The organism is Peteryoungia algae, assembly GCF_030369675.1.
GTDB classification, from domain to species: Bacteria; Pseudomonadota; Alphaproteobacteria; order Rhizobiales; family Rhizobiaceae; genus Allorhizobium; species Allorhizobium algae.
Map to the genome: position 1 here is coordinate 3,923,579 of NZ_CP128477.1, position 55,944 is coordinate 3,979,522.

At 60.2% G+C, this 55,944-nt stretch carries 63 protein-coding genes (2 of these 63 only partly in view); 55 read left to right on the forward strand and 8 right to left on the reverse strand.

All coding sequences use genetic code 11. The features are described 5' to 3' along the window. The 7 genes from cheB to visR all read left to right on the forward strand — a co-directional run. A protein-coding gene (gene cheB / locus QTL56_RS18545) for a protein-glutamate O-methylesterase CheB (RefSeq protein WP_229573102.1) crosses the window boundary here: on the forward strand, nt 1-224 show its end. 823 nt of this gene lie to the left of the window's left edge; the window shows 224 of its 1,047 coding nt (coding positions 824-1,047); the start codon falls outside the window, past its left edge; the stop codon is at nt 222-224. Continuing rightward, a complete protein-coding gene (locus QTL56_RS18550) occupies nt 224-613 on the forward strand; it encodes a response regulator (RefSeq protein WP_006726293.1) in 390 nt (129 codons plus the stop codon). The genes cheB and QTL56_RS18550 overlap by 1 nt, the downstream gene beginning before the upstream one ends. Continuing rightward, on the forward strand, nt 610-1,164 hold the full coding sequence (gene cheD / locus QTL56_RS18555; protein WP_229573101.1) for a chemoreceptor glutamine deamidase CheD: 555 nt from the start codon (nt 610-612) through the stop codon (nt 1,162-1,164). Before QTL56_RS18550 ends, cheD begins: the two co-directional genes overlap by 4 nt. 13 nt (nt 1,165-1,177) lie before the next feature. After that, nucleotides 1,178-1,567 carry a chemotaxis protein CheT gene (gene cheT / locus QTL56_RS18560; protein WP_229573100.1) on the forward strand — a complete coding sequence of 130 codons (390 nt, stop codon included), beginning with the start codon at nt 1,178-1,180 and terminating at the stop codon, nt 1,565-1,567. A 159-nt stretch (nt 1,568-1,726) separates the two neighbouring features. Then, nucleotides 1,727-3,421, forward strand: a complete 1,695-nt coding sequence (gene fliF, locus QTL56_RS18565) for a flagellar basal-body MS-ring/collar protein FliF (protein WP_229573099.1) — start codon at nt 1,727-1,729, stop codon at nt 3,419-3,421. 267 nt (nt 3,422-3,688) lie between these two features. Continuing rightward, nucleotides 3,689-4,438: a transcriptional regulator VisN gene (visN, locus tag QTL56_RS18570; RefSeq protein WP_229573098.1), complete on the forward strand. Its 750-nt coding sequence runs from the start codon at nt 3,689-3,691 to the stop codon at nt 4,436-4,438. A 10-nt stretch (nt 4,439-4,448) separates the two neighbouring features. Beyond that, nucleotides 4,449-5,198 (forward strand): transcriptional regulator VisR, encoded by a 750-nt coding sequence (gene visR, locus QTL56_RS18575; RefSeq protein ID WP_229573097.1) that lies wholly within the window; start codon nt 4,449-4,451, stop codon nt 5,196-5,198. Nucleotides 5,199-5,205: 7 nt separating this feature from the next. Here visR and QTL56_RS18580 read toward each other — a convergent pair whose 3' ends face one another. The 6 genes from QTL56_RS18580 to motA form a co-directional block, all read right to left on the reverse strand. Further along, on the reverse strand, nt 5,206-5,646 hold the full coding sequence (locus QTL56_RS18580) for a BspJ family T4SS effector nucleomodulin (RefSeq protein WP_229573096.1): 441 nt from the start codon (nt 5,644-5,646) through the stop codon (nt 5,206-5,208). Between the two features lie 5 nt (nt 5,647-5,651). Continuing rightward, complete coding sequence (gene flhB / locus QTL56_RS18585) at nt 5,652-6,734, reverse strand: flagellar biosynthesis protein FlhB (protein WP_229573095.1); 1,083 nt, start codon at nt 6,732-6,734, stop codon at nt 5,652-5,654. A 179-nt stretch (nt 6,735-6,913) separates the two neighbouring features. Continuing rightward, nucleotides 6,914-7,951 (reverse strand): flagellar motor switch protein FliG, encoded by a 1,038-nt coding sequence (gene fliG, locus QTL56_RS18590; RefSeq protein WP_229573094.1) that lies wholly within the window; start codon nt 7,949-7,951, stop codon nt 6,914-6,916. A gap of 28 nt (nt 7,952-7,979) precedes the next feature. Next, on the reverse strand, nt 7,980-8,603 hold the full coding sequence (fliN, locus tag QTL56_RS18595; RefSeq protein WP_245134737.1) for a flagellar motor switch protein FliN: 624 nt from the start codon (nt 8,601-8,603) through the stop codon (nt 7,980-7,982). Nucleotides 8,604-8,663: 60 nt separating this feature from the next. After that, nucleotides 8,664-9,617, reverse strand: coding sequence for a FliM/FliN family flagellar motor switch protein (locus tag QTL56_RS18600; RefSeq protein ID WP_229573876.1), 954 nt, complete (start codon nt 9,615-9,617; stop codon nt 8,664-8,666). Continuing rightward, nucleotides 9,614-10,492, reverse strand: coding sequence for a flagellar motor stator protein MotA (gene motA, locus QTL56_RS18605; protein WP_229573092.1), 879 nt, complete (start codon nt 10,490-10,492; stop codon nt 9,614-9,616). The genes QTL56_RS18600 and motA overlap by 4 nt, the downstream gene beginning before the upstream one ends. 225 nt (nt 10,493-10,717) lie before the next feature. Between motA and flgF the strand changes: the two genes are divergently transcribed. The 38 genes from flgF (at nt 10,718) to folD (ending at nt 43,417) form a co-directional block, all read left to right on the forward strand. Then, nucleotides 10,718-11,452, forward strand: a complete 735-nt coding sequence (flgF, locus tag QTL56_RS18610) for a flagellar basal-body rod protein FlgF (protein WP_229573091.1) — start codon at nt 10,718-10,720, stop codon at nt 11,450-11,452. 18 nt (nt 11,453-11,470) lie between these two features. Further along, complete coding sequence (gene fliI / locus QTL56_RS18615) at nt 11,471-12,862, forward strand: flagellar protein export ATPase FliI (RefSeq protein ID WP_229573090.1); 1,392 nt, start codon at nt 11,471-11,473, stop codon at nt 12,860-12,862. A gap of 2 nt (nt 12,863-12,864) precedes the next feature. After that, nucleotides 12,865-13,437, forward strand: coding sequence for a flagellar protein (locus QTL56_RS18620; RefSeq protein ID WP_245134740.1), 573 nt, complete (start codon nt 12,865-12,867; stop codon nt 13,435-13,437). 75 nt (nt 13,438-13,512) lie between these two features. Continuing rightward, nucleotides 13,513-13,908 carry a flagellar basal body rod protein FlgB gene (flgB, locus tag QTL56_RS18625; protein WP_229573088.1) on the forward strand — a complete coding sequence of 132 codons (396 nt, stop codon included), beginning with the start codon at nt 13,513-13,515 and terminating at the stop codon, nt 13,906-13,908. Continuing rightward, entirely contained in the window at nt 13,908-14,330 is a 423-nt protein-coding gene (flgC, locus tag QTL56_RS18630; RefSeq protein WP_229573087.1) for a flagellar basal body rod protein FlgC, read from the forward strand. Before flgB ends, flgC begins: the two co-directional genes overlap by 1 nt. After that, nucleotides 14,327-14,665, forward strand: coding sequence for a flagellar hook-basal body complex protein FliE (gene fliE, locus QTL56_RS18635; RefSeq protein ID WP_229573086.1), 339 nt, complete (start codon nt 14,327-14,329; stop codon nt 14,663-14,665). Before flgC ends, fliE begins: the two co-directional genes overlap by 4 nt. A 15-nt stretch (nt 14,666-14,680) precedes the next feature. Then, nucleotides 14,681-15,469, forward strand: coding sequence for a flagellar basal-body rod protein FlgG (flgG, locus tag QTL56_RS18640; RefSeq protein WP_112240329.1), 789 nt, complete (start codon nt 14,681-14,683; stop codon nt 15,467-15,469). A 17-nt stretch (nt 15,470-15,486) separates the two neighbouring features. Then, entirely contained in the window at nt 15,487-15,963 is a 477-nt protein-coding gene (gene flgA, locus QTL56_RS18645; RefSeq protein ID WP_245134742.1) for a flagellar basal body P-ring formation chaperone FlgA, read from the forward strand. Further along, nucleotides 15,960-17,081, forward strand: coding sequence for a flagellar basal body P-ring protein FlgI (locus QTL56_RS18650; protein ID WP_370660307.1), 1,122 nt, complete (start codon nt 15,960-15,962; stop codon nt 17,079-17,081). The genes flgA and QTL56_RS18650 overlap by 4 nt, the downstream gene beginning before the upstream one ends. Then, nucleotides 17,081-17,614: a MotE family protein gene (locus QTL56_RS18655; RefSeq protein ID WP_370660372.1), complete on the forward strand. Its 534-nt coding sequence runs from the start codon at nt 17,081-17,083 to the stop codon at nt 17,612-17,614. Before QTL56_RS18650 ends, QTL56_RS18655 begins: the two co-directional genes overlap by 1 nt. Further along, entirely contained in the window at nt 17,611-18,330 is a 720-nt protein-coding gene (gene flgH / locus QTL56_RS18660; protein WP_245134743.1) for a flagellar basal body L-ring protein FlgH, read from the forward strand. The genes QTL56_RS18655 and flgH overlap by 4 nt, the downstream gene beginning before the upstream one ends. Before the next feature lie 20 nt (nt 18,331-18,350). Further along, nucleotides 18,351-18,866, forward strand: coding sequence for a flagellar basal body-associated FliL family protein (locus QTL56_RS18665; RefSeq protein WP_245134745.1), 516 nt, complete (start codon nt 18,351-18,353; stop codon nt 18,864-18,866). Further along, entirely contained in the window at nt 18,863-19,600 is a 738-nt protein-coding gene (fliP, locus tag QTL56_RS18670; RefSeq protein ID WP_229573081.1) for a flagellar type III secretion system pore protein FliP, read from the forward strand. Before QTL56_RS18665 ends, fliP begins: the two co-directional genes overlap by 4 nt. A 237-nt stretch (nt 19,601-19,837) precedes the next feature. After that, nucleotides 19,838-20,758 carry a flagellin N-terminal helical domain-containing protein gene (locus QTL56_RS18675; protein WP_229573080.1) on the forward strand — a complete coding sequence of 307 codons (921 nt, stop codon included), beginning with the start codon at nt 19,838-19,840 and terminating at the stop codon, nt 20,756-20,758. A gap of 402 nt (nt 20,759-21,160) precedes the next feature. After that, on the forward strand, nt 21,161-22,156 hold the full coding sequence (locus tag QTL56_RS18680) for a flagellin N-terminal helical domain-containing protein (RefSeq protein ID WP_229573079.1): 996 nt from the start codon (nt 21,161-21,163) through the stop codon (nt 22,154-22,156). Nucleotides 22,157-22,378: 222 nt separating this feature from the next. Next, complete coding sequence (locus QTL56_RS18685; RefSeq protein WP_229573078.1) at nt 22,379-23,377, forward strand: flagellin N-terminal helical domain-containing protein; 999 nt, start codon at nt 22,379-22,381, stop codon at nt 23,375-23,377. 305 nt (nt 23,378-23,682) lie between these two features. Next, nucleotides 23,683-24,642, forward strand: coding sequence for a flagellin N-terminal helical domain-containing protein (locus QTL56_RS18690; protein WP_229573077.1), 960 nt, complete (start codon nt 23,683-23,685; stop codon nt 24,640-24,642). A 264-nt stretch (nt 24,643-24,906) separates the two neighbouring features. Then, nucleotides 24,907-25,554 carry a FliH/SctL family protein gene (locus QTL56_RS18695; protein ID WP_245134747.1) on the forward strand — a complete coding sequence of 216 codons (648 nt, stop codon included), beginning with the start codon at nt 24,907-24,909 and terminating at the stop codon, nt 25,552-25,554. Next, complete coding sequence (locus QTL56_RS18700; RefSeq protein WP_245134749.1) at nt 25,551-26,906, forward strand: MotB family protein; 1,356 nt, start codon at nt 25,551-25,553, stop codon at nt 26,904-26,906. Before QTL56_RS18695 ends, QTL56_RS18700 begins: the two co-directional genes overlap by 4 nt. Before the next feature lie 3 nt (nt 26,907-26,909). Beyond that, a complete protein-coding gene (motC, locus tag QTL56_RS18705) occupies nt 26,910-28,226 on the forward strand; it encodes a chemotaxis protein MotC (protein WP_245134751.1) in 1,317 nt (438 codons plus the stop codon). Further along, nucleotides 28,223-29,608, forward strand: a complete 1,386-nt coding sequence (gene fliK, locus QTL56_RS18710) for a flagellar hook-length control protein FliK (RefSeq protein ID WP_245134753.1) — start codon at nt 28,223-28,225, stop codon at nt 29,606-29,608. The genes motC and fliK overlap by 4 nt, the downstream gene beginning before the upstream one ends. Beyond that, nucleotides 29,532-30,113: a transglycosylase SLT domain-containing protein gene (locus QTL56_RS18715; protein WP_245134755.1), complete on the forward strand. Its 582-nt coding sequence runs from the start codon at nt 29,532-29,534 to the stop codon at nt 30,111-30,113. Before fliK ends, QTL56_RS18715 begins: the two co-directional genes overlap by 77 nt. 280 nt (nt 30,114-30,393) lie before the next feature. Further along, complete coding sequence (gene rem / locus QTL56_RS18720) at nt 30,394-31,065, forward strand: transcriptional activator Rem (protein WP_229573071.1); 672 nt, start codon at nt 30,394-30,396, stop codon at nt 31,063-31,065. A gap of 142 nt (nt 31,066-31,207) precedes the next feature. Next, nucleotides 31,208-32,413, forward strand: a complete 1,206-nt coding sequence (locus QTL56_RS18725; RefSeq protein WP_245134756.1) for a flagellar hook protein FlgE — start codon at nt 31,208-31,210, stop codon at nt 32,411-32,413. A gap of 21 nt (nt 32,414-32,434) precedes the next feature. Further along, entirely contained in the window at nt 32,435-33,889 is a 1,455-nt protein-coding gene (gene flgK, locus QTL56_RS18730; protein WP_229573069.1) for a flagellar hook-associated protein FlgK, read from the forward strand. Between the two features lie 6 nt (nt 33,890-33,895). After that, on the forward strand, nt 33,896-34,960 hold the full coding sequence (locus QTL56_RS18735; protein WP_229573068.1) for a flagellar hook-associated family protein: 1,065 nt from the start codon (nt 33,896-33,898) through the stop codon (nt 34,958-34,960). Nucleotides 34,961-34,996: 36 nt separating this feature from the next. Continuing rightward, the gene (gene flaF, locus QTL56_RS18740; RefSeq protein ID WP_229573067.1) at nt 34,997-35,344 is read left to right on the forward strand and encodes a flagellar biosynthesis regulator FlaF; all 348 of its coding nucleotides are present in this window, start codon (nt 34,997-34,999) and stop codon (nt 35,342-35,344) included. Beyond that, on the forward strand, nt 35,341-35,790 hold the full coding sequence (flbT, locus tag QTL56_RS18745; protein ID WP_006726382.1) for a flagellar biosynthesis repressor FlbT: 450 nt from the start codon (nt 35,341-35,343) through the stop codon (nt 35,788-35,790). Before flaF ends, flbT begins: the two co-directional genes overlap by 4 nt. After that, on the forward strand, nt 35,781-36,224 hold the full coding sequence (gene flgD / locus QTL56_RS18750; RefSeq protein WP_245134757.1) for a flagellar hook assembly protein FlgD: 444 nt from the start codon (nt 35,781-35,783) through the stop codon (nt 36,222-36,224). Before flbT ends, flgD begins: the two co-directional genes overlap by 10 nt. 58 nt (nt 36,225-36,282) lie before the next feature. Continuing rightward, nucleotides 36,283-36,549, forward strand: coding sequence for a flagellar biosynthetic protein FliQ (locus tag QTL56_RS18755; RefSeq protein ID WP_229573065.1), 267 nt, complete (start codon nt 36,283-36,285; stop codon nt 36,547-36,549). A gap of 108 nt (nt 36,550-36,657) precedes the next feature. Next, the gene (flhA, locus tag QTL56_RS18760; protein ID WP_229573064.1) at nt 36,658-38,745 is read left to right on the forward strand and encodes a flagellar biosynthesis protein FlhA; all 2,088 of its coding nucleotides are present in this window, start codon (nt 36,658-36,660) and stop codon (nt 38,743-38,745) included. Beyond that, nucleotides 38,742-39,491, forward strand: coding sequence for a flagellar biosynthetic protein FliR (gene fliR, locus QTL56_RS18765; RefSeq protein ID WP_245134758.1), 750 nt, complete (start codon nt 38,742-38,744; stop codon nt 39,489-39,491). Before flhA ends, fliR begins: the two co-directional genes overlap by 4 nt. Nucleotides 39,492-39,558: 67 nt before the next feature. Further along, entirely contained in the window at nt 39,559-39,912 is a 354-nt protein-coding gene (locus QTL56_RS18770) for a hypothetical protein (protein WP_370660373.1), read from the forward strand. Nucleotides 39,913-39,945: 33 nt separating this feature from the next. Continuing rightward, nucleotides 39,946-40,500 (forward strand): rod-binding protein, encoded by a 555-nt coding sequence (locus QTL56_RS18775; protein ID WP_229573061.1) that lies wholly within the window; start codon nt 39,946-39,948, stop codon nt 40,498-40,500. Nucleotides 40,501-40,529: 29 nt separating this feature from the next. Next, the gene (locus QTL56_RS18780) at nt 40,530-40,895 is read left to right on the forward strand and encodes a hypothetical protein (RefSeq protein WP_112240379.1); all 366 of its coding nucleotides are present in this window, start codon (nt 40,530-40,532) and stop codon (nt 40,893-40,895) included. Beyond that, nucleotides 40,895-41,434, forward strand: a complete 540-nt coding sequence (locus tag QTL56_RS18785; RefSeq protein ID WP_229573060.1) for a flagellar basal body-associated FliL family protein — start codon at nt 40,895-40,897, stop codon at nt 41,432-41,434. The genes QTL56_RS18780 and QTL56_RS18785 overlap by 1 nt, the downstream gene beginning before the upstream one ends. Nucleotides 41,435-41,572: 138 nt before the next feature. After that, a complete protein-coding gene (locus QTL56_RS18790) occupies nt 41,573-42,394 on the forward strand; it encodes a WecB/TagA/CpsF family glycosyltransferase (protein WP_229573059.1) in 822 nt (273 codons plus the stop codon). A 123-nt stretch (nt 42,395-42,517) separates the two neighbouring features. Continuing rightward, nucleotides 42,518-43,417 carry a bifunctional methylenetetrahydrofolate dehydrogenase/methenyltetrahydrofolate cyclohydrolase FolD gene (gene folD, locus QTL56_RS18795; protein WP_229573058.1) on the forward strand — a complete coding sequence of 300 codons (900 nt, stop codon included), beginning with the start codon at nt 42,518-42,520 and terminating at the stop codon, nt 43,415-43,417. Between the two features lie 23 nt (nt 43,418-43,440). Here folD and QTL56_RS18800 read toward each other — a convergent pair whose 3' ends face one another. Further along, a complete protein-coding gene (locus QTL56_RS18800; protein ID WP_229573057.1) occupies nt 43,441-44,466 on the reverse strand; it encodes a LacI family DNA-binding transcriptional regulator in 1,026 nt (341 codons plus the stop codon). Nucleotides 44,467-44,745: 279 nt separating this feature from the next. Here QTL56_RS18800 and QTL56_RS18805 point away from each other — a divergent pair, with 279 nt between their 5' ends. From QTL56_RS18805 to QTL56_RS18840, 8 genes are all read left to right on the forward strand, one after another. Next, nucleotides 44,746-46,098, forward strand: coding sequence for an ABC transporter substrate-binding protein (locus QTL56_RS18805; protein WP_229573056.1), 1,353 nt, complete (start codon nt 44,746-44,748; stop codon nt 46,096-46,098). Nucleotides 46,099-46,194: 96 nt separating this feature from the next. Next, nucleotides 46,195-47,436 (forward strand): carbohydrate ABC transporter permease, encoded by a 1,242-nt coding sequence (locus tag QTL56_RS18810; protein ID WP_245134759.1) that lies wholly within the window; start codon nt 46,195-46,197, stop codon nt 47,434-47,436. Nucleotides 47,437-47,450: 14 nt separating this feature from the next. Beyond that, nucleotides 47,451-48,614, forward strand: coding sequence for a carbohydrate ABC transporter permease (locus QTL56_RS18815; RefSeq protein WP_245134761.1), 1,164 nt, complete (start codon nt 47,451-47,453; stop codon nt 48,612-48,614). 37 nt (nt 48,615-48,651) lie between these two features. Next, a complete protein-coding gene (gene bglA, locus QTL56_RS18820; protein ID WP_229573053.1) occupies nt 48,652-50,307 on the forward strand; it encodes a beta-galactosidase BglA in 1,656 nt (551 codons plus the stop codon). 14 nt (nt 50,308-50,321) lie between these two features. After that, nucleotides 50,322-51,410 carry an ABC transporter ATP-binding protein gene (locus tag QTL56_RS18825; protein WP_229573052.1) on the forward strand — a complete coding sequence of 363 codons (1,089 nt, stop codon included), beginning with the start codon at nt 50,322-50,324 and terminating at the stop codon, nt 51,408-51,410. Between the two features lie 157 nt (nt 51,411-51,567). Continuing rightward, nucleotides 51,568-51,975 (forward strand): hypothetical protein, encoded by a 408-nt coding sequence (locus tag QTL56_RS18830; protein ID WP_229573051.1) that lies wholly within the window; start codon nt 51,568-51,570, stop codon nt 51,973-51,975. A gap of 29 nt (nt 51,976-52,004) precedes the next feature. Next, nucleotides 52,005-52,166: a hypothetical protein gene (locus QTL56_RS18835; RefSeq protein ID WP_245134762.1), complete on the forward strand. Its 162-nt coding sequence runs from the start codon at nt 52,005-52,007 to the stop codon at nt 52,164-52,166. Nucleotides 52,167-52,493: 327 nt separating this feature from the next. Continuing rightward, on the forward strand, nt 52,494-53,822 hold the full coding sequence (locus QTL56_RS18840; protein ID WP_245134763.1) for a DUF2778 domain-containing protein: 1,329 nt from the start codon (nt 52,494-52,496) through the stop codon (nt 53,820-53,822). Nucleotides 53,823-53,933: 111 nt separating this feature from the next. Here the strand turns inward: QTL56_RS18840 and QTL56_RS18845 are convergent, their stop codons facing one another. Continuing rightward, nucleotides 53,934-54,719, reverse strand: coding sequence for a DUF4394 domain-containing protein (locus QTL56_RS18845; protein WP_245134764.1), 786 nt, complete (start codon nt 54,717-54,719; stop codon nt 53,934-53,936). A gap of 266 nt (nt 54,720-54,985) precedes the next feature. Between QTL56_RS18845 and QTL56_RS18850 the strand changes: the two genes are divergently transcribed. Both QTL56_RS18850 and QTL56_RS18855 read left to right on the forward strand, forming a co-directional pair. Next, the gene (locus QTL56_RS18850) at nt 54,986-55,537 is read left to right on the forward strand and encodes a sigma-70 family RNA polymerase sigma factor (protein ID WP_229573048.1); all 552 of its coding nucleotides are present in this window, start codon (nt 54,986-54,988) and stop codon (nt 55,535-55,537) included. Further along, nucleotides 55,534-55,944, forward strand: the 5' portion of a protein-coding gene (locus QTL56_RS18855; protein WP_245134765.1) for an anti-sigma factor. 297 nt of this gene lie beyond the right edge of the window; the window shows 411 of its 708 coding nt (coding positions 1-411); its start codon is at nt 55,534-55,536; the stop codon falls past the right edge of the window. The genes QTL56_RS18850 and QTL56_RS18855 overlap by 4 nt, the downstream gene beginning before the upstream one ends.

The following is a 55,944-nucleotide window of genomic DNA, read 5'->3' on the forward strand; positions in this document are numbered from 1 at the left end:
TCGGTGTGATTCTTACGGGCATGGGGCGCGACGGCGCCTCGGGCCTTTTGAAGATGCGTCACACCGGTGCACGAACTATCGGCCAGAACGAAAAGACCTGTGTGGTCTATGGGATGCCCCGAGTCGCCCATGAGCTGGGCGCAGTCGAGCATCAACTACCCCTCACCTCTATTGGAGAGGAAATCCTCAAACTCACTGCCGCCCGAAAAGAAGGTATCGAATAATGTCCCTAGCCGAAAAAATCAAAGTTCTGATCGTCGACGATCAGGTCACCAGCCGCCTCCTGCTCAGCGATGCGTTGACCCAGCTCGGCTTCAAGCAGATCACTGCCGCCGGTGACGGCGAGCAGGGCATGAAGATCATGGAGCAACAGCCCCATCATCTGGTCATCTCGGACTTCAACATGCCGAAGATGGATGGATTGGGTCTCTTGCAGGCCGTGCGGACCAATCCGAACACGAAGAAGGCTGCCTTCATCATCCTGACGGCGCAGGGCGACCGGGCGCTGGTGCAGAAGGCAGCACAGCTGGGCGCCAACAACGTCCTGGCGAAACCTTTTACCATTGAAAAAATGAAGGCAGCCATCGAGGCTGTATTCGGAGCCCTAAAATGACTGAAGACAGTGCAGCAAAGCGCGTCCATATTATCCAAGGGGAGTGGAAAGTCAGCAAGGACCCGAACGTGGTTCTGTCGACCATCCTCGGTTCGTGTGTTGCTGCCTGTATTCGGGATCCGATCGCAGGAGTGGGTGGTATGAACCACTTTCTCCTGCCGGGATCGGCGGTGCCGGGGGCAGGTGGCGGCGATGCCACCCGCTATGGGGTTCACCTTATGGAGCTTCTGATCAATGGCCTGCTGAAGCAGGGCGCCCGCAGGGATCGTCTTGAGGCCAAGGTCTTCGGGGGGGCCAAGACGATTGCGACGTTCTCGAATGTCGGCGAACAGAACGCAGCCTTCGCCCAGCAATTCCTGCGCGACGAAGGCATCAAGGTGGTCGGATCCTCGACGGGTGGAGATCACGGCCGCAAACTGGAATTCTGGCCGGTCAGCGGTCGGGCAAGACAGTATCCGCTCACAGGCGCAGAAACGCAGAAGACGGTGGCGCTGGAGCAGCGTCCGGTTCCTGTTTCGAGGCCGGTGGAAAATTCAATCGAGTTCTTCTAGTACTGGACATCGGATGCAAAACGAAAACTTGGCGGGAAATCAGGATACCCGGGAAGAGCTTCCGGAAATCCTCATGCGCATCGTCAGCGAGCTGCACGACGTGGCTTATCTGATTGAGCGCGTGGAGCCGCACCTGCTTGAGCTCGGTGGCCCGACAATCCTGGAACATCCGGACAGCCTGAAGGTCCTGCAGGGTATCGATCTCGCCGTGCAGAAGGCGCGCGGGCTCGCGGAATTCGTCGACACCATCACGGGGACGATACCGTCGGACTGGATGATCGACATGACGACGGCGCTGAGCCTCGTCAAGCTTGCCGACATGCAGAAGGCGCTCGGCGCCGGCCTGCGCCACGGCCATTCCCAACCGCTCGTCCAGGCGGGTGGAGACTTCGACTTCTTCTAATCGTCCCTGAAGGACGGATAGGGCCGCAGATCCCGGTTTGCGAATGGCTGAAATGAATTCGGCCTCCCGCCCCGCGAAACGCTCGCACAAGTTTCGATTTCTATTGTCGCGCCAAGGGCAAAAACGCCCAGAACCTTCTTGTAGATGGTGCGAGACAGAATGAATCTGTTAAATCAATTACTTCAGATACCAAAAAACTTCGCGGCGATGGGGCAAGCGAAGATATTGGCGATGGCCGGTGTTGCCGTTGTTTCATTCGCAATCATTATTGCCGGCGCCCTTTACGTCAACAAACCCTCCTACGAGACCCTTTATGTCGGCCTTGAACCGATTGATCTGAACCAGATCAGCGTCGCGCTGGCTGAATCCGGTATCGATTTCGAGACCGGCAGCGATGGCCAGAGCATCATGGTGCGCGCCGGCATGACCAGCAAAGCTCGCCTTCTGCTCGCAGAGCGCGGTTTGCCCAACAGCGCCAATGCCGGCTACGAACTGTTCGACAATGTCGGCTCGCTCGGCCTTACCTCTTTCATGCAGGAAGTAACCCGCGTTCGCGCTCTGGAAGGTGAAATCGCACGCACCATCCAGCAGATCTCGGGTATCGCCGCAGCACGCGTCCACATCGTCATGCCGGATATCGGCAACTTCCGACGGGGCGAACAAAACCCCACAGCCTCGGTCATGGTTCGCGCCTCCTCGGATGCCGGACGCAAGGCCGCCGCATCCATTCGCCAGTTGGTGGCTTCCTCCGTGCCCGGCCTCGACGTCGAGGATGTGACGATTCTCGATTCCACCGGACAGCTCCTGGCCGCCGGCGACGAAACTGGTGGCGAAGCCTCCCGTTCGCTCGGTGTGGTCCAGTCGGTCCAGCGCGAGATCGAGACCAATATCGACAAGGCGCTCGCGCCCTTCCTCGGCATGGACAACTTCCGTTCCAGTGTCACTGCGCAGATCAACACCGACAGCCAGCAGATCCAGGAGACCATCTACGATCCCGAATCACGTGTCGAACGCTCTGTCCGCGTGACGAAGGAGCAGCAGAAGTCACAGCAGCGTCAGTCCGACACGGCCGCGACAGTCGAGCAGAACATTCCCCAGGCGGCACCGGAAGCTGGCGGTGGCGGTCCTCAGTCCTCCGACGAGCAGGACAAGAAGGAAGAGCAGACCAACTACGAGATCAACAGCCGGACGGTGGCGACGGTCAAGAACAGCTATACGGTTGAAAAGCTGTCGATCGCCGTCGTCGTCAACCGCGGGCGCATTGCCAAGATGGTCGGGGAACCCGTCGATCAGGCCAAGATCGACGCCTATCTCGCCGAAATGCAGAAGATCGTCAGCTCTGCGGCCGGCCTCGACGGCGAACGCGGCGATGTCGTGACACTGACGGCGATGGACTTCCTGGAGAATCAGCTGCTGGAAGAGTCGGCGACCGGTCCGGGCTTCATGGAAATCCTGAGCCGCAACACCGCTGGCATCATCAATTCGCTCGCCTTCGTCGCTGTCGCCTTCCTGATTGTCTGGATGGGTATCCGTCCGATGATCCGCACCGCTGGCGGTGGCACCGCGGACACGGCACTTGCCGGAGGCATCGGCGAACAGGCCGCCGGCCTCGAGCTCCCGGACTTTTCGCCCGCGATCGGTGGCGCTGCAAGCGGCGGTCTCATGGATGGTTTCGGTTCCGACTTCGGTTTCGACTCCACCGACGACCTGCTGACCATGGACGACGATCCGAATGGAGGCTTCAACCGCCGGGTCAAGGAAGGTCCCGAGCGGCGCCTGTCGCGCATGGTGGAAATCTCGGAAGAGCGCGCCGCCAAGATCCTTCGCAAATGGGCTGTGGACAACGCCGCCTGATCGCCAAGAAGAAGTCAGTACCGACCGCGCCCGCTGGGCGCGGTTTTGCGTTGTAATCCCATATGCATCCGGGATTGCATCATCGGGCTTGGAGAGGCATGCTTCAGGCCGTCCCGCAATACAGCGGACACTTGTGACCTTTGCCACTTTATATTTTAGAGTGAACATGATTCGGTGATGGAGATTGCAGTGTCACTGAGTCGCCATCGGGCTGACGAGGCGAAGACTGCGAAAATGCAAGGCCGTCACTTCAAAGGGGCACGTTGAATGGATGCCGAGCTGACAACGAAGGGCCAAGAGAGACGGGGGCGTGCATCCGGCTTGGAGGAAAATCCGCAAAATGGCTCTTCGTCGAAGGACGCACTGATCCGGAAGCTGGCTACACCGGCGCTCTCGGGCAATATGGGACAATGTCTCCGGGTTCTCTGTGAGTACGTCGGGGCTTCCCATCACCTCTTGGCGCGCTACGACCTTGTGCAGGAGGAGGGGCTGGATTTCGTGGTGGCGGCCGACTGGCCATTCGACCTCGTACGCCGTCTGGAAAGCGAACTGGCGACCAGCTACTCCCAGTCCACGGAACTTGAGAAGTGCCTTTCTGTACTGCAACCGAAATACGCCATCCTGCCCGACGACGCCCATGTGCCTGTCGGGACAAGCCGGCAGTATTGCACGGTCACCATGAATGTCGGGCGCACGCGGCTGGCCCTGATCTTGCTCTTTCCCCAGGATTACGTGCTCTCGCCCGAACGACTGCGCGAAGTCGGCCTGCTCTCCGGCTATGCCCTCAGCCTTTCAGCGAACAAGGGTCACAAGAGCGACCGCGACTTCGATCTGACGGACCGCGAGCTGGAATGCCTCTTCTGGATTGCCGAGGGCAAGACGAGCGACGAGATTGCGACCATCCTCGGGATCTCGCGCAACACCATCAACAATTACATCACGAGCGTGATGCGCAAGACCGCCACAAAAACGCGCTCGGAAGCGATCGCCTACGCGGTTCGCAACAATCTTGTCTAAGGGAGCAGGAATGGCCACTACCACGAGACCAGGCGGATCCATCCTCGAAGATGCAACTTGGTCTGGCCAGCGCCCTGTGACGTCCCGTTCGGACATCTTTCCGAAACTCGTATCCCTGCAGCGATCGCTCAATGCACGCGGCTTTGCGGCTTTCCGCATCGCGGGTGCCAGCCTGCCACACAAACGACGCCTCGACCCGGAATTCGAGAACTGGAGCGGTGGCCTCAGCAGTGGTCGCGATGCGTTCGTTGCTGCCTATGGGGACGCCTTGCTCGCCCATATTGAGACCTCGACGTTACCGGTGCTTTGGAGCGCGGAAGAAAAGACGAGCTTCCTCGATGCCTCGGATTTCACACCGTTTGCTGTGCAACTGCCTGAACGTCTCCTGTCGCATTCGGGCATTGCGTTCCCCGTCCGGCTGGGAGCCGTCGGGAACGGATATGTCGTGTTCCCGACGATCGGCGGCGCCGATCTGCCCGGAGAAGTCATCCTGGCGGTGCACAGTCGCTGCTACAAGGTCATGACGGACATCCTGTCGCTCGACGAACGCCGCGCAGCCCCGTCGGAGACCTTGAGCGAACGTGAAATCGCCTGCCTGCAGCTCGCAGGCGATGGTCGGATCAGTGAAGAAATCGCAGAGCGTCTCGGCTTGTCGGTCCATACCGTCAACGCCTATCTCGGTTCGGCCACGATCAAGCTCGATTCGGTCAATCGCATCCAGGCAATCGCGAAGGCGATTCGCCTCGGCTACATCACCTGACAAGACCTTATCCGTAGAGCGGGGACGCCTGTCCCTTGACGAAGCGCGCCTCGTTCAGGCGCTCTTCGAGCATGCGCGAATTGGCGTCCGGATCGCCGCAGGATTCGTGAAACGCGATATGCTTGATGTCGAGCCCGGCCTGTTCGTTCGTCAGCGTGAGCTGCGAGTAGATGGTGATGCCGCGCGGCTTGATCTCGATATCGAGTACGATTTCCGGCGGGCCGCCCCATTCGAGGCGGTAGTCTCCGCCAGAGCCGAACACCACGGTGCCGGGATGGAAGTACAGCTCGGCAGCGGAGGAGACGAGGTCCGAGAGATTGCCGTAAAGTTCAAAACGCAGAAGTGAAATGAGGTCGGCAGCGTCGAGAAGGCGCAATTCGCTTGCGACGGGGCTGATCGCCTCTGCCACGATGCGTTCACGCTGATCGGTAAAGGAGCACTTCTTCATCGGGCCTAACGTATCCGTCTCTGTGGGGCCTTGGACGCATAGACCCGGTGCACGAGTTCTGCGACTGCCTTGTAAAATACTGACGGAATGACGCTATCCACCGAGACTTGCGCAAACATGGAGCGGGCAAGCGGCGGGTCCTCAAAAATGGGAATGTTGTTTTCGCGCGCGATCTCGCGAATCTTGAGTGCGACCAGATCCTGGCCTTTGGCAACGACCACCGGAGCGTCGCCTTCCTCGCGAACATAGCGCAGCGCGACGGCGAAATGCGTGGGGTTTGTGATCACCAGCGTGGCACGGGGAACGCTTGCGATCATGCGCCGTCTTGCCCGGTCCCGGGCAATTGAACGCTGACGCGCCTTGACGATCGGGTCGCCCTGGGCCTGCTTGTATTCGTCCTTCACCTCCTGCTTGGTCATGCGCAGCTGTTCGTACCAGTGGTAACGCGTCCAGAAAATGTCCACGGCCGCCAGAAGAGCCGTCGCCATCACGACGATGACCATCATCTTGTTCAGGATCTCGGAGAATTTGACGAAGATCACCTGCGGGTCGGAGAACATCGCGTCGATCACGCCGAAATAGTCGCTGCGCAGCGAGAAGACCATGATGACGGAGAGCACGACGATCTTGAAGATCGACTTGGCGAACTCCACCATTCCCTGGCTGCTGAAGATCCGGTTCCATCCTTTGACGATGGAAATTCGATTGAGCTGCGGCCTGATTCGCTCGAGCACGAAATAGGGCATGTTCTGGGCGACATTGGCCGTGACGCCGAAGAGGATCAGCATGATCAGCATCGGCGCCAGGAACGCTGCGATTTCCCAGCCGATATGGGTGAAGAGCGATACGACATCGACGGCAGTGCCGAGATACCATTGATCGGGTCGCTCGAAGATATCCTTCAGCGACTGCCCGAGCCGTGTGATGGCGCCCGGCAGGAAGAAGACTGCATAAAGGTAGAAACCCAGCGCAGTCGCGAAGATCGGCGCCTCGCGCGAGCTTGGCACGTTTCCCTTTTCCATGGCGTCCCGAAGCTTTTTCTCGGTCGGGTCTTCGGTCTTGCTGTCCTTGTCGTCATCCTCGGCCATGACCGCTGCCATCCTTGAAGGCTTGCACGGGGCGGGATCGATGCCCTGGCTGATCGCGCCGGCCGGACCTCTTGCCGGCGGCTCGCCGTTCTATTCCGGCGTGGTGAACGTAAACACCCGCCGATTGAGGTTCAATCGGCGGGTGAAGAAACGTGACTGTTTTCAACAGAGGCGACGGATCAGGCGGCTTGTGTTTCGCCTTCTGTCTCCTTGAGTTGGATCTGACCGGCATTGGCGAGGCGGATTGCTTCCTGGGCGACGGCGCGACGGGCGATCGCAATTTCCCGCGGATTGATACCGGCCGTACCCGCCTGCAGATCCGATTCGATCATGCGGCGCGAACGAGGGCTGATCGAGGCCAGCACGCATTCCTTGATTTCCGCACTGGCGCCCCGCAGCGCCATGGTGAGGATTTCGCCCGAGATGTCGTTGAGCAACAGCACGCGGCTGCGCTGCGGCATGACGAGCAGATCCTCGAACAGGAAGATCTTCGGACGAACCTTGTTGACCGATTCCTTGCTGATCGATTCCAGCGAGGTGAGCAGGGTATCGACTTCGCTCTTTTCCAGCTCGTTCATCAGGTCCGCGACCTTGGCCGAACCTGTCGAATTCTTCTCTGCCGCAATCTCTGCGATCAAGTCATGGACCCGGTTCTCGATAATCTGGGCCGCCTTCGGGCTGACATTCTTCAGGTTGACCGTACGGTTCATGATATCGGCGCGACGGCTCTCCGGCAGCTTGAGCAGCACCTTGGCTCCGAAGGAGGATGGCAGCATGGAGAGGATATAGGCGACGGTTTGTGGATGTTCGCGCATCAGGAACCGCGCGATGAAGTCCGGATCGGCGTCCTGCAGGCGGTCCCAGATGGAGGCTTCATAGGCCTGGAACGCCGTACGACGGCCGAGCAGGCCGTCGACTTCTTCCGGCGTCAGACCTTCCTCGAGAATGCTCTCGATGGCCTTCGCATTGTCCATCAGGCCGGCGCCCTCGGTGAAGAGGTCTTCGAACTCGTTGACCAGTAGCGTCAGTTCATCCGGCGGTATCGTGCGAAGCGTCTGCGCAGACGCAATGATCGTCTGCAGCTCGGCCTGGGTGAAGTACTTGAGCAGCTTCCCGGCGACGCCCTTTCCCATGGCCAGCAGCACGGCGGCTGCCTTATCGGCCTGGGAGAGCGGTTTTCCGGTTAAAGGGCCGCCAAAATCGTCAAAGTCCATCATGGTCTTGTCCTCTCTGGCCCATCATGGGTCAGGATGTCTTGGTGGCCATCACTTCAATCAGTTTGACACCAAATCGCGTATCGTCGTTCTCGAGAACGGTGATTTCGCCGCGCGCGATGCGTCGGCCGTTCACCATGATCTCGACAGGCTCGCCGATCTTCTTGTCGAGAGCGATGATGGCGCCCTCTTCGAGACTCATCAGCCCGGAAACCTGCATTCGGCTCGATCCGAGCACGATCTGGACCTCGATCGGAATGTCCATGATCAGATCGAGATTGGCGCTCAGACCGCTGCCCGGCTCCTGCTGGCTGCCGGTCGAACCGCCGAAGGCGTTGTCGCCAGCGGCATCGCTCGATCCGCCGAAATCGCTGCTGCCGCCCAGATCGCTGGAGCCGCCGAAATCACCCAGGCCGAAATCATCGGCCGGCGCTGCGGCTGCACTGCCGCCGAAATCGGACTCGAACGCTGCGAGCGGATCGTCCTTGAGGCCACCGAAATCGCCGAGATCAGCGCCGAACTCGCCCAGCCCACCGTCGGCATCGGCCTTCAGAACGCCGCGAAGATCATCGACGGCCTGGTCGAAATCGCTGTCGCTCGCGCCCGGCATCGCCAGCGCGTCGTCATCTTTCGGGGTTGTCTTCTTCGTTGCCATGGATTCATTATTCCTCTTGAAACTTGCCTCAAGCTGCCGTGGGTCGAGCCCGGGAAATGTCTAGCTCATCAAATGCTTTAGAATTTCATCTTCGGTGCTCACATTGTCCTTTACCCGCACGGTGTAGCGGTCGCCCGCCCGGCCGAATTCGCAGCGGTAGAGATCCTTGCCGTTGGCACTGACGTCGACCATGACGTCGCCCTTTTCACGGAAGGGAATGACGTCGCCGGCAATCAGCCGCGAGACGGTGGCAAGCGTCAGCGTGTCCAGTTGGATCCGCGCTTCCAGTGTGACATGGGAGCGGCGCACCTGCTCGGCGATCTGTTCCTGCCATTCCTTCTTCGACTTGCTGGTTTGGCTCTTCGATTTCGGCATGGTCACAACGGTCTTCAGCAGCGCCTTCTGCGGAACGACCAGGTAGAACTCGGATTCGACAGTTCCAAGCGTGATGCCGAGCTTGATGGTCACACCATACTCGTCGATGTGATCCTCGTCCGGCTTGGGATGGTCTTCTGCATTGTGTGCCTTTTCCAGGAGCGGCTCAAAGCCGCCCGAGGCGTTGACACCCGAACGCAGGACATTGGCAATCTTGTCATAGACCATCACGGCCAGATCGAGTTCGATCTGCGAAAGAGGCCGTTCGATCGGCTCCTGGATCGTCTCGGGCAGGGCGCCGAGCAGGTTCTCCATGAGCGTGATGACAAAGCTGTTGCCGCAGGCGAGCACGAAGTTCGGAGACCAGTTGCGCAGCTGTCCATTGGTCAGCGAGACGTTGTCGCCGAGGTCGGCGATGAGATCCATCATCAGGCCGCTTTCGTGGCCGTTGTAGTGAACCTGCATGGTGAGCCCCGTCTCGCTGTGGAAGACGTCGGGCAGGAATTCTATGTAGAGCTGTCCGAAATCGGCGCACAGCTTCTGTACGGTATGGGAATCACCGAGCCCGCCAGTCAGCTTGGCCAGAAGAGCCCGATCCATGCGTGGTGGTGTTTCCGTGAGTGCTTCCGTCATGATCAGGCTGCCTTGCTTTCACCGCCGCCGCCCGGGTTCATCATTTCCTGCTCGACGGCGTCGATCGAGGGACGCTCGTAGGAGGAAATGGTCTTGCGGCCGTATTCGAGTGCAACCTGCGGGACCGAACCGTTCATATAGGCGAGAAGCGTCTGCTTCACGATGATGTAGAGCCGGTGCTGCTTGGTGCGAACCATCTTGATCTGCGAGATGATCGGGTTGCACAGGCAGTAGGACAGGAAGATGCCAAGCATGGTGCCGACGAGTGCGGCGCCGATCAGGCCGCCGAGAACTTCAGGCGATTCGTTGATCTTGCTCATGGCCTTGATGACGCCGAGAACCGCCGCGACGATACCGATCGCCGGGAAGCTGTCGCCCATGGCGGTCATGGCATGGTAGGGCTTCATCTTGTCATAATGGATGGTCTCGATTTCCTCGTCCATCAGCGCCTCGATCTCATGGCTGCGGGCATTGCCGATGATGATCAGACGGACATAGTCACAGATGAACGCGGTGAGCTCCTTGTTCTTCAGGAGGTTCGGAGCCGCCGTGAAGATCGAGGATTCATCCGGATTGTCGATATGCGCTTCGATTTCATTGCGCGACTTGGTGCGAAGGTCCCGCATGAGAGAGTAGAGGACACCGAGCACGTCGAGATAGTCGCGCTCCTTGGGAACCGTCTGCTTGAAGGCTTCGCCCATCGCCTTTCCGGTGTCTTTGATCACCTTCATCGGATTGGCCATGATGAAGCCGCCGATCCCGGCGCCGCCGATGATGACGAGCTCGAACGGCTGGATGAGAACATCCAGATGGCCGCCCATGGCCATGAAGCCGCCGAGAACGCAGCCCAGTGTTATGATGAAACCGATGATTAAGTTCATTTTGCCCGCACCCGAACGTTACTCTTCACCGTAAGCGATAGAGCGCCTGCCTTGCGTGAGGCTGAACCTCGGAGCCAGATTCGACCCCGCATCTTCCCCCGGACGCGCAAGCGATCTCCCGACAGTTTCGCGCAAGCCTTTTGCCGCAAGAAGAGTGGATAGAGCGTAGGCTACCTGCGTTAAATCATGACTTGCTGATATTCTTCACCCCACGGAGGCAAAACGGTGCAATCCGGAATTTACGTGTCCCTGTCGTCGCAGATGGCTCTCGAGCGCCGTCTAACAACGGTCGCCGACAACATGGCCAATGTGAACACGGTTGGTTTTCGCTCGACTGATGTGAAATTCGACGAGATGTTGAGCCGGACCGGCAACGACATCAATGCCAAGGTGGCCTTCGTCAGCCAGGGCAATGACTATCTGTCCACCAAGACCGGTGAACTGATGGAAACAGGCAACGTCCTCGACTTCGCGATCAAGGGTGATGCCTGGTTTTCGATCGACACCCCGGTCGGCCAGGTCCTGACGCGTGACGGCCGTTTCACGATGACCGACACTGGTGCACTCGTTTCGACCCGAGGTTATCCGGTACTCGACGCCGGCGGCGCACCGATCCAGCTCAATCGAGCCGGCGGCCCCCCGGAAGTTGGCGCAAGCGGACAGATCATGCAGGACGGTCGTGTGGTCGCCACCCTCGGCGTGTTCACGGCAGACGTGCGCAACGGCTTTCTCCGCTTCGAAAACAGCGGCGTGACGACGACCGACAACCCCCAGCCGGTCGTCGACAACCCGGAAATCTCGATTCTTCAGGGCTATGTCGAGAACTCGAATGTGAACGGCATCGGCGAGATGACCCAGCTCATTCAGATCAATCGCGCCTTCGAGGCTATCAGCGCACTGATCAGCTCGAGCGAAAGCACAATGAGCGAGGCGATCAAGGTCCTCGGCGGCAGCAACTGACCCTGAGATCGGAACATCATGACTGCGCCGACAACCGACGAATTTCAACTGTCCCAGAAGCTCGGACAACTGGCGGCCCTGGCGCAGCGTTATTCCCGACCGGCCAATTCCGTCACCCAGGGCGGGCATGTGCGCACAATCGCAGCCGGGCACTATACGGTCACAGGCCTTTCCCGGCATGTGCGCCTCGGTGAGTTCGTCGCCCACCGGTCTTCGACCGGCATTCATCTGGGTGAGGTCGTCCGCGTCGAACCGGATGTTTGCTATGTCTGCCCCATCGAACCCGGCGAGCCGATCGGTATCCACGATGTCGTGATCCGCAAGGGCGCATTCCGCGTGGCACCAGATGACAGCTGGTGCGGACGAACGATCAATGCTCTGGGCGATCCGATCGACAATGGACCGGCTTTGGCGCCGGGACCTGAGCGGCGGCCGATTTCCACGACCGCGCCACCATCTATGACGCGCAGCCGCGTCGAGACCGGCTTCAAGACAGGCGTTCGCGCCATCGACATCTTCTCGCCCCTTTGCCTCGGCCAGCGCCTCGGCATTTTTGCGGGTTCCGGCGTCGGCAAGTCCACGCTTCTCTCTATGCTCGCCCGTGCCGATGCCTTCGACAAGGTCGTCATCGCTCTCGTTGGCGAACGCGGCCGTGAAGTGCGCGAATTCATCGAGGATACGCTCGGCGACAACATGGCCAAATCGATCGCCGTGGTCGCCACGAGCGATGAGAGCCCGATGCTGCGCAAGATGGCGCCGCTCACTGCAATCACCATCGCCGAGCATTTCCGCGACAAGGGCCAGAACGTGCTCTTTATCGTCGACAGCGTCACGCGTTTTGCCCATGCGATCCGCGAAGTCGCGACGGCAGCCGGCGAGCCGCCGATTGCCCGTGGTTATCCGGCCTCCGTCTTCACCGAGCTGCCGCGCCTGCTTGAGCGCGCCGGACCGGGCGCCGAAGGTGCAGGCACGATTACGGCCATCATTTCCATCCTGGTCGATGGCGACAATCACAACGATCCGATCGCTGACTCGACACGCGGCATTCTCGACGGGCACATCGTCCTTGATCGCGCGCTGGCCGACGAAGGCCGCTACCCGCCGATCAATCCCTTGACCTCGATTTCCCGTCTCGCCCGCAAGGCCTGGACGTCGGAACAGGAGAAACTGGTATCGCGCCTCAAGGCGCTGATCCACCGTTTCGAAGAAACCCGCGACCTCCGCCTCATCGGCGGCTACCGAAACGGCTCCGATCCCGATCTCGACATGGCGATCAAGCAGGTGCCGGTCATCTACGACATTCTGAAGCAGACACCCGGCGAAAAGCCGGCGCTCGATGCCTATGCCGATCTGGCCAACGCCCTCAAGGCGGCCGCAAGTGGCGGGCAGGGTATGAGACAAAGGGGCTGACCATGACCGATTTCGATGCTGACGAGCCCGTGGCGCCGATCCGGCCGGCTTTTGCCCGTCGGCGCATCCCAACCATCGACCGGGTGCTGGCCGTGACCGGCATCGCGCTCGCTTGTGGCGCTGCCTTCTTCCCCTGGTATGTCTTCTTCAATGAAGAAAAGTTCGGGGTTCGGGTTGCCGACTGGGAGCGGACCCGCGACCTGCCCGAAGGTCCGGGCCGCAATGTGTTCAGCGTCTCGCCCCTTGCGCTCGTCGACCGTGACGACGAAGACGGTGAAGCCAAATCCGAGGTCGAGACCCAGGTTGACCAGATCGTCACCGCCACCGTGCCGACCCTGGGCCGAGAAGAGCCGGTGGGTCTCGATGCCGGAGCATCCCAGCCCTTTCCGGGCAAGAGCGGGTTCCGCCTGCTGCATGTCGCGAACGGCCGCGCACTGATCGAGGACAAGGCCGGCATGTATCTCGTCCGCGTCGGCTCCATCCTGCCGGACAACAGTCGTGTCGCGACCCTCGAACAGCGCGACGGCAAGTGGGTCATCGTCACCTCCGCCGGCGAGGTCGTGCAAAACAATTGAAGAAGTGTGGGGCGGGCAAGTCCCACGCAAGATTAGTGCCCTAGGCTCCGATCAGTAATAGACGGAGTGATGTGAATGAATCCCATCCAGTTGTTCGAGCTGGCCTCCCGACAGGCGGAATGGCTTTCGGTACGCCAGCAGGTCGTGGCGACCAACATCGCCAATGTCAACACGCCGAAATTCGCGGCCAAGGATATCACGCCCTTCAGCGCGGTTCTGGACAAGACCGGCATGGTGCAGGGCATGGCCGTGACTCAGCCGGGCCACATGGCATCCAACGATTTCTCCAGCCGCAACATCGCCGTCGAGGACGAGGATCTCAACAACGAGATCGGGATCCAGGAATCCGGCAACACCGTCGCATTGTCGGACGAGTTGAGAAAAACGGGCGAAATCAAGCGCAACCATGAACTCAACACTTCGCTGATGTCCTCCTTCCATCGCATGATGCTAATGACGGTGAAACGCTGATGACTGATCCATTGCTGGCAAGTCTGAAGGTTGCGGGAAGCGGGCTCGAGGCCCAGTCGACACGCCTTCGTATCGTCTCGGAAAACATTGCGAACGCCCGCACGACCGGCGACACGCCTGGTGCCGATCCCTATCGCCGCAAGACGATCACCTTCGGGGCAGAGCTTGACCGCGCGAGCGGCGCCCAGACTGTCGAGGTCAAGAAACTCGGCGTCGACTTCGCTGACTTCATCGAGGAATACGACCCGGGCAACCCGGCTGCGGACGAGCGCGGCATCGTCAAGATGCCGAACGTCAACATCCTCATCGAGATGGCTGACATGCGCGAATCCAACCGCTCCTATGAAGCGAATCTGCAGACCATCAAGCAGACACGCGACATGATTTCCCAGACCATAGCGCTGCTGAAGGCCTCACAATGATCGAATCCATCACCAAGACCAGCTCTCTTTCCGGCATGAACGGCCTGGATTCGCTTTCGAGCTCCTTTTCGACCAAGGGCCTGACCGCAGAGGGCACGACTCCCGGCACGTCCACCGGCGAGACCTTTCTGTCGGCGCTCAACAACATGGCGGCGCAGGCCGCAGGCGATCTGAAGCAGGCGGAGCAGACCTCGTTCGACGGCCTGATGGGCAAGGCGAACACTCGCGAAGTGGTCGATGCCGTCATGCAGGCTGAACAGTCACTCCAGACGGCAATCGCTTTCCGCGACAAGCTCGTCAACGCCTATCTCGACATCACGAAAATGCAGATCTAGCAGGGGTACCAAACTATGAGAGCGCTCGCCATCGCAGCCACGGGTATGGACGCCCAGCAGACCAACCTCGAAGTCATCGCGAACAATATCGCCAACATCAACACGACCGGCTTCAAGCGGGCGCGTGCTGAGTTCTCCGACCTTCTCTATCAGACGGAGCGCGCCCAGGGCGTGCCGAACCGCGCCAATCAGGCCATCGTGCCGGAAGGTGCCAATATCGGCCTCGGTGTCCAGACGGCCGCTGTCCGCAACATCCATACCCAGGGCCAGCTGACCCAGACCGGCAACGAACTCGATCTCTCCCTGATCGGTCGCGGCTGGTTCCAGATCGAAAGCCCGGATGGCGCGACCCTCTACAGCCGCTCGGGTGCCTTCAACATGAATGCGGAAGGCCAGCTCGTCACCATCGACGGCTACCTCGTCACGCCGCAGATCACCATCCCGCAGGATGCGAGCGAAGTCGTCATCAGCCGTACCGGTCAGGTACAGGCCCGCATCGGCAACGATGCGGACTACACCGACCTTGGGCAGCTGACGATCGCTAACTTCGTCAACGAAGCCGGCCTGAAGCCGCTCGGTGACAACCTCTTTGCCGAGACCGCCGCTTCGGGTGCCGCCATTGTCGGCGCGCCGGAAGATCCGGGCTTCGGCTACATCAAGCAGTCCTATCTGGAAGCCTCGAACGTCGATTCGGTGAAGGAGATCACGGACATGATCTCCGCTCAGCGCGCCTACGAGATGAATTCCAAGGTCATCACCACTGCCGACGAGATGGCTCAGATCGTCAGCAAGAACCTCAAGTAAGACAACTGGAGGCAAACATGAGGTTTCGCCAGAAAATCGGACATGCCCTGCGGGCGGCGGCAATCGCCGCCGCAGCCTTTGGCTTCACCGCTGGCTTTGCGTTGGCGCAAAACACGGCTGTGATCCCCAAGCAGGTGATCTATCCGGGCGAAACCATTTCCTCCGAACAGCTCGACGTTGTTGCCGTGACCAATCCGAACCTGGCGGGCGGCTATGCCCGTGTCCGGGAGGAAGTGGTCGGCATGGTCGCAAAGCGCACCTTGCTTCCCGGGCGCACCATCCCGGTGCATGGGCTGCGGGAAGCGTTTGCGGTGAAGCGCGGCAGCAGTGTTCGCCTGACCTTTGCAATTGGCTCCATGCTCATCAGCGCGAGTGGAACGCCCCTGACCGACGCTTCCGTCGGCCAGGTCGTCAAGGTCCGTAATATCGATTCCGGTTCGATCGTCTCTGGCACGGTCATGGCCGATGGTACCGTACAGGTGATGGCAAAATGAGACTGAACGCACCCATGCGGATCGCATTCTGTGCGCTGGCGCTGGTCCTGGCTCCCTTCGAGCCGGCGCTCAGTGCCAATTCGCGCATCAAGGACATCGCCTCTCTCCAGTCCGGCCGCGACAATCAGCTGATCGGCTATGGCCTCGTGGTCGGCTTGCAGGGAAGTGGCGACAGCCTGCGCTCTTCACCCTTCACCGACCAGTCCATGCGCGCCATGCTGCAGAACTTGGGGATCTCGACCCAGGGCGGCCAGTCGAATGCCAAGAACGTCGCAGCAGTCATGGTGACCGCCAATCTGCCACCCTTCGCGAGCCCTGGCAGCCGTATCGACGTGACAGTCAGTTCGCTGGGCGACGCCACATCCTTGCGTGGCGGCACGCTTGTCATGACCTCTCTCACCGGTGCCGACGGCCAGATCTACGCCGTCGCCCAGGGCTCGGTCGTGGTCTCCGGATTCAACGCCCAGGGTGATGCCGCCTCCGTTCAGGAGGGGATCACCACCTCGGGGCGCGTTCCGACGGGTGCGATCATCGAGCGCGAACTGCCGTCCAAATTCAAGGACAGCGTCAATCTCGTGCTGCAGCTGCGCAATGCCGATTTTACCACCTCCCTGCGCGTCGCCGACACCATCAACGCCTATGCTGCCGCAAATTACGGGGCACCAATCGCCGAAGCGCGCGACAGCCAGGAAATCGTGATCCAGAAGCCGCGTACTGCCGATCTCGCACGCCTGATGGCGGATATCGAGAATCTGGTGGTCGCAACGGATTCGCCGGCCCGCGTCGTCATCAACGAACGGACCGGCACCATCGTCATCGGTGCAGATGTCCGCGTCTCGCGCGTTGCGGTGAGCTATGGAACGCTGACTGTTCAGGTGCAGGAGACCCCGCAGGTCATCCAGCCGGAGCCATTCTCGCGCGGCGAGACGGCGATACAGCCGCAGACCGACATCGCGGTGCAAAAGGAAGGCGACAAGATCGCCATCGTCGATGGCCCTGATCTCAGAACACTCGTCAGCGGCCTCAACAGCATCGGCGTCAAGCCGGATGGCATCATTGCGATCCTGCAGGGCATCAAGTCCGCCGGTGCGCTTCAAGCGGAGCTTGTCCTGCAATGATGAAGTCCGGCCACACCCGTTTAGTCCGCACAGCATTGCGCAACGCCGCCGTCGTGCTCGCCATAGCCACACTGCCGTCTTTCGTGCAGACGGCCGTCGGCCAGCAACAGCCGCTGGAAAGCGCCACCGAAGCCGAAATCCGCCAGTTCTGCACCGGAATCGCCGATGCCGCTCGTGACCAGCGCTATCTGTTGCAGAAGCAGGAGCTGGAAAAGCTGCAGGCGGATGTCGATAGCCGGATCGCGATCCTCGAGCAGCGCCGCGTCGAATACGAGGACTGGCTGGGGCGCCGGAACGAATTCATGAAGCAGGCCGAAGGCCAGCTCGTCGAGATCTACAAGAAGATGGCACCGGATGCGGCCGCCCCGCAGCTGGAGGAGACGAACGTCATTCTGGCTGCCGCCATCATCATGAAGCTGCCGCCGCGTCAGTCGAGCCTGATCCTGACCGAGATGAGCCCGGAGAAGGCGGCGAAAGTCGCCTCGATCATGTCGAGCGCCGGCGACCCCAATACTTCGAAGGACCCGTCATGATGAAGCGTTACCCGGCTCTGCTGGCCGTTCTCCTGCTCTCTGGTTGCCAGAGCCAGACCGTAAAGGAAATCGGCAACGCGCCTTCCATGAGCCCGATCGGGTCCGGTCTGCGCTACAGCCAGACGCCGCAGATGGCCATGTATCCGAAGCAGCAGGCCCAGACAGCCAGCGGCTATTCGCTTTGGAGCGACAGCCAGTCCGCGCTGTTCAAGGATGCCCGCGCCCTCAACGTCGGGGATATTCTCACGGTCAATATCGAGATCAACGACCGGGCCTCCTTCAGCAACGAGACCGATCGCAGCCGCGACAACAACACCGGACTTACCTGGGGCGCGAACATCACGAACTTCCTCGGTTTCTCGACCGACACAGGAACGACCGGTGACCTCTCCACCGATTCGACCACCAGTTCGTCAGGCAAGGGCTCGACCGAGCGTTCGGAAAAGCTGAACCTGCTCGTGGCCGCCGTCGTGACCGGTGTGCTCGAAAATGGCAATCTGCTGATCAGCGGTTCCCAGGAAGTGCGCGTCAACCACGAACTGCGCATCCTCAACGTCGCCGGTATCGTCCGTCCGCAGGATGTCGACGCCGAGAACGAGATCTCCTATGATCGCATCGCCGAAGCGCGCATCTCCTATGGTGGCCGTGGCCGTCTGACCGAGGTGCAGCAGCCGCCGATCGGCCAGCAGGTCGTCGACATCTACTCACCCTTCTGACCGGGCCCGGGGGTAAGCAAATGGAAGATCCTCAGGAAGGCGAAGGCAAGAAGAAGTCCGGGCTGATGGCACTTGTCATCCCTCTCGTCGTACTGACTGCGGTCGGTGGCGGTGGCGGCTGGGTCATCGGCAACATGCTGGCCCCCCAGGTGAAGCAGGCCGATGAAGCGGCAAAGGCCGCCGCAGCGGCGGCTGGCGAACAAGGCGAGGCGAAAAAGGACGAGGAGGGGCTTCCGCCGATCTCCACGGAGGCCAACGGCGTGGTCGCGCTCGAGCCGATCACCACCAACCTTGCCTACCCCTCGGAAAACTGGATTCGTCTTGAGGTCGCGCTGATGTTCAACGGCGCGCCGGACGTCAAGATCGCCGAGGACGTGCATCAGGACATCATGGCTTACCTGCGCACAGTGTCGCTGCAGCAGGTCGAAGGTCCACGAGGCTTTCAATATCTCAAGGATGACGTTCAGGAGCGAGTTGACCTGCGCTCCGAAGGCCGCGTATCCAAGGTGATGTTCAGAACGCTCGTGATCGAATGATTCGGTTTCTCATCTTCGTCGCTATCATGATGATGGCGCCGGAACTGGCTGTGGCCCAGCAGTTCCCGACGGATATCTTCAACACCCCGATCGATGGATCGGTGGCGGCGTGGATCATTCGCACATTCGGTCTGCTCACGGTGCTGTCGGTCGCACCTGGCATCCTGATCATGGTGACGAGCTTTCCGCGTTTCCTGATCGCGTTCTCGATCCTGCGTTCCGGCATGGGACTCGCGTCCACCCCCTCCAACATGATCCTGACCAGTATGGCGCTCTTCATGACCTTCTATGTCATGGCGCCCACCATGGACCGGTCCTGGCGTGACGGCGTCCAGCCGCTTCTCAGCAACCAGATCACGGAAGCCCAGGCCGTCGCCCTGATCGCCGAGCCCTTCCGCACATTCATGACAGCAAACACGCGCGACAAGGATCTCGCGCTCTTCGTCGATATCGCCAATGAGCGCGGTCAGGCGACGATCGTCGATGGCCAGGTCGATTACCGCGTGCTGATCCCGGCCTTCATGCTGTCGGAAATTCGCCGCGGCTTCGAGATCGGTTTCCTGATCATCCTGCCCTTCCTGGTGATCGATATGGTGGTCGCCACGATCACCATGGCTATGGGTATGATGATGCTCCCGCCCACATCGATCTCTCTGCCGTTCAAGATCTTGTTCTTCGTCCTGATCGACGGCTGGAACCTGCTGGTCGGCAGCCTCGTCCGGTCATTTGCTTAACGGCCGGGACGTTTCTTCCGCACCCATTATCCCCTTCTTTACCATGGGTTTGTTCAACCCCGGAGTCTCCCGCTCCGGTTAAGGTGTTGGCAAGGAATGACTGCGAGTTTGGTTCTCGCACGACGGGTCTGGTAGCAACGAAAAATACCAAAAAGGCATGACGCCGAACGTTCGTGACCGGTAAGTTTTTAGTCCGGTATGTCCCCAATTGTATCTCGTTTTAAGGGACAAAATAACATGGCCAGCATTCTGACCAACTCCAGCGCAATGTCTGCGCTTTCCACCCTGCGCTCCATCGCTTCCAGCATGGAATCCACGCAGAATTCCATCTCGACTGGCATGAAGGTTTCCAAGGCTTCTGACAACGCTGCCTACTGGTCGATCTCGACCGGCATGCGTTCGGACAACATGGCACTTGGCGCCGTTACCGACGCTCTCGGCGTTGGCGCAGCCAAGGTCGACACGGCCTATGCCGGTATGGAATCGGCCATCGACGTGGTCAAGGAAATCAAGGCAAAGGTTGTCGCCGCCAACGAAGAAGGCGTCGACAAGGGCAAGATCCAGGAAGAAATCACTCAGCTCATCGATCAGCTGAAGTCCATCGGCTCCAGCTCGTCGTTCAACGGTGAAAACTGGCTCGTATCCACGGCCAACGCCACGAAAACCGTCGTGTCTGGCTTCGTTCGCGATGCCGATGGCAACGTCAGCGTCAAGAAGACTGACTATGATCTTGACGCCACTTCGATGCTGTACACCGAAGCGACGGCGGGAACGATCGATGCCGACTCCGGCATTCTGAACAAGGTCGGTGCCACCGTGACCGTCGGCGCCACGACTTACACCCAGATCTCTGTTCTCGATCTCGACGTTGAGACCGATGACCTTGGTGACGCCCTCTACTCTGTCGACCTGGCACTCGAAAGCATGACGAGCGCCGGCGCAAAGCTCGGTTCCTTGTCTTCGCGTATCGACCTCCAGACAGACTTCTCCGCGAAGCTGTCTGACGCCATCGAAAAGGGCGTTGGTCGTCTGGTGGACGCTGACATGAACGAAGAGTCGACCCGCCTCAAGGCCCTGCAGACCCAGCAGCAGCTGGCAATCCAGGCACTCTCGATCGCCAACAGCGACTCGCAGAACATCCTGTCGCTCTTCCGCTAAGAGCTGGAACAAGTCGGTCCGCAAGGACCGGCTAGATTATCCCGACGCCAATATGCCTTGGTGGCTGACCAGAGGTGCGCGAAGGGAAAGCTTCAATATCCGGAGGCTGATCCGGACACGAGGCAAGGCAAAGGCCGCATTCGGAAACGAATGCGGCCTTTCCGTTTTGTTAAACAAAATCTGCTACGCGCACGCACGCGCGAAGGTTGCAAATATTTTCAAAAAATGTCCGGTTCCCGATTTCGTTTAGGCCTTCATTAACCTTGATAGTTTTATCTAGGCCTATCGAAACGGCGAGCTAACTCATAAAATTCAGCCAGTTAGCAGGCATGATGCTGTGCGCCGTTACCGGTTAGACCGGAATGTCCCTTCTCAGTCAGCCATTCAAGGGGCACTACTACTATGACGAGCATTCTTACCAATGTCGCCGCCATGTCGGCACTCCAGACTCTGCGCACGATCGGCAGCAGCATGGAAGACACCCAGGCCCGCGTATCGTCCGGTCTCCGCGTCGGCGAAGCCTCCGACAACGCTGCCTATTGGTCGATCGCCACCACGATGAAATCCGACAACATGGCGCTGTCCGCCGTGTCTGACGCCCTCGGCCTCGGCGCCTCCAAGATCGATACCGCCTATGCCGGTATGGAATCCGCCATCGACGTCGTAAAGGAAATCAAGGCCAAGCTGGTCACCGCCACCGAAGAAGGCGTCGACAAGGCGAAGGTCCAGGAAGAAATCACGCAGCTGCAGGGTCAGCTGAAGTCCATCGCCGACTCCGCATCCTTCAGCGGTGAAAACTGGATCGCTGGCGGTACCGACACATCGACCGGTTCTGTCGACGTGACTGTCGTATCCGGTTTCGTCCGCGACGCCAGCAACAACGTCGCCGTCAAGACCACGTCTTACACGCTCGACGCCACGACGGCCGGCAGCATGACTCTCCTGTTCGGCGGTGACGCGGCCGGTGCAATCGACACCGCGACCGGTATCCTCGGCGCGACGGGTGCAGACTACACGACCACCGACTTCGACTCGACCGTCGGCGGTGTTGACGCTGCAGCGACTGCCGTAGCTGGCATGTCTGTCTACACGCTGGACATCAATGGTTTCGACGGCGCGGCCATGGCTGAAGCCCTGACGCTCGTTGATGCGGCCCTGGCCTTCATGACCAGCGCTGGTGCCGACCTCGGCTCGATCTCGATGCGCATCGACCTGCAGGAAGACTTCGTCAACAAGCTGTCGGACTCGCTCGACTCGGGCGTAGGCCGTCTGGTTGACGCGGACATGAATGAAGAGTCCACCCGCCTCAAGGCACTGCAGACCCAGCAGCAGCTGGCTGTCCAGTCGCTGTCGATCGCCAACTCTTCTTCGGAAGTCATCCTCTCGCTCTTCCGTTAAGACTGAAGAGATCCAGCATCGAAGCCGCCCTCCGGGGCGGCTTTTTGCGTCTTAACAGATTTTTCAGATCCGCTTAACCATCCGTTAACCATACGCCCGTTAGAAGGGATCATGTAACGATGAGTTAACCAAGACGAAGAACTGGTTAAGGGCATTAGGCCGCGTCATCGTTCCCGGAGAGACCGGGATGTCCCCAAATCTAGCCATTTAAGGGACACGACCGTGACCAGCATTTTGACGAACAACGCAGCGATGGCTGCACTCCAGACCCTCCGTTCCATCGACTCGAAGATGCAGGACACGCAAGCGCGTGTATCCTCCGGTCTGCGTGTCGGCGGAGCCTCCGACAACGCCGCCTACTGGTCGATTGCGACCACCATGCGCTCCGACAACATGGCGCTCTCTGCCGTGCAGGACGCACTCGGCCTCGGCGCCGCCAAGATCGATACCGCTTATGCCGCCATGGAAAGCGCAATCGAAGTTGTCAAGGAAATCAAGGCGAAAGTCGTCGCCGCCACCGAAGAAGGCGTCGACAAGAACAAGATCCAGGAAGAAATCGACCAGCTGCAGGAACAGCTGCGCTCCATCTCTGAATCGGCAAGCTTCAGCGGTCAGAACTGGGTCGCAACCGGCGCCGATACCGCCACTGCACCCATCGACGTGACCGTCGTCTCGGGCTTCATCCGCGACTCGAGCGGCAATGTGTCGGTTTCCACGACGCTCTATTCCCTCGATGCAACAACAGCCGACGGCATGACTGTGTTGTTCGGCGGTGATGTAAACGGCCTGATCGACTACAACTCCGGTATTCTCGGCAGCATCTCCGACACCTTCGACGCCTTCGTCGACTGGGACAATGATGGGGCCACAGGCGCCGCAGCAGCGGAAATCGCCGGTGTCTCCATCGACCAGCTTGATATCACCGGCCTGACGACTGCCGGTATGCAGGAAGCCCTCTCGCTCGTCGAGTACGGCCTGCAGCAGATGACCAGTGCTGCAGCGGCTCTTGGTTCGATCTCCATGCGCATCGGCATGCAGGAAGACTTTGTCGCAGCCCTCACCGACTCGATCGACAGTGGCGTTGGCCGCCTCGTCGACGCAGACATGAACGAGGAATCGACCCGCCTCAAGGCGCTGCAGACCCAGCAGCAGCTGGCCATCCAGTCGCTCTCGATCGCTAACTCCTCTTCCGAAAGCATTCTGACACTCTTCCGTCAGTAAGCGGCGCTCTGGCTAGGGGCGACTTCGTCCCGCCCTGACAGTGTCGGATGCCATCGGTGTGAATCCGCGCCTCGCAAGAGGCGCGGATTTTCGTTTGAGCCTTGCGCGAAACTTTTGCGAATTTCGTTTCGACTACAAAAGAGAAGTCGATACCTTGCCATAACCTCGGTCTCTTTGTTAACTGCCGCTGTTAACGATTTGTTAACAGTGACGGGGATCGCGCAAAGGCGCGTTCTGCATGATGCCCTCCCGTTTTCCCGGCAAACCGCCGGATGCGCAGTCCTGAACGCTTAGGGGCACCAAGCATGACCAGTATTATGACCAATGCGGCCGCCATGGCGGCGCTGCAGACGCTTCGTTCGATCGACAACAACCTCGAGACGACCCAGCGACGCGTTTCCTCGGGTTACCGGGTCGAAACGGCAGCCGACAATGCCGGCTATTGGTCCATTGCCACCACGATGCGCTCCGACAATGCGGCGCTCTCGACCGTTTCCGACGCGCTCGGCCTCGGTGCGGCAACCGTCGATACCGCCTATACGGCGCTCGACAATGTCGTTGACGTGATGTCCACGATCAAGGCGAAGCTGGTTGCGGCCAGCGAACCGGGCGTCGACAAGAACAAGATCAACGAGGAAATGACGCAGCTGAAAAATCAGCTGATCTCGGCCGCGCAGTCCGCCTCCTTCTCCGGCGAGAACTGGCTTTACAACACCAATGCTGCGCCCCTTGGCACAAAGCAGGTTGTCTCGTCCTTCGTCCGTGGCGCAGATGGCAGCGTGCAGGTCACGACGCTGGACTTCGATACGGCCGAATCCGTCCTGATCGACATTCAGGACCCGTCGCAGGGCTTCCTCACCAAGGCGATCGATGCCGACGTCCTGCGCAACACCGGGACCGGCGTCCGCGATTACTACCTCCTCGACATGGGCGCAGCCCCTGCCGGCACTGAAATCGCGATCGACACCAATACCGACACCGAAACGCTCGCCGACATGATTTCTGTCGTTGATAACGTCATCCAGCAGCTGACTGATGCCGCCGCTACCCTCGGCGCGATCACCAGCCGCATTGAGATGCAGGACAACTTCGTCTCGAACCTCATGGACGTGATCGACAAGGGCATCGGTCGTCTTGTTGATGCCGACATGAACGAGGAATCGACACGCCTGAAGGCGCTGCAGACCCAGCAGCAGCTCGGCATCCAGGCTCTTTCGATCGCCAACAGCAGCGCCGAAAAGCTCCTGACGCTCTTCCAGCGGTAAAGCGTGAAACGCCGGATGTGAGTACATCCGGCGTCTTCGTGCCGGTTAAGCGCGGGTCGCGCACAACACCTTCATCTTCGCGCAAGTTTGAGACCCTAGCTTGGTGGAGAGCACGAGGCACCACTGCGTCGATCCGTGCCGAATGAGCTTCGACCGATCCTGGAAGATGAAAGAACGCGTACGGGACATGCTGATGTTTGATCTTCTTCTCGTGCAATGCCGCATTCGCGGGTCCCGAACTGTCGCCGATGGAGGCGATTGCTGATGAGCATGCGTCTGGCCAGCTACCTCAAGGACTTTTCCACCGCGACAGTGCCACCGGCACCATCGGCGCCGACCTTCGACATGCCATCAGTGGATGCGTTTGACATGGACTTTCCGGCCCTTCCGGAGCCTGAGCCGCTGGATGCAGAGGCCATCCGACGCGAAGCCTATGCCGAGGGGCACGAAGCGGGCGAAAAGGCTGCGGCAGACCGTTTGGAAGTGGACCGACAGGCCATGGAGATCGCCCATGCCCAGGCCCTTGCCGAACGTGACCAGAAGCTGCGCGACGAATTTGCCGAGATCCTCGCGACAAAACTGCCCGATGTGATCCAGAAACTGTCGCTTGCCGTCAGTGAGCAGGCGGCGATTGCGCTTGCGCCTGTGATCGGTGAGGCGCTCGCCGACAAGGCTGTCAAGGATCTCGCCGCGCTTCTGCAGGCCGCAATTGCCGCTGGCGAGGCGGGCAAGATCGAAGTGAAGGGGCCGCGCCTCCTGTTCGAAAAACTCCAGGCGGACATGCCCGAACATACGAGCTTCCTTCGCTATACGGAGGATGAAGATCTCGACCTGACGGCCGAGTTCGGTGAGGCCGCTCTCGTGACCCGCATTTCTGCATTTACGGCGAGCCTGAAGAAAGTTCTGGCATGAGTGAAGAAAACCACCATCACGGCAAGAACGAGATCATCATCGTCAAGCGTCACAAGGGTGACCACGATGGCGCCCATGGCGGCGCCTGGAAGATCGCCTATGCCGACTTCATGACCGCGATGATGGCCTTCTTCCTCGTCATGTGGCTGGTCAATGCCGCCAATGAGGAAACCAAGGCCTCGGTCGCAAGCTACTTCAACCCCATCAAGCTCTCGGATGAAAAGCCCACGGAAAAGGGGCTGGAAAAGCCGGTTGAGACCAGTGAGGGTGAAGAGAAGAAAGAGCGCTCGCAGGTAGACGAAGACGAGGACAAGGTCGGCTCGGCTGCGGCGACCGGTGACGACCAGACCGCATCCTCGGGCGATGAGGCCAACTATTCCGAGGCTGACTTCTTCGAAAACCCCTATTCGGTTCTGGCGGAAATCGCCCAGGAAGTAGGCCAGCAGGCCAATGTAAGCGCCAAGGGGGAGGGTGGTGCCGCCGATTCCGGTCCCTCGACCGGCGCTCAGGGCGGGGAAGCCTATCGCGATCCTTTCGATCCGGATTTCTGGACCCAGCAGGTCCAGACCGCCAATGGTCCGCCGGGTGAGCCGACCGATGCCCAGACACCGGCGGAACAGGCCCAAACCGCTGCGCCTCAGATTGCCGATCCTGTCGATCCTGCCGAGCCGTCCACCGAGCCGGACCAGCAGATCGCACTGGTCGTTCCAGGTCAGAAGCCGCAGATCGAGGCAACGCCCTCCGAGGCGCTGACGGATGAAAAGCCGGCTGAAGGCAAGGCTGAGAAGAGCGATGTCGGCAAGGCCGATCAATCCGGTGAGGACACACAGGACAAGCCCGAAATCGTCGAGATGGACCCGACGACCGACGAGCAGCTCAAGGTGCAGCTCGCCGCCGCGGATGAGCTCAAGGCACAGATCGAACAGGCGATCGGCGGCGGCGCCGGCAAGCTCGCCGAAGGTCTCCTCGTCACGCCGGCCGAAGGCGGGCTTCTGGTGACGATCAGCGATCAGAGCGATGCTGCCATGTTCAATGTCGGCTCTGCCGTACCGCGCCGCGAGCTGGTGCTCGCCATGGAGCGGCTCGGCAAGATACTGGAGGAAAAGGCCGGCCGGATTGTCATACGCGGACATACCGACGGCCGACAGTTCAAGGGCACGGAGAACGACAACTGGCGTCTCTCCATGGCGCGGGCCCATAGCGCCTACTACATGCTGGTGCGCGGCGGGCTGAGCGAAGGTCGCGTCGAGCAGGTCTCCGGCTTTGCTGACCGGCGCCTGCAGGTGCCGGACGATCCGCTGGCCGATTCCAACCGCCGCATCGAGATCCTCATCGAAGCAGAGCAGGGATAAACTATGGCGATCCGGCGTATGTCCCTCCGCCTGCTGCTATCCGGCCTGACCGTTCTCGCGGTCGGATCGCTTGGCCATGCGCAGACGGTAGATGACACGCTCGAGCCCTATCGGATGCTGCGCTCGCTGCAATTCGTCCAGGACACGGTCGTCCGGGGAGATCATTCGGCAGCCGAGATGCAGCGTTTCATGCTCGGCACGATCGACGACCGGCTGCGCACGGCGGATTCCAAGGTCTATCAGGATCCGCGCAATGTGGATGCTGCCCTCATCTATGCCATGAGCGGCGGCAACCCGGCGACACTCGAATATCTCGTCGCACGCGACATCGACGGCAATTTCGACAACCGCGTGAGCGACGCGCTTCGCAAGTATCTGAGTGGCAAGGGCACACTGATCGCCAAGAGCCTCGGAGACATCGCAAGCGAGTACAAGAACGCCAAGATCGGTCCCTACCTCGCGCTCGTGGCTGGCAACGTCACCTTGACCAAGGATCCCGCAGCCGCATTGAAATTCTACGACTGGGCACGGCTGACGGCGCCGGGCACCATTGTCGAAGAGGCGGCGCTGCGACGTTCCCTTGCGGTCGCTGTCGATGCCAAGATCGTCGGCAAGGCCTCGCTCTACGCCAACGGTTATGCACGCCGCTTCCTCTATTCTCCTTACGCCAGCCAGTTCGCGGATCTTTTTGTACGCTTCGTCGTGGAACACTACGAGGTCTTGAAGCCGCAGGATATCGAGGCGACCCTCGGATACATGGATGTCGACCGGCGTCGGGAAGTCTATCTGCGCGTCGCGCGCGAAGCAGCCATCGCCGGCCGCAAGGAACTGGCGACGATGGCCTCCGACCAAGCCAGGCTGCTTTCGGGCAGCGAGGAAGGGGCAGACGCGCTCGCCAATCTTTACGGGAGCCTGGTGGGTGTGCCGACGGAGAACGTCGACGACGCCATGGCTGTCTTGATGCAGATCCCGGAAGAGGCGCTCTCGCCACGTGACAGGGCCTTGCGCCAGGCGGCCGAGACCGTGGCAAAGCAGGTGCTGCGCAAGCCGCAACCGAGCCCGCCAGTACAACCGACACCGCTCATCGAGCAAGGTGAAAGCCAGGCTGCGGACGCTGATCCGGATCTCCAGGATCCCTTCGCCCAGCCATCGGAAACGACACCGTTGCCCGTATCTGCGCAGGCCGAGCCCGCCGCAGCCCAAACGACTGTTCCGTCTGGCGAGCGGGTAAATATCGACCCGGAACTGCGTACCTTTGTCGACTCGGGTCGATCCAAGCTCGACGCCATTGACGATCTTCTCAAGAAAGAAGGCCCATGACCATGATGGACGCACTCTCAGCCCCCAGATTACCGGACAGTGCCGCATCGACAGGTCACGCCCGCAGCGACAAAGCCGAAGATGGCGGCAGTTTCTCCAAGGTCCTGTCGAGTTCAGGCGAAAAGGATCGCGGTGCGCGCGACAAGGAGACCGCCGCCGACGAGCCGGCCGAGGTTGAGGTCACGGATGCCGCGAAGGCCAAGGCCAAGCGCCCGCTGATCGACATCGGCAACACACTCGCAACCGAACTCGAGGGGCTGCCCGACGATATCTCGGTGGATGAACTGGCCCGGCTCCTGGCAGCGGTGCGAGCCAAGGGCAAGGACAAAAACGGTGATGCACCCTCGATCGAGATCGAGGGGCTCGATCCGAAGCTGAAGGCAGAGCTTGCCAAAGTCGTGGCGGCCGTCCGTGACAAGAAGGTTTCTGAGGGCGAGCAGACAACGGCAGATCCCGGTTCGGCGGACGACGTCCAGGCCGATACGCAGACCCCCGATCTCATCGACCTGCTCAAATTGCTGGCCGGCGGTGACGCTGTGAAGTCGGGTCTTGATGACGTCAAGGCGACGAGCGAGAAGACCGACAAGGACGACCCGAAGCTGAAGATGGCGGATGCTTTGCTCATTCATGCGGTTGCCGGTGACCAGGCGGACGCGTCCGACTCGGAAGGCGGACGGTCCGACGGAGAGCGGGATTTCCGCTTTGTCAGGGCGGACGGCAAGGGGCAGCCGCTCCTGCTGCGTGGTGAGGGCAAAAACGGTCCCGAACAGTCCGAGCAAAAGGCGGTCGAGACGGTCAACGTCATCGACAGCCGCCGCTACATTGCCCCGGTTTCGACCACCAATGCAGCGTCGATTACCGCTGCCATGATCGGTGATGGCGAATGGGTTTCGGCCATGTCGCCGGGGTCGGAGCTTGCCAATGCTGCAGCCCAGTCCAGTCAGGGTAAGGTCGTGCACACGCTCAAACTCCAGATGACACCGATCGAGCTCGGCAGCGTCACGGCGACCCTGCGCCTCTCGGGCGAGGAGCTCAGCGTGCAATTGACGGTCGACAACCCGGCGGCCCTGCGCCAGCTGACCAATGACCAGACCGACATCCTCAAGGCGCTGCGCGCACAGGGGCTCGTTGTGGATCAGGTTCAGGTGAACATGCAGGTCGCCTCGACCGATCGCAGCGCCGACAGCGGCCAGAACGCCTCCCAGGGCCAGCAATCCGGCCAGCAGGCCTCCCAGCCGGGAAACCAAGGTGGAAGTGAACGGCAGCAGCGTGGCGAAACGGCAGGAAACGGAGCGAGGGCAGGAGATGGGCGCGTGGTTCAGGCGAAGGATACTGCAGCTTCCGACGCTGGCGGTTCTCGCGCTGGTCAGCTTTATCTCTGAGGCTGAAGCCAGCCGCGGTGCCTGTGAAGGTGCCATCAGCGCTGCAGCGGCCAAATATGGTATTCCTGAAGGCATCCTCTACTCGGTCGGTCTGACGGAGACCGGGCGCAAGGGGAGCCTGCAGCCCTATGCTATGAACGTTGAGGGTAAGGCGCACTATTTCGATGGCCTGGAAGATGCCTTGCAAGCCTTTCAGAGCGCCAGACAAGGTGGGGCGGTTCTGATCGATGTGGGTTGCATGCAGATCAACCAGCACTTCCACGGGGAGCATTTCACCAGCGTCGAAGCCATGTTCGATCCGAGGCGCAATGTGGAATATGCTGCCCGCTTCCTCAGCGATCTGCATGGTCGTCACGAGACCTGGACGATGGCAGTCGCGCGCTACCATGCGGGGCCGAACAATGACCCCGCGCAAAAGCGCTATGTCTGTCGCGTGATTGCCAATCTCGTCGCCACGGGCTACGGAAACTGGACACCTAATGCGCGACAATTTTGTGGTGAATAACAATCTCTGATTGATTGACAGCCTTGATTGTGCCGATTTGCCAAATGTGGCAACACTGCGATGAACAAGGCGCTGGCAAGACCTTGTGCGAAGCTTGCGTTAACTTTTCCACCGGAAATTTGTGCCAGATCCACCCACTGGATACTATATCTAGTTCAAATCGGCACCGAATGGTTAATCAATCGTTAATTACTATGGTTAAGTTCTCCTAGTTGTTCATGAATCCCCCGATTCGTACCCATGGTGCATCGAAACACCACACTGATTCGGAGGCGGCTGAATGATCGTCGTGGTAGATGAGCGTGAGCTCGTGAAAGACGGATACACATCACTATTTGGGCGCGAGGGAATTCCCTCGACCGGATTCGACCCTCGCGAGTTCGGCGAATGGGTCAATACGGCGGCAGACAGCGACATCGCTGCCGTCGAAGCATTCCTGCTTGGCCAGGGCGAGCACACCCTGGAATTGCCGAGGGCGATCCGTGACCGGACGCAGGCGCCGGTGATCGCTGTAAGCGATCAACCTTCCCTCGAGGCCACTCTGGCACTGTTCGACTGCGGCGTCGACGATGTCGTGCGCAAGCCTGTTCATCCGCGGGAGATCCTGGCGCGTGCCGCCGCGATCCGTCGTCGTCTGCGGGCTATCACCAACTTCACCGAAATCGGACCGATCAAGGTGTTTTCCGACGGTCGCGATCCCGAGATCGCTGGCGGTCCCTTCCCGCTGCCGCGCCGCGAGCGCCGCATCCTGGAATATTTGGTCTCCAACCGCGGTCGTCGCGTTTCAAAGACCCAGATCTTCAACGCGATCTATGGCATTTTCGATGAGGAAGTCGAAGAAAACGTCGTTGAAAGCCACATCTCCAAGCTGCGCAAGAAGCTGCGCAAGAAGCTCGGTTTCGATCCCGTCGATTCCAAACGCTTCCTCGGCTACTGCATCGACTGGAGCTGATTTCGACACCGCGGCCGCCCTTGTGCGGCCGTAGTTTTTTCGGCGTGACGCGGCGGAAAAACAGCGGGGCTTTCCAGCCAGACAGCTTCACGCAAGGCCCACCTCATACTCTCCCCATTGACTACAAAACGAGGATTTTGACATGAGCCTTTACGGAACCATGCGAACGGGTGTCTCCGGCATGAATGCCCAGTCGAACCGGCTGAGCACTGTCGCTGACAACATCGCCAATTCCAGCACCGTCGGCTACAAGAAGGCCTCGGTGCAATTTTCGTCCATGATTCTGCCGGCCACGAACGGCGCCTACAATTCTGGCGGTGTCGAGACGGATGTCCGTTACTCGATCTCGAGCCAGGGTACCTTCAGCTACACCACCTCGACGACTGACCTCGCGATCAACGGCGACGGCTTCTTCATCGTCAAGGGTGACGACGGTACCCCTTACATGACCCGCGCTGGCTCCTTCGTCCTGCAGGAGGATGGTACGCTGAAGAATACGGCGGGCTATACGCTTCAGGGATACGAGTACGATTCGACTGCCGATCCGACCATCGTCGTCAACGGCTTCGATGGCCTTGAGCCAGTGGACCTTTCGGGCTCCGGCATCTCTGCTGTCGCATCGACCACGGGCGCCCTGAACGTCAATCTGCCGAATTCGCTGGCTGTTGGCGAGCAAAAGACCACGTCCTTGAAAGTCTATGACAGCCAGGGGACGAGCCGACTCATCACGTTCACCTATGAGAAGACCGCGGACAATTTCTGGACTGTTGAGGCTGTCGAGGCCGATGGCCTTACGAATGTCGTGCCTGCAACTGTCCTCGAATTCGATGCCAACGGCAATCTGGTCAACCCAGTTCCGCCGGAGTTGACCATCGGGACCTACCCGGTTGGCGGCGCCACGGTAGAGAACATCACCCTCGACATCGGCAATACGACCCAGCTCGCCTCCGACTTCTCGGTCGAAGAAGGCGAAGTCAACGGTAACGCCGCTTCGAAGGTCAAGGGCTACGAGATCGACGACAAGGGCATTGTCTCGATCGCCTACGAGAACGGCGACCTGGTGCCGAAGTTCCGCGTTGCTCTCGCAAGCGTCCAGAGCCCGGACAACCTCAATCCGGTGGCCGGCAACATGTACACCCAGTCGAACGATTCGGGTGTCGTCATCCTCGGCTACGCCGGGTCGAGCGGCTTCGGTACAATCCTGTCCGGTGCCCTCGAAGACTCCAACGTGGACGTCGCTGAAGAGCTTACGGCCATGATCGAGTCACAGCGGAATTACACCGCAAACTCCAAGGTTTTCCAGACGGGCTCCGAGTTGATGGAAGTCCTGGTCAACCTGAAGAGATAATCGAAAGAGTGGGTTAGTCCTATGTCGCTTGCATCGTCGCTCAATACGGCCAACTCGATTTTCCGGAACACGGCTCAGCAGACCTCCGTGATTTCGACGAACATCGCCAACACCGGTAACGAAAACTATGTTCGCCGTGATGCAGTGGTGGTGCAGACCGTTTACGGTTTCTCGAGTGTACAGAACGAGCGGTCGCAGCAGATGGCCCTGTTGCGGCAGATGTCATCCTCGACTGCGCAGCAAAGTGCGCAGTCGACGCTGCTCGACGGACTGACCACGCTTTCCGATGCGCTCGGCGGCAACGACTACGAACTGTCGCCGTCGGCCTATCTCGCCAATCTTCAGAGTAGCCTTCAGTCCTTTGCTGCATCGCCGGGCGAATACGCGCTTGCCTCGACGGTCGTGACGGACGCGATCGATGTGGTGAACTCGCTCAACAACGCAACCACCACGACGCAGGAGCTCCGTGAAGACACGGATGCGCAGATGTTCGAGCAGGTGGATACGCTGAACAAGCTGCTCGCCGAGTTCAAGATCGTCAACGACACGGTCGTCAGGCAAACAGCCACCGGCGGCAATGCCGACGACTATCTCGATCGGCGTGACACGCTCCTCAAGGAGATCTCCGCGATCGTCGGTGTCTCCGTGAACATGCGCGACAACAGCGACATGGTCCTCTACACCTATGATGGCACGACGCTGTTCGAAACCGATCCGCGCGAAGTCAGCTTCGTGCGCACCTATACCTACGATTCCACCGTCACCGGCAATGCGATCTACATCGACGGTACGGCAGTGCGGGCGGGTGTCGGCGGAAACACGGATGGCCAGGGGTCGCTGGCCTCGCTGGTCCAGATCCGCGATGTGATTGCTCCCACGTTCCAGACCCAGCTTGATGAAATTGCGCGTGGCCTGATCGAAGCCTTCCAGGAAACCGATATTGGTGGCGGTGGTGAACTGCCCGGCCTGTTCACCTGGCCCGGTGGCACGATCCCGGCAACGGGCACCGTCGAACCTGGTCTCGCCGCCCTCATTCGCGTCAATACGGCGGTACGCTCCGATGCCGGCGGTGATCCGATGCTGATCCGCGACGGTGGCATCAACGGGGCCACCTATGTCCAGAACGTGGATGGCTCGTCCGGTTACACCGACCTCATCAACGCCTATGTGGACGAGCTGGCGGCCAACCGCAGCTTCTCCGCCGATGCGGACCTGAAGACCGACGCAAGCGTCCTGTCCTTTGCCAGCAACTCGATCGGCTGGCTCGAAGAGCTGCGGTCGAATGCGACGACGGCCAACGAAAACAAGCAGGCGCTTTATGAGCGGACCTTCCAGACCTACTCTTCGAAGACGGCCGTCAGCCTCGACGAAGAACTCTCGCTGCTGCTCGATGTAGAGCAGTCCTACAAGGCCGCGGCCAAGCTCGTCTCCACTGTCGACGAGATGCTGAAGGCCGTTCTCGAAATGGCGGGGTAATCATTGATGTCGACGGCCAGCGTATCCAATCTCTCGACCCAGACATCCATGCGCCTGACGATCAGGCAGGCGCAGAATGAACTTCTGAAGGCGCAGCAGGAAGTCAGCACCGGTTTTTACGCCGATATCGGCGCGGAGCTGGGCAGCAAGACATCGACGGTTGTCGACCTCAATCGCGAGAGCCTGCGGCTGACCTCGATGATCAACAACAATTCGATCGCGACCCAGCGGCTTTCGGCCTCTCAGGAAGCGCTGAAGCAGATGGCGACCGCTGCGGAAGAGATGAACAACGCGTTGATCACGATCTCCGGATCGTCCAACAGCGACACGATCAACACGACGGTCATGACCGTGTCGAACTCACTGTCGACGATGACCAGCATGGCCAATCAGGCCGCCAACGGCGAATTCCTGTTTTCCGGCATCAATACCGACGTCAAGCCGATCCAGGAATACACCGACACATCTCCTGCAAAGATCGCCTTCGATGCCGCCTTTACCACCTACTTCGGCTTTCCGCCGACAGATACTGTTGGCACGGCAACGATCGCCGCCAGCGGCGCGGCCCCGAGCATGGAAGATTTCATCGGCTCCGTGCTTGAGCCAATGTACACCGGAGCCGATTGGAATACGGATTGGTCGAACGCCACAGACCAGGCGATGACAAGCAGGATCTCCCAGTCGGAGACGGTCCAGACCTCGACGTCGGCCAATGAAAATGGGTTTCGTTACTTCGCGCTCGCAGCCATCGTGACAAAGGAACTGATGACGATTGGCGCTCCCGCCAATGCAGTCTCCGTCGCGATCAACAAGGCCATTGATTACACCGGTCGCGCGATTTCGGGCATCAACGCCACCCGCTCTGAACTCGGTCTATCGGAAAACCGCGTCGAGAAGGCAGATGCCTCGCTGAGGATCCAGGTCGATATCATTGAGACCAGCCTGTCGAGCAAGATTGAAGTAGATGCGTACGAAGCCTCGACTCGCGTTAACTCTCTGCTTTCCATGGTGGAAGCATCTTACACCCTGACCGCGAGGATCCAGGGCTTGAGCCTTGTCAACTACCTTTGATGAGCAAAGGGTGAAATGAAACTGAAGGGCAACTGAATGTACCAGTTCTCATATGCCGAAATTATGGAAGATGGCGTCGCCGACGCCAAGGAGCGTGAACGGCAGGCCCTTGACCGTTGCATCCAGCTTCTGAGCGCCGCACGGGAGAAGAAGGGTTATTCCCGCGAGGCGATCGAGGCTCTGTTCTATACTCGCCGGGTCTGGGTCCGGCTGATCGAAGATCTGCAAAACCCCGAAAACCAGTTGGGCGAGGAAGTCCGCGCCAACCTGATTTCCATCGCCATCTGGATTTTGAAAGAGTGTGACCGGATCCGCAAGCGCGAGTCGGAAAACTTCCAGGGCATCATCGACGTGACAACCATCATCAGGGATGGACTTAAATGAAGAGCACTTTGCGCATCTCGCTCAAGTCGGGCGAACGTATTTTTATCAACGGAGCGGTTCTGCGCGTCGACCGCAAGGTTGCCCTCGAGTTCCTGAACGATGTGACCTTCCTGCTCGAGAACCACGTTCTGCAGCCGGAACAGGCGACCACGCCCCTGCGTCAGCTCTACTTCATCGCCCAGATGATGCTGATCAATCCGGAAGGCAAGGACCAGTCGCTCGCGATGTTCCGCAAGTCGGTGATCATGCTGCTGTCGTGCTTCGAGAACGAAGAAATTCTCGCTGAACTGAAGCGCATCGACGGCATGGTGTCGTCAGGCCGAGCTTTCGACGCGCTGAAAGCGATCCGCCAACTCTATCCGATTGAAGACCGTATCCTGAACAATCAGGAAATGGCGCCGGCAACGATCGAGCAGATCCGCAAGGAGATCGCACCATGGCGGTAGACAGTGTAGCCGCCACCACTGCGGCCACGACATCGTCGGCCAGCAGCAGCACGGCGAGCCAGGCTGCCGCGAAGGCATCGATCGATTACGATAGCTTCCTGAAGCTTCTGATCGCGCAGATGAAGAACCAGGACCCGACCGATCCGATGGATGCCAGCGAGCAGATTGCGCAGCTGGCGACCTTCTCGCAGGTCGAGCAGTCGATCCAGATGAACTCGAACCTCGAGACTCTCATCACCGGAAACGCCCTGACGAATGCCTCCTCCTACATCGGCAAGACGATCACCAGTGCCGATGAAAAGACCACCGGCGTCGTGGCCTCTGTGCGCGTCTATACGGACACGATGGTCGCGACGACAACCGACGGCAAGGAAATCCCGATTGTGGTTGGCGTTCGCGTCGGCACAGCAAGCACCACGACGACCGACTCCTGATATGCTAGGCCTTTCGGAGTGGAGGGTATGATTCGCCGCTCCGAAAGGATATCGTCTCATGAATGAGGCAGACGCTCTCGACATCTTGCAGGCAGCAATTTGGACGATCATCATCGCCTCGGGGCCGGCCGTTGCCGCCGGTATGATCGTCGGCGTGACGATCGCCCTGATCCAGGCGCTGACCCAGGTCCAGGAAATGACCTTGACCTTCGTGCCGAAGATCCTCGCGATCATGATCACCATCGGCATATCCGCTCCCTTTGTCGGTGCGCAGATCAATCTCTTCACGACCCTCGTCTTTTCGCGAATACAGTCCGGCTTCTAGCGCTGACCGGTCTGACACCCTCGCGCAAGCTTCGACCGCTATCTCTCGGAAGCAGACTGCCGGAAGCATGATCTTCCGGATGACTTCTCATGAAGAGATGGAATGGACATGGCGCAACCACCTGCACTCGTAATCCCGAAGGTGAGCCCCAGCGGGCGTGACATCGGATTCGCGTTCGGGATCGTGATGATCCTGTGCATCCTCTTCCTGCCGATTCCACCATTCCTGATCGATGTCGGCCTCGCATTCTCGATCGCCTTGTCCGTCCTCATCCTGATGGTGTCGCTCTGGATCCAGCGACCGCTCGACTTCTCGTCCTTCCCGACCATCCTGCTGATTGCCACCATGATCCGCCTGTCGCTGAACATTGCGACGACGCGCGTGATCCTGACCCACGGTCACGAGGGGCATGGGGCTGCTGGCGGCGTCATCGCAGGCTTCTCCACGCTCGTCATGGGTGGCGATTTCGTCATCGGTCTGATCGTCTTCCTGATCCTGATCACGGTCAATTTCATCGTCATCACCAAGGGTGCGACGCGTATCGCCGAAGTCGGTGCCCGCTTCACCCTCGACGCCATCCCCGGCAAGCAGATGTCGATCGACGCCGACCTGTCCGCAGGCATCATCGACGAGAAGGAAGCACAGCACAGACGTCGCGAACTGGAGCAGGAAAGCTCCTTCTTCGGTGCCATGGATGGTGCGTCGAAATTCGTCCGCGGCGATGCGATTGCCGGCCTTATCATCACCGCCATCAACGTCGCTGGCGGTATCATCATCGGCTACTTCCGCCACGGCATGGAACTTGGCGAAGCAGCCGATGTCTTCGTCAAGCTCTCCGTCGGCGATGGTATCGTCTCCCAGGTCCCGGCACTGATCGTTTCGCTCGCTGCCGGTCTTCTGGTCTCACGCGGCGGCACGCCGGGCTCGACCGACCAGGCCGTCGTCAATCAGCTGAGCGGCTACCCGCGCGCATTGTTCGTCGCGGCTGCTCTCATGGGTGCGCTCGCGATTGTGCCGGGCCTGCCTCTGATCCCGTTCACCTTGCTTGGTGGTATCATGGCTTTCGGCGCCTGGTTCATTCCGCGCCAGCTCGAGGCCGAGAGCAAGCTGAAGCGCGAGGACGAGGAAAAGAAGGTCATCCAGAGCAAGGAAGCCGAGAAGGACTCGGTCAAGTCGGTCCTGAAGACCTCGGAAATCGAACTCGCACTTGGCAAGCTCGTCTCGACGCGTCTCCTCGGCGCCCACCAGGAACTCGCCTTCCGCGTCGGCAAGATGCGCAAGAAGTTCGCCAGCCAGTACGGCTTCGTGGTGCCCGAGATCAAGGTCACCGACGATATCGCCATACCGGAGAAAGCCTACCAGATCCGCATTCATGGCACGACGGTCGCCTCGAACAACCTGCGTGTCGGCGAAGTCCTCGTTGTCACCGGCTCCGGCCGCAAGCCGAAGGTTCCCGGTGACGAGATCCGCGAACCCGCCTTCGGCATGCCGGCAGTTTCGGTGCTGGAGACCTTCACCGAGGAATTGAAGCGCGAAGGCTTCCATCCCATCGACAATGTTTCGGTCGTGTTGACCCATGTCTCGGAAGTCATCCGGAACAACCTGCCGCAGCTTCTGTCCTACAAGGACGTCAAGGTGCTGATCGATCGCCTCGATCCCGAATACAAGAAGCTGGCGGACGAAATCTGCTCGTCGCACATGTCCTACTCGGGCCTGCAGGCGGTCCTGAAGCTGCTCTTGGCCGAACGTGTGTCGATCCGCAACCTGCACCTCATTCTCGAAGCCGTCGCCGAACTCGCGCCGCATGTTCGCAAGACCGAGCAGATCGTCGAGCACGTCCGCGTCCGCATGGCCCAGCAGCTTTGCGGCGACCTGACCGACAACGGCGTCCTGCGTGTCCTCCGCCTGGGTTCGAAGTGGGACCTCGTCTTCCACCAGGCACTGAAGCGCGATGCCAAGGGTGAAATCGTCGAATTCGACATCGATCCGCGCAGCCTCGAAGAGTTTTCCGAACAGGCGAGTCAGGTTATCCGTGAATTCATGGACCGCGGCCTGCCCTTCGTTCTTGTCACATCGCCCGAAACGCGGTCCTATGTCCGCATGATCATCGAACGACTCTTTGCCACGCTGCCTGTTCTCTCCCATGTGGAACTGGCCAAGGGCATCGAGATCAAGATTTTGGGCTCCATTTCATGATTTCTGACCCGCAGGGGACTGTGCTGGTACTGTTTGCGATCTTCTGTCGCATCGGCTCCTGCATCATGACCCTGCCGGGCTTCTCTTCAGCCCGCATCTCAATGACGGTGCGGTTCTTCCTGGCATTCGCGGTCTCCATGGCAATGACGTCATTGCTGTTCGACGCGCTTTACCCCCGCGTCTCCGTTGGCGGAGCCACACTCGTCGGCGTCATCGTCGCCGAAATTCTGATCGGCATGATGTATGGTCTGGTCCCGCGCCTCTACGTGCTCGGGTTGCAGTTCACGGGCTCTGTCGTGTCCATGGCGATCGGCCTCAACACGCCTGGCGCCACCGACATCCTCGAAGACACGTCCGAGAACCAGATGACCAACCTGATTTCCTTCGGCGGTCTGCTGCTGCTCTTCATGATGGATTTCCATCATGTCGTATTCCGGGCACTGGTCGATTCCTACACCGTGATGCCTCTGGGCGGCATGCCGGACAGCCAGAAGATGCTGATCACGCTGACCGACACCCTGTCCCAGACCTTCATGCTGATGCTGCGACTGGCGAGCCCCTTCATGATCTTCGGACTGATGTTCAACGTCGCCGTTGGTCTGGTGAACAAGCTCGCGCCGCAAGTGCCGGTCTTCTACATCTCCACGCCCTACCTTCTCCTGGGTGGTCTCCTGCTGGTCTATTTCACCATCGCGGCCATGGTCATGCAGTTTGCCCAGAATTTCCCGATGATCTTCAACTTCTGAGGAGGGCGCCTTGGGACCGAACAAGAAATCCGACAAGCTGAAGCGCCTCGTGGCAGTGCAGCGGCATATGGAGCGCATGGCAGAAAGTGATCTCGGCATCACCGCCCAGCGCATCGAGGAAAATGCGCGGTCGATGGACACCGTGATGGACGCGATCGGCTCTCTTGAGCCGCTGCACAGGCTCTTCGCGCAGAATTATGCCGATCGCTTCGATCGCTTGTCCAACACGGACAAGCAGTTGCACGGTCTCCAGCAGGTTCAGGAAATGAAGCTCATGCGCGAGCGCGCCAAGGGCGACCGTCTAGAGGAAAACATGAAGGATGCGCGCGATCACGAGGAACGGCAGCGGGACGATGACGCGATCTACGACCTGATCGATCTGCAATTTGCCACACCAGCCTCCAGCAAGCTTCAGGAGTGATAGTCGCCTCGAACCGAAAACGAGGATATCACCTTGGCCATATCTCCTCCGAGCGATCTGGTGCTGGACGTGGTCCGCGCCGCTGACCCGGCGCAAGTCGCAGCCGCCCAGGAACAGTTGAAGACCAACCGTGCAAACTTCATGGCGACCAGTCTCGCCGAGAAGGGCGCGGGCTTTGGCGCTACCGTCGATATCCTGAACCGGACCACCAATGCCGCGCGGACCGAGGCAATGGCCGAGAAGACGGAAGACGTCGGCAAGCCACCGAAGATCTATCGCGATTTCGAGGCCGTCTACCTGACCAACTTCGTCCAGAGCATGCTTCCGGACGAGAGTGAGGAAGTCTACGGCAAGGGCAATTCCGGCGAGATGTGGAAGAGCATGATGGCCGAGCAGCTGGGCTCGACCATCGCCAATGCCGGCGGCGTCGGCATCGCACAGCAGATGTATGACGAGGCACTCCAGCGCGTGCGCGGACAGGAGGGCGTCAACGCCGCGACCGATGAAACGGACCGCGGGCTGGCCATGAGCTGGGTAACGGATCTCGAGCGTCGCACCCTGGGTGCAGGCGCTGACACCAAAAACTGATCGAATTTCGAAAGACAGGGCAGGATTTCATGGAAGTTGTTTCGAGCGAATACCGCGTGAAGACGGTGCTGAGCCGCCTGGAGCGCATCATCGACAATGAGAACGAGCGGATCGGCAAGGATCCGGAATTCGATTTCAAGGTCTCGAACGCGCACAAGAGCCGGTGCCTCTATGAGCTCACCATGCTCTTCCGTGATACGGATCCGCGCGAATTCGCCGTCAATTACGTCGAGCAGCTCCATGTCCTCAAGGAAAAGCTCGCACTCAACGCCCGTCGAGTTGAGGCCCATCTTTCGGCAGTCCGCGCCGTCGCCGATCTCTTGAAGAATGCGGTTCGCGATGCCGATGGTGACGGCACCTATTCTCAGGAACAGTTCCAGTTCAGCGAGTTCTGATGGGCAAGATACTCGGAATCGGCCTTTGGGTCTGCATCGTCACGCTGGGAGCCGTCTATGGCTCGATCTACCTGGCGACAGCCCCGGCCGGCCCGAGCGAGGAAGACGCCAAGAAGGCGGCGCTGGAATTGATCCGGGGCGAGCCGATCACCATCCCCGTCATCGGGGGCGGTGATGTCACCGGCTACTTCCTCACCCGCATTTCCTTCATGATGGACAAGGAAAAGGTCAAGGGCCAGACCTTGCCCACGACCGAACTGATGACCGACCAGCTGTTCACATTGCTCGTCGGCAACAAGATGGTCGACATCGGCAATGTCTCGAGCTTCGACGTCAACGACTTCCGCGAGAAGATCAAGACGGAGATGAATGCACGCCTCGGTGAAGGCATGGTCGATCAGGTCCTCATCGAGCAGCTCGATTACGTCTCCAAGGAAGCGGCCCGCAAGTCGGCAGACGGTGGCTCCAGGCCGATGGAGACGACGACCGTGGTCGAGGGCGAAAAGCTTGACGAGCAGCCGGCATCTTCCGGCCACTGACGGTCCTGATCGGGGCCAGCCAGCTGGTCGTGCTGGTTAACATTGGACTGACGCGAAGCCGATAATTTCGCTATCGTTCTTCACCTGGATTTCAGTTCTGATCGCTAGTGTCCGGTGGATCGATCCTCGGGACATGTCATGCCAGCTTCTTCATCGTCAGCCTATAAACAATCGGCGGAAACCTTGCTCGCCGCCGATGAGCCGGTGGTTCCCGTTCTGCCGGTTCTCGGCATGCCGGTGCACGATCTCGGCTGGAATCAGGCCCTGGCACTTATCGAGCAGAAGCTGACTTCGCAGCAGGGGTTCACGCACATCGCATTCCTCAATGCGAACAATGCCAATGTCATGGTGCGGGACCCTGAATATCGCGAGGTTCTGGGGCGTTGCCTTGTTCTGCCCGATGGCATCGGCGTGGATATTGCTGCGCACTTCATCCATGGCGGTCGCTTCAGGGCCAATCTCAACGGCACCGATTTCGTTCCGGCATCCCTGACCTTCATCGCAAAACCGCTGCGTATCGGTTTGCTTGGCGCGACGTCGCAGGTGCTGCAGGCCGCTGCGGTCAATTTCCGCAAGCATACGCCGTGGCACGAGTTCATCGAGATTTCGGACGGCTATTTCGACCGCGCCGATCCGGCGCTGATCCTGAAGCGCATCGAGATGGCCCGTATCGACCTGCTGCTGGTTGCCATGGGAACACCCTTGCAGGAAAAATGGGTCGACAGACATCTCACCGCAGACCATGCGCGTGTCGTGATCAGCGTCGGCGCCTTGCTCGATTTCGTTTCCGGCCGAGTGACGCGGGCCCCGGGCTGGGTCCGCCACCTGCGCTTGGAATGGCTTTACCGTCTGTGGCTTGAACCCAACCGCCTCTGGCGGCGCTACATCCTCGGCATTCCCGTCTTCCTCGGTCATGTCCTGAGCCACAGGCTGCGCCAGCCGCCGGCACCGCTCGGCTGACCAAAACCGGCAGGTCCTGCCTTGCAATATGCCGCAATTTGACAGCATAGGACGGGGACAGGCAAATGGTGCCCCTGCGTTGGCGCTAGCTTGCTGCCAGTTGAAGACGGGGATTTGAGCACAGTGACCACGGTAATCGATGGAAAGGCAGCCGCCGCTTCGGTGATCGAAGCGGTAACCTCAGCGGCAAGCGGGCTGGAGACCTCCGGTCACCGCAAGCCCGGTCTCGCGGTCGTCATTGTCGGCAATGATCCGGCAAGCCACGCCTATGTCGGCGCGAAAAGTCGAATGGCCAAGCAGTGCGGCTTCAATTCGATCCAGCACACGCTTCCCGAAGATACGGCGCAGCAAGACCTGATGGCACTGGTCGCATCGCTCAACGCCGATGCCGAGATCGATGGCATCCTGGTGCAACTGCCGCTTCCCAAGCATTTGGATAGCGAACAGGTCATCCAGTCGATTTTACCGGAAAAGGATGTCGATGGTCTGCACATCGTCAATGCCGGCAAGCTCGCAACCGGCGACCTGAAGACCGGTCTTCTTTCCTGCACTCCAGCCGGTGCCATGATCCTGGTGCGCCAGATCCATGGCAAGGATCTGTCGGGCCTGAATGCGCTGGTCATCGGTCGCTCCAACCTCTTCGGCAAGCCGATGGCGCAGCTTCTGCTCAATGCCAATGCGACTGTCACCATCGGCCACTCGCGAAGCCGGGATCTGCCCGAACTCGCCCGCCAAGCCGACATCCTCGTCGCAGCCGTCGGCCGTGCCGAAATGGTGAAGGCCGATTGGCTGAAGCCTGGCGCCACCGTCATCGATGTCGGCATCAACCGGGTGGCGGCTCCCGAAAAGGGCGAGGGCAAGTTCAAGCTGGTCGGCGACGTCGCCTTTGCCGAATGCAAACCGGTTGCCAAGGCGATCTCGCCGGTTCCAGGTGGCGTCGGCCCAATGACCATCGCCATGCTGATGGCCAACACCGTGATCGCCGCGCATCGTCGGGCCGGTGTCGCAGCGCCCAGCTTCTGATAGAGCGTCTGACGCGGAACCGGTCAGGCAGGCACTGGCCCTGTCGAAGCCCGCACCACCAGTTCCACCTTCCATAATTCCTGTGCGGGGGGCGCGGGTTCGCTCTGCTGGATCATCGCGATAAGGCGTTCGCCCACCCGCAGCCCCGCTGCGCGCAGCGATGAGCGGGTCGTCGTCAGCGGGGTCGAGAAATTTTCCGGCTTCAGCAGTGGCAATTCGTCGTCATGTGCGATCAGCGAGATGTCGGTGCCAAGCTTCAGCCCCAACTCGTTCATCGCCCTGACGGCGCCGAGCGCCAGCACGGTACTGGCACACAGAACTGCGGTCGGCCGGGCCGGGCCGGCCAGGATCTCCTTCATGCCGCGATAGCCTTGCTCGTCGCTCATGAAACTGTGTCGCGTATGGCGCGGATCGAGGATCAGCCCCCTTTCGGCAAGTGCCTTCTCTGCCCCGTGCCGGCGCCGACAGGCAAAATCGAGATCTGCCTGACCGTTCAGCAGTGCCACCCGCGTGTGGCCGAGCTGCAGGAGAAAGCGCGTGGCATCGTAGAAGGCGCCTTCATTGTCGACGTCCAGGAAGGGATAGTCGAGGTCGAGCCCAAAGGAGCGGCCATGCACGATGAAGGGCAGGGAGAGCGACTTGGCCATGGCGATCCGGGGATCCCTCTCCCGGATATAGGCGAGATAATAACCATCGACACTGCCGCTCGCCACCAGCCAGCGGATGGCCTGCTCCTCGTCTTCGGCCCGCGACGGCATGATGACGAAATGGAAGTCATGTTCGATCGAAGCCTCGGCGAGACCGCTCTGGAATTCGGCAAAATGCATGTCTGAGCTGTGGTCGGGGGAAATCGGCATGATCAGTCCGATGGATCCGGCCTTGCCGGTCGCAAGCCTTTGGGCGGCGCGGTTCGGCCGATAGCCGGTTTCCTTCGCTGCCTTCAACACCCGTTGCCGTGTGTCCTCGTTGACCTCGGGATAGCCGTTGAGTGCGCGGCTGATCGTCGTCTGCGACAGCCCGAGCATCTGGGACAGTTCTTTCAGATTCACTGCGGATTTCCTCTCCTCACCCGGGCGAAAACCTCCTCCGTCTTCGACCAAAGCGCTTCGAATATGGCGCAGAGGCTGGCCTTGCGACAAGCGAAATCTGAACGCCGATGAGGCATTTGCCTCAGAGCGGGCGGCCTTGTGCGTCTAATTGCGGCAACTCCCCAAAAGCCCCTTGACTCCCGATAGAACCCAATGTGATGAAATAGGGGCCAAAGCGCTTTGAGGATCATGCGCTGATCAGGGACGATTGGCCGTCCGATGTGATGGGAGGTAAATCACATGAAGAAGATGTTTTTGATGACCGTGGCGGCTGCCGCGCTCGTGGCCGGCACAGCTGCCGCGCAGGAACTCAAGTTTGCTCCGGGCGAAGATGCGAAGTTCAATTGGGCGAGCTTCGAGGAATTGAAGAAGATACAGCTCGATGGCGAGCAGATCACCATCTTTGGCCCCTGGCTCGGCCCTGACCAGGTGCTCGTCGAAAGCGTGCTGGCCTACTTTGCTGCCGCAACCGGCGCTGATGTTCGCTACACCGGCTCCGACAGCTTCGAACAGCAGATCGTCGTCGACCTTGAAGCTGGCTCCGCCCCGAATATCGCGATCTTCCCGCAGCCTGGCCTCGCATCCGACATGGCAAAGCGCGGCTTCCTGACCGATCTCGGCGCTGAAAACGCCTCCTGGCTGAAGGACAACTACTCTGCCGGTCAGTCCTGGGTCGATCTCGGCACCTATGCCGGCAAGGATGGCAACAAGGCCTTCTACGGCTTCCCCTACAAGACCGATGTAAAGTCGCTCGTCTGGTATTCGCCGGAAAACTTCGAAGACGCCGGCTATGAAGTGCCCAAGACGATGGAAGAGCTCAAGGCTCTGACCGAGAAGATTGCCGCCGATGGCGGTACGCCGTGGTGCATCGGTCTCGGCTCTGGTGCTGCCACCGGCTGGCCCGCGACCGACTGGGTCGAGGACATGATGCTGCGCACCGCGTCGCCGGAAGACTATGACAAGTGGGTATCGAACGAGTTGAAGTTCGACGATCCGATCGTCGTCAACGCCATCAACGAGTTCGGCTGGTTCGCCAACAACGACAAGTTCGTCGTCGGTGGTGCCGGTGCGGTCGCGTCGACCGACTTCCGTGACAGCCCGAAGGGCCTCTTCGCTTCGCCGCCGCAGTGCTACCTGCACCATCAGGCATCGTTCATCCCGTCGTTCTTCCCCGAAGGCACGTCTGTGGGTGAAGACGCGGACTTCTTCTACTTCCCCGCCTATGCCGGAAAGGATCTCGGCAGCCCGGTTCTCGGTGCCGGTACCACCTTCACGATCACCAAGGACAGCAAGGCTGCCCGCGCCTTCGTCGAATTCCTCAAGTCGCCGATCGCCCATGAAGTCTGGATGGCGCAGAAGGGCTTCCTGACCCCCCACAAGGGCGTCAACACGGAAGTCTTCACCGATCCGACCGTTCGCAAGATGAACGACATCCTGCTGCAGGCAACAACCTTCCGCTTCGACGGTTCTGACCTGATGCCGGGCGCTGTCGGTGCCGGTAGCTTCTGGACCGGCATGGTGGACTTTGTCGGTGGCAAGTCGGCCGAAGATGTAGCAAAGTCGATCCAGGCGTCCTGGGACGGCATCAAGTAATCTGCCGCAGAGCAGAACCGCATACCGAGCGTCCGGGCCACTGTGGCCCGGGCGTTCGCAAAAACAATCAGAAGGCATGCGGAGGGGGAGATCATCATGAATCCGGCGTTGCAGGCTCTGATCACGATCGTCATCGGCGTCGGTGGTTGTATCGGGTATTTCTATCTGTCGAACATGTTCGTCGACAGGGTGCTGTTCCCCGCAAAGGGAGAGCATGCCGGTCGCAACATCAACCGCGCCAATATGGTTCGACCCTGGTTGTTCCTGTTTCCTGCGGTCTTCGCTCTTGGCCTCTATCTCGCTTATCCGGTTGTCGCCACGATGTGGCTGTCCGTCACGGACCGCAACCTCGGCGGCGCCTTTGTCGGCCTCGACAACTATCAGCGCATGATGGGCGAACCGAAATTCTGGGAAGCGATCAGCAACAATCTTCTCTGGCTGACCGTTGTGCCGGCGGTGTCGACAGCTTTCGGTCTTCTTGCAGCCCAGCTCACCGACCGCATTTCATGGGGCAACATTGCCAAGTCGCTGATCTTCATGCCGATGGCGATTTCCTTCGTCGGTGCATCCGTCATTTTCAAGCTCGTCTACGATACGCGCCCCGCCGGTGAAGAGCAGATCGGCATCCTGAATGCCCTCTGGCTTTCCTTCGACGGCGGCATCGGCGCCATCATCGTCTTGCGGATCGTGCCGGCGCTGCTTTTGGCAGGCTTCATGGCCTTCATCATCTACGGTGTCTACCAGCTCCTGCGACCCCTGGCCGGCGGCGTCGGACGTCGGGGTGGCAGCTCTGCCTTCGGCGTGGTCGGCCGTCTCGTCGTGACGCTTGCAGCGGCCTGGCTTGGCTACAAGGCTCTGGTCTCCATCTATTCCGTCCTGACATTCGACTATCCCTATGGGCAGCCCCAGACCTGGCTCACCATTTCCTTCTGGAACAACTTCTTCCTGATGGTGGTGCTGATCTGGATCCAGACCGGTTTTGCCATGGTCATCCTCTCGGCGGCCCTGCGCGGCATCCCGGAGGAAACGATCGAGGCAGCGGTCATCGACGGGGCCAACGACTTCGAGATCTTCTTCAAGATCAAGATCCCGCAGATCATGGGCACCGTCGTTGTCGTCTGGACGACCATCACTCTCGTGGTCCTCAAGGTCTTCGACATCGTCTTTGCCATGACCAACGGTCAGTGGGAAACGCAGGTGCTGGCCAACTACATGTTCGACAAGCTGTTCCGCGCCAATGACTGGGGCGTCGGCTCGGCCAGCGCCATGGTCATCATGCTGCTGGTGCTGCCGATCCTTGTCTGGAATGTCTACAACGCTCGAAAAGAAATGCGCTGAGGGGAGGCGGGATCATGGCTAAAGTCGCAGGCAAAAAATCCAGTCTCGTCTGGGCCGTCCACCTTTCGGTGGCCGTACTCGTTGTTCTCTGGTTGCTCCCCACCACAGGTCTCTTTATTTCCTCGTTCCGGACTGCGGACCAGATCGCGACCAGCGGCTGGTGGAGCTCGCTCTTTTCGCAGGAGCAGAACTTGGTCTTGAGAACGGCGGATCCGTCGACCCAACGTCAGGAGGGAAACCTCTGGATCATCGAGGGCAATGTTCTCAGTGAAGGCGGCGCTTCTGCCGAAGCGGAAATCTCCACCTGGGGCACGTCCTCCCGGGCCATCGGCGAGTACGAACCCGGTGCGACCGCCGACATGGGCGACGATGGTCGTGTGACCCTGCAGGCGAATGGTGACTACCGCCTGGAAAGCGATGCCGAGATGACTGGCAGCCGCGGCGAGCGCATCTTCGTCACGGCAGAGCTGCCGCCGGAATTTACGCTCGGCAACTATCAGACCGTCCTGTTTTCCGCTTCGACCACCGACTCCATGGCGAAGGCCTTCTTCAACACGTTGACAGTGACCATCCCCGCGACCGTCATCCCGATCGTCATCGCCGCATTCGCTGCTTATGCACTGGCCTGGATGGAGTTTCCGGGGCGTGCACTGCTGATCGCGGCCGTCGTCGCGCTTCTCGTCGTGCCGCTGCAGCTCGCGCTCATCCCGCTCCTGCGCCTGCATCTCTCGATCGGCATCGGCAAGGGTTACCTCGGCGTATGGCTCGCCCATACGGGTTTTGGCCTTCCACTCGCCATCTACCTCTTGCGCAACTACATGGTCGGGCTCCCGCGCGACATCATCGAATGCGCCAAGGTCGACGGTGCGACCGACTTCCAGATCTTCACCCGCATCATCCTGCCGCTCTCTTTCCCGGCCCTCGCTTCCTTTGCCATCTTCCAGTTCCTCTGGACCTGGAACGACTTGCTGGTCGCCAAGGTCTTCCTGATCGATGCGACGGGTGAGACGACGGTCATGACCAACCAGATCGTCGAGCTTCTGGGCACGCGCGGCGGCAACTGGGAGATTCTGGCCACGGCGGCCTTCGTATCGATTGCCGTGCCGCTTCTCGTCTTCTTCTTCATGCAACGCTACCTGGTCCGTGGCCTCCTTGCCGGTTCGGTCAAGGGTGGCTGAGGCCGGGGCGACAGACCAAGCCAACAGGAATAGCTAAATGAGTGCAGTTTCGAATCCCGTCATGACGCCCGACAAGGACTGGTGGCGCGGCGCGGTGATCTATCAGATCTATCCGCGCTCCTACCAGGATTCCAACGGCGACGGCATCGGCGACCTGAAGGGCATCACCGCCCGTCTGTCGCACATCGCCGAACTTGGTGCGGATGCGATCTGGATTTCGCCCTTCTTCACCTCGCCGATGAAGGACTTCGGCTATGACGTGTCGAACTATGTCGATGTCGATCCGATGTTCGGCTCTCTGACGGACTTCGACGGCCTGATCGCCGAGGCTCATCGCCTCAATATCCGGGTGATGATCGACCTCGTCATGTCGCATTCCTCCGATCAGCATCCCTGGTTCGTCGAGAGCCGGTCGAGCCGCGTGAACGAAAAGGCCGATTGGTATGTCTGGGCGGACTCCAAGCCGGACGGCACGCCGCCGAACAACTGGCTGTCGATTTTCGGTGGTTCCGCCTGGCAGTGGGATCCGAGCCGCATGCAGTATTACCTGCACAACTTCCTGACCTCGCAGCCGGATATGAACCTCCACAATCCGGAAGTGCAGGACGCGCTGCTTGCCGCCACCCGTTTCTGGCTCGACCGCGGCGTCGATGGCTTCCGTCTCGACACCATCAACTTCTATTTCCACGACAAGGAGCTGCGGGACAATCCGGCGCTTGCGCCTGAGCGCCGCAATGCCTCGACAGCACCCGCCGTCAACCCCTACAACTTCCAGGAACACATCTACGACAAGAACCGCCCGGAAAACATTGCCTTCCTGAAGCGGTTCCGTGCTCTGCTCGACGAGTATCCGGCGATCGCTGCGGTCGGCGAAGTCGGAGACAGCCAGCGCGGCCTTGAGATCGTCGGCGAATACACATCCGGCGACGACAAGATGCAGATGTGCTACGCCTTTGAATTCCTGGCGCCGGAGCCTCTGACGCCCGAAGTCGTGCGCAATACCCAGAACGCGTTTGCGGCTGCAGCGCCCGAAGGCTGGGCCTGCTGGGCCTTTTCCAACCACGACGTCGTTCGCCACGTATCGCGTTGGGGCGCCAGCGTCCTCGACCGCGAAGCCTATGCCAGGATGATCTCGGCGGTGCTGCTGACCCAGCGAGGCTCGGTCTGCATCTATCAGGGCGAGGAACTCGGCCTGACCGAAGCCGATATTGCCTACGAAGATCTCCAGGATCCCTATGGCATCCAGTTCTGGCCGGAATTCAAGGGCCGCGACGGCTGCCGCACGCCCATGGTCTGGGACGACCACGCGCTGCAGGCGGGCTTCTCGACGGCGCAGAAGACCTGGCTGCCGATCCCGGTCGAACATGTCCTGCGCGCGGTCAATACCCAGGTCGGCAAGCCTGACACGGTGCTCGAGCACTATCGGCGCTTTCTGACCTTCCGGCGCCAGTATCCGGCTTTCGCCAAGGGTGATATCTCGTTCCACGAGACCGGCGAAGACCAGCTGGCCTATACCCGCGCCTTCGGCAACGAAAAGCTGCTCTGCATCTTCAACATGAATGCGCAAGAGGCCGCGATCGCCTTGCCGAGCGGCGAGTGGATTGCGCTCGAAGGCCATGGGTTTGCCGCTACAGTCAAAGATAACAATGTAGAGTTGCCGGCTTGGGGCGCCTATTTCGCGCGTCACGCCTGACAGGGGAGGAAAGCATGACGGGTCTGGTTCTCAAGGACATCCGCAAGGCATATGGGCAGGTCAAAGTCCTGCATGGCATCGATCTGGAGATCAAGGAAGGCGAGTTCATCGTCTTTGTCGGACCGTCGGGCTGCGGCAAGTCAACGCTGTTGCGCATGATTGCGGGGCTTGAAGACATCACGAGCGGCGAGATGTATATCGACGGCCAGCTCATCAATGATGTGCCGCCTTCGAAGCGCGGCATCGCCATGGTCTTCCAGTCCTACGCGCTCTATCCGCACATGACGGTCTACGACAACATGGCCTTCGGCATGCGGATCGCCGGCGAAAGCCGGGAGGAGATCGATCGCCGCGTCACGTCGGCTGCGGCGATCCTCCAGCTCGAACCCTATCTGGACCGCTTGCCGAAAGCCCTTTCGGGTGGCCAGCGCCAGCGCGTTGCCATCGGTCGCGCCATCTGCCGTGATCCCAAGGTCTTCCTCTTCGACGAGCCGCTGTCCAACCTCGATGCCGCCCTTCGCGTCGCGACCCGCATCGAGATCGCCAAGCTCAACGAGCAGATGGCGGATACCACGATGATCTATGTCACGCATGACCAGGTCGAGGCGATGACGCTGGCGGACCGGATCGTCGTGCTCTCGGCCGGGCATATCGAGCAGGTAGGTCCTCCGCTGGAACTCTATGAGCGTCCGCAGAACCTCTTCGTCGCCCGCTTCATCGGATCACCCGCGATGAACATCATGCCGGCAACCGTGACCACAACGGGAGATGTAACGAAGATCACGCTCAAGGACGGTTCGGAAGTGGCTGTGGATGTCGCGACGTCGGCTTCGGAACAGGGCAAGGCTGCAAGCTTCGGCGTCCGTCCGGAAGACCTGGCGATTGCGGCGGACGGTGAATACCTCTTCGAGGGCAAGGTCGATATTGTCGAAGCACTCGGTGAAGTGACGCTCCTATATGTGCAGGGCCCGGTGGAAGAAGAGCCGGTCGTCGTCAAGCTCCCCGGCATAGTCGATGTGAAGAAGGGCGCCGTTTTGCGCTTCTCCGCCGACAAGACCAAGCTTCATCTCTTCGACGCTGCGGGCCAGACCTATCGTCGTTGATCACAGCGTCACAAAGTGACACTTTAAGGCCCTGTTATCCTTACCGATGGCAGGGCTTTTCTGTGGCTAGATCTGGACCCTGCGCCAACACTGACTGTTAAGTTGTGGCTGCTAGCCTTTTGTCCATAACAGTGGACAAAAGACGAGGGCAGAAACGATGAGGACGGCGAGTGGCGGATCTCATTTCCTGAAGAAGGAAGAATCCTTCATGTACGACCGGGAAAACCGGTATCGCATGGAGGATACGATGAATGCCGGGCGGCTCGAATACACCGAGAACGGCATGTCGCACATGGCGGCGCGGCGCTGCGATATAATCCGCATTTCGCTGAGCGGAGCGGTGGTCGCGCTGGTCACCCAGGTCAACCTGCCACAGCAATTCTATCTCGACATCCCCGATGCCCGCATCAACAAGGTTGGCGCGGTGCTGATGAAGAGCTTTGCCAACAACACGGCCGAGATCCGCTTCCTGCGGCTGCTGACGCAGAAGGAACTGGACCGCATTTTTGTCTTCTCGACCCATCCGGCGCACAAGGATCGCGTCCTCGACGTCCGCAGCTGGTAAGCAGCGCCCATGAGCTCCAGAAGGCCGGTGTGGCGAAGGCTGCACCGGCCTTTTGCATTTCTGACGGGTCATTCCGTTCAGTACCGTCGATCTTCCAGACACATCCGCCAGAGGAAAAGCCTGTCCTGTCAGAAGGCTGGATGAACACCGACCTGTTCGAACTGATCGACAAGCCGGCCGGCGGCCGATGAGCGCCGCGAGGGCGTGTCGATGAAGCGACATGGCAGCAGCGAGCAAAACGCCACCGCTGCCGCGCTTCTTGCATCCGCTGTTCCGGCCTATATCGCGGGCCAGAACCTGGGGGCGGGCGGCGGATTAACCCGTCACGTTTGATACTGTTTTGCGGCGGGCGCTCGGAATGTGACATAAAGCGCCGGACGTAAACCTCTTGGTTACCAAACTTCTTCATTCTTTAGGACAGTCGACAGGACGGCATTGCCACAACCCTGTCCCAGTAAAGCCGGCTTCTGCTGCTATGTCGCCGGCTCCCAGAGTTTTTGGTAAGCGAGTTCAGTAACATGGCGTCCTCGACCCCTAAGGTCACCGGCGGCAATGGCGTCGCCGTTCAAACGACGAAGTCGCGCGCAAAGAAGCGCGGCTCGAGTATGCCGACGCTCTTGGGCATCGGCCTTGCCTGCCTCTTCTGGGGCACCGCAAGTATTGCCGTTTTCAAGGGCCTTTCCTCCTCTACCATCGACGTTCCGACCATGGCGGGCCACAACCTGCCGAAGCCGGATCTCGCCCTTGTCAAGCCGCTGGCGTCGCAGGCGGCACAGACGAAGGGAGCGAACCTTGTCGCTCTCGAAGAGATGCACAATCGTTTCGCCGAAGCGATCGCCGCAACCGACCATCTCGGCCTTCTCATGCTCCCGGCCGCCATGCGACTTGCTGAAGTCGACAAGTCTGACCGGCTGCTTCTCGCCCGCGTCGAGAGCGTGACGGGGCCCCAGGCGCTTGCGGTTCTGCGTGATGCCCTCTTGCAGGCTGAAGCGGGCCGACAGCAGGCAGCACTCGCAACCGCAGCCCATGATCGTCGTAGCGGCGTCGATGATGTCGACCCTGTCGTGACGGCCTCGATTTCCCAGGAAGCATCCGCCGCGATGCCGGCCGCCCTCGGCTATGCCGCAGTACCATCCGCGCCGGAGATGATGGCCGTCGCCGATCCACGCGAGGAGCCCTTCGAGGAACTTCTCTCCGAGCCGGCAGGCGAGGATCACGGCGCTCTTCCGGATGACGGTCCGGTCCCCGGCGCCAAGCCACAGGCAAAGCCGCAGGCCGAGCGCGTGCCGGCCCCAGAGGCGCCTTCCGCTACCCGCACGCCGGATAAGCCGAAGAAGACGCTGCTTAACATGCTGGCCTATGCCAAGCCCGACAATCCGGTGACCACCGATGACGGGGCAGGGGGCCTGTTCAGCCGCAAGAAAAGCCTTCCCGGACCCGGAAGCCGGATCGCCGTCTATGTGATCGAGGATTCGGTCGTGCACATGCCGAACGGCGAAAAGCTCAAGGCCCATTCCGGCCGCGGTCATATGCGCGACAATCCAAAATTCGTGCATGTGAAGAACTACGGACCAACGCCGCCGAATGTCTACAAACTGCGGATGCGCGAAGCACGCTTCCATGGCATCGAGGCGATCCGCATGAACCCGGTCGGCGATGCGAAAATGTACAATCGCGATGGCTTCCTCACCCACACCTATCTGCTCCGCCGTCGCGGAGACAGTTCCGGCTGCGTGGTGTTTGAAGATTATAATCGCTTCCTGAACGCCTATAAGCGCGGGCATGTACAGACATTGATCGTGGTCCCGAGCATGCGGGATCTGCCGAAATACATGGCGATGATTTAATAGGAAGGGCCTCCGTGTCATCGACACGGAGGCCCAATTTTGACGCTCCCGATCTCGGGATGACGCTTGCTTGGCCGGCAGGCTGTAGTTCTGCCTGTCGACCTCAGAAGCTTACATGGCCGGGACAACCGTGATCGACTTGATCACGGCAGGTGCACCCGAAATGTCGCCGGCCTTGGTCGCCGCACCCGTTTCCAGATTGACCGTGTAGAGCGTGCTGTCAGCCACCAGCCATGCGGTGTTCATGCCGTCGGCACCCGCCTCGATGTCGAAGGCGTAGGTCTGCGGGCTGCCTTCGATGCCCAGCTTGCCGATGGCCTTCAGCGTGCCGTCGTTGGGCTTGGTCTGCTGGATCAGGGCGCCGATCGTGGCATCGATGTTGTACATCGCGGTCTTCTCAGGCTTGCCGAGGGAGTTGGTATAGGCTGCAGCAACCGTATTCGGTGTTTCGCCCTTGTGCATGTCGCCCTCTTCGAAGGCGAGGCTGCCATCGACTGTGACCGCACCCGTGTCGGGATGGACGCGGTGATTGGTCGTTCCGGTCATGTAGCGTATGCGGTCGGCAGCCGGGTTGAAGTTCACGATGACAGGCGCATCGCCGATTGTCAGCGGCTTGTCCATCTTGGCGAGTTCAGTGGCGGCACCCGTTTCCGGATCGATGGTGACGATGGCATTGTCGGCGGTCACGCCGACGATGGTTTTGTTGGCTGGGCGGTAGTCGATGCCCACGAGCCGATCGACGCCGGTCACGTCCATGCTCTTGGAGACCTCAGGATTGGCTGTGTCGAACATCACGAGCGTCTTGTCGCCTGCAAGGCCGACGACCTGGGCGGCCTGCGCGCCGAAGGCTGTGAGTGCGGTTGCGGCAGCAAGGCTGAGGATACGGATGCTGGTCATGGAAACTTCTCCCGTCTGAATGGTGCGGCGACACCCTTCTGGTGCCTCCTGAACCCTAGACACGCGGCGACGGCCGATTGGATGCAGCACTCGAAGAATTTTTTCTCGGCTGCATCCGGAGCCCGGTCTCGCGTGTCGGGAAGATGAAGGAGACAATGATGGAAATGGTCATGACGAGAGCCGTTCAGTCAGCCGGAACGCCTGTGCCCGGTTGCCAAATCTTCAGCAATGCCTACTTTCCGCAGAGCAGATTGGAAGGATGCGGGATGGGGAATGACGAAGACGAGCTCGGTGCGGCGCTGAGAGCCTGTGCTGCGGGAGATCGCGCCGGCCTCGCCATGATCTACCGCAGCGAAGCGGCCCGCATGGTCACCATTGCGGAAAGGATCCTTCGGCGGCACGATCTGGCGGAAGAAATCGTCCAGGAAGCCTTCCTGCAGATCTGGAACAAGGCCTGGCAATACGATCCCTCCCGGGGGTCGGCGCGTGGCTGGATTTTTGCCGTTGTCCGCTCGCGCTCGCTCAACGCACTGCGGAACGGCGGACGGGAGGATCTCGCGGATGCAGAGAGCATCGAGCGCCTTCAGGATGAGGGGGCGGATGCGCTCTATACCGACCTCTTCGATCAGCTGGATACGGCAAGCCGCCTGCGCTCTTGTCTGGGGCGACTGGATGGCCTGCGCCGCAAAACGGTACTGATGGCCTATGTCTCCGGCTATAGCCACGGCGAGATCGCCGGTCGCCTGAAGCTGCCGCTCGGCACGGCCAAGGCCTGGATCAGGCGCTCGCTCTCGGCGCTCAGGGAGTGCATGGCATGAGCACCTGGCACACCCCGACAGAGCGCGCTGATGCCTATGTCCTCGGATTGATGGACGAGCACGACCGCAGGGTCATGGACAACGAATTGGAGAGCGATCCGGTTCTGGCACGAGCGGTTGGCGAAGCACGCGACCGCTTCATCGAACTCGATCTGGTCGGTCCGACAGCCACGGTCTCGGCAGACCTCTGGTCTCGTATAGAGGCAAAGCTCGGGACAGCGGGCAAGCGCGAAATCGCAGGCCCCCATCCAGCTGCCGCAAACGACAACCGTCTGGTCCGCTGGCGCGCCATCGCTATGTCGGCCGTGGCCGCCTCTGTCCTGCTTGTGGCGGCCTTGGGTTACACCACCATGACCCGGCTGGAGCCGCAGGTCGTCGCGATCCTGATGAATGCCGAGGGGGAGCCG

Excerpts from the sequence above, each read along its gene's own strand:
- QTL56_RS18550 (WP_006726293.1), top strand. The coding sequence starts at position 224 with ATGTCCCTAGCCGAAAAAATCAAAGTTCTGATCGTCGACGATCAGGTC.
- cheD (WP_229573101.1), top strand. The coding sequence starts at position 610 with ATGACTGAAGACAGTGCAGCAAAGCGCGTCCATATTATCCAAGGGGAG.
- cheT (WP_229573100.1), top strand. The coding sequence starts at position 1,178 with ATGCAAAACGAAAACTTGGCGGGAAATCAGGATACCCGGGAAGAGCTT.
- fliF (WP_229573099.1), top strand. The coding sequence starts at position 1,727 with ATGAATCTGTTAAATCAATTACTTCAGATACCAAAAAACTTCGCGGCG.
- visN (WP_229573098.1), top strand. The coding sequence starts at position 3,689 with ATGGATGCCGAGCTGACAACGAAGGGCCAAGAGAGACGGGGGCGTGCA.
- visR (WP_229573097.1), top strand. The coding sequence starts at position 4,449 with ATGGCCACTACCACGAGACCAGGCGGATCCATCCTCGAAGATGCAACT.
- QTL56_RS18580 (WP_229573096.1), bottom strand. The coding sequence starts at position 5,646 with ATGAAGAAGTGCTCCTTTACCGATCAGCGTGAACGCATCGTGGCAGAG.
- flhB (WP_229573095.1), bottom strand. The coding sequence starts at position 6,734 with ATGGCCGAGGATGACGACAAGGACAGCAAGACCGAAGACCCGACCGAG.
- fliG (WP_229573094.1), bottom strand. The coding sequence starts at position 7,951 with ATGATGGACTTTGACGATTTTGGCGGCCCTTTAACCGGAAAACCGCTC.
- fliN (WP_245134737.1), bottom strand. The coding sequence starts at position 8,603 with ATGGCAACGAAGAAGACAACCCCGAAAGATGACGACGCGCTGGCGATG.
- motA (WP_229573092.1), bottom strand. The coding sequence starts at position 10,492 with ATGAACTTAATCATCGGTTTCATCATAACACTGGGCTGCGTTCTCGGC.
- fliI (WP_229573090.1), top strand. The coding sequence starts at position 11,471 with ATGACTGCGCCGACAACCGACGAATTTCAACTGTCCCAGAAGCTCGGA.
- QTL56_RS18620 (WP_245134740.1), top strand. The coding sequence starts at position 12,865 with ATGACCGATTTCGATGCTGACGAGCCCGTGGCGCCGATCCGGCCGGCT.
- flgB (WP_229573088.1), top strand. The coding sequence starts at position 13,513 with ATGAATCCCATCCAGTTGTTCGAGCTGGCCTCCCGACAGGCGGAATGG.
- flgC (WP_229573087.1), top strand. The coding sequence starts at position 13,908 with ATGACTGATCCATTGCTGGCAAGTCTGAAGGTTGCGGGAAGCGGGCTC.
- fliE (WP_229573086.1), top strand. The coding sequence starts at position 14,327 with ATGATCGAATCCATCACCAAGACCAGCTCTCTTTCCGGCATGAACGGC.
- flgG (WP_112240329.1), top strand. The coding sequence starts at position 14,681 with ATGAGAGCGCTCGCCATCGCAGCCACGGGTATGGACGCCCAGCAGACC.
- flgA (WP_245134742.1), top strand. The coding sequence starts at position 15,487 with ATGAGGTTTCGCCAGAAAATCGGACATGCCCTGCGGGCGGCGGCAATC.
- QTL56_RS18650 (WP_370660307.1), top strand. The coding sequence starts at position 15,960 with ATGAGACTGAACGCACCCATGCGGATCGCATTCTGTGCGCTGGCGCTG.
- QTL56_RS18655 (WP_370660372.1), top strand. The coding sequence starts at position 17,081 with ATGAAGTCCGGCCACACCCGTTTAGTCCGCACAGCATTGCGCAACGCC.
- flgH (WP_245134743.1), top strand. The coding sequence starts at position 17,611 with ATGATGAAGCGTTACCCGGCTCTGCTGGCCGTTCTCCTGCTCTCTGGT.
- QTL56_RS18665 (WP_245134745.1), top strand. The coding sequence starts at position 18,351 with ATGGAAGATCCTCAGGAAGGCGAAGGCAAGAAGAAGTCCGGGCTGATG.
- fliP (WP_229573081.1), top strand. The coding sequence starts at position 18,863 with ATGATTCGGTTTCTCATCTTCGTCGCTATCATGATGATGGCGCCGGAA.
- QTL56_RS18675 (WP_229573080.1), top strand. The coding sequence starts at position 19,838 with ATGGCCAGCATTCTGACCAACTCCAGCGCAATGTCTGCGCTTTCCACC.
- QTL56_RS18680 (WP_229573079.1), top strand. The coding sequence starts at position 21,161 with ATGACGAGCATTCTTACCAATGTCGCCGCCATGTCGGCACTCCAGACT.
- QTL56_RS18690 (WP_229573077.1), top strand. The coding sequence starts at position 23,683 with ATGACCAGTATTATGACCAATGCGGCCGCCATGGCGGCGCTGCAGACG.
- QTL56_RS18695 (WP_245134747.1), top strand. The coding sequence starts at position 24,907 with ATGAGCATGCGTCTGGCCAGCTACCTCAAGGACTTTTCCACCGCGACA.
- QTL56_RS18700 (WP_245134749.1), top strand. The coding sequence starts at position 25,551 with ATGAGTGAAGAAAACCACCATCACGGCAAGAACGAGATCATCATCGTC.
- motC (WP_245134751.1), top strand. The coding sequence starts at position 26,910 with ATGGCGATCCGGCGTATGTCCCTCCGCCTGCTGCTATCCGGCCTGACC.
- fliK (WP_245134753.1), top strand. The coding sequence starts at position 28,223 with ATGACCATGATGGACGCACTCTCAGCCCCCAGATTACCGGACAGTGCC.
- QTL56_RS18715 (WP_245134755.1), top strand. The coding sequence starts at position 29,532 with ATGGGCGCGTGGTTCAGGCGAAGGATACTGCAGCTTCCGACGCTGGCG.
- rem (WP_229573071.1), top strand. The coding sequence starts at position 30,394 with ATGATCGTCGTGGTAGATGAGCGTGAGCTCGTGAAAGACGGATACACA.
- QTL56_RS18725 (WP_245134756.1), top strand. The coding sequence starts at position 31,208 with ATGAGCCTTTACGGAACCATGCGAACGGGTGTCTCCGGCATGAATGCC.
- flgK (WP_229573069.1), top strand. The coding sequence starts at position 32,435 with ATGTCGCTTGCATCGTCGCTCAATACGGCCAACTCGATTTTCCGGAAC.
- QTL56_RS18735 (WP_229573068.1), top strand. The coding sequence starts at position 33,896 with ATGTCGACGGCCAGCGTATCCAATCTCTCGACCCAGACATCCATGCGC.
- flaF (WP_229573067.1), top strand. The coding sequence starts at position 34,997 with ATGTACCAGTTCTCATATGCCGAAATTATGGAAGATGGCGTCGCCGAC.
- flbT (WP_006726382.1), top strand. The coding sequence starts at position 35,341 with ATGAAGAGCACTTTGCGCATCTCGCTCAAGTCGGGCGAACGTATTTTT.
- flgD (WP_245134757.1), top strand. The coding sequence starts at position 35,781 with ATGGCGGTAGACAGTGTAGCCGCCACCACTGCGGCCACGACATCGTCG.
- QTL56_RS18755 (WP_229573065.1), top strand. The coding sequence starts at position 36,283 with ATGAATGAGGCAGACGCTCTCGACATCTTGCAGGCAGCAATTTGGACG.
- flhA (WP_229573064.1), top strand. The coding sequence starts at position 36,658 with ATGGCGCAACCACCTGCACTCGTAATCCCGAAGGTGAGCCCCAGCGGG.
- fliR (WP_245134758.1), top strand. The coding sequence starts at position 38,742 with ATGATTTCTGACCCGCAGGGGACTGTGCTGGTACTGTTTGCGATCTTC.
- QTL56_RS18770 (WP_370660373.1), top strand. The coding sequence starts at position 39,559 with ATGGAGCGCATGGCAGAAAGTGATCTCGGCATCACCGCCCAGCGCATC.
- QTL56_RS18780 (WP_112240379.1), top strand. The coding sequence starts at position 40,530 with ATGGAAGTTGTTTCGAGCGAATACCGCGTGAAGACGGTGCTGAGCCGC.
- QTL56_RS18785 (WP_229573060.1), top strand. The coding sequence starts at position 40,895 with ATGGGCAAGATACTCGGAATCGGCCTTTGGGTCTGCATCGTCACGCTG.
- QTL56_RS18790 (WP_229573059.1), top strand. The coding sequence starts at position 41,573 with ATGCCAGCTTCTTCATCGTCAGCCTATAAACAATCGGCGGAAACCTTG.
- QTL56_RS18805 (WP_229573056.1), top strand. The coding sequence starts at position 44,746 with ATGAAGAAGATGTTTTTGATGACCGTGGCGGCTGCCGCGCTCGTGGCC.
- QTL56_RS18810 (WP_245134759.1), top strand. The coding sequence starts at position 46,195 with ATGAATCCGGCGTTGCAGGCTCTGATCACGATCGTCATCGGCGTCGGT.
- QTL56_RS18815 (WP_245134761.1), top strand. The coding sequence starts at position 47,451 with ATGGCTAAAGTCGCAGGCAAAAAATCCAGTCTCGTCTGGGCCGTCCAC.
- bglA (WP_229573053.1), top strand. The coding sequence starts at position 48,652 with ATGAGTGCAGTTTCGAATCCCGTCATGACGCCCGACAAGGACTGGTGG.
- QTL56_RS18825 (WP_229573052.1), top strand. The coding sequence starts at position 50,322 with ATGACGGGTCTGGTTCTCAAGGACATCCGCAAGGCATATGGGCAGGTC.
- QTL56_RS18830 (WP_229573051.1), top strand. The coding sequence starts at position 51,568 with ATGAGGACGGCGAGTGGCGGATCTCATTTCCTGAAGAAGGAAGAATCC.
- QTL56_RS18840 (WP_245134763.1), top strand. The coding sequence starts at position 52,494 with ATGGCGTCCTCGACCCCTAAGGTCACCGGCGGCAATGGCGTCGCCGTT.
- QTL56_RS18845 (WP_245134764.1), bottom strand. The coding sequence starts at position 54,719 with ATGACCAGCATCCGTATCCTCAGCCTTGCTGCCGCAACCGCACTCACA.
- QTL56_RS18850 (WP_229573048.1), top strand. The coding sequence starts at position 54,986 with ATGGGGAATGACGAAGACGAGCTCGGTGCGGCGCTGAGAGCCTGTGCT.